We start from the raw sequence: 57,671 nt of genomic DNA, 5'->3' as shown, positions 1-57,671 counted from the left end.
GGCATCGGGAGAGGTATATACCTGGGGAACAAACACAAGACTAGGTGATGGTACTGGGGCGGTAGCAAACAGACCATTTGCCACACAAATGACTCTGCCGGTAGGTGTAACCCCAAAAATGATAGGGGCGAGTGGAGCTACTTATTATATATTAGGAACTAATGGCAGTGTGTATAGTATGGGAGTTAATTTAACTAATCAGTTGGGTAACTTTAACACCACCGACAGTAACAGCTGGGTACAGGTACAGAAATCGGCAACGGAAGAGGATTACCTTACAAATGTGGTATGGATCAGCGCAAATGAACATGACTTTTTGAGTACTGTGCATACTCGTGGTATTAATGTACTGACAGCAAACGGTAGACTTTGGGCTTGGGGATCGAATAACAGTCTTATGCTTGGAGTGTCATCGGGCGGTAATCCAATTAATCCAACGGAGATGCCCGGCAGTATTCCTGCTGCTAATCCCTACGATATCGGAAAACTGAATTGGACTGACAATGTGATTGCGGTAGAAACCGGAGGGCACACCTCTATGACGGTTAAAGATAACACCAAAAGATACGGTTATGTGGGGCACAGGATTAACGGAAGTATGGGTGATGGGGTTAGCGCAAGTGCTACAGAGAATCAATATAACTTTGCAGCTACCCCAGAAATATACCTTTGTGGGGCACTAGTGGTAACAGAAATTTGTACTAATCCAGGTGTATTTGACGCTCCAGGTTTACCAAGCACTACAGGAATTTCTAACCTAGCAGGTTTTACCGGTGGTACAACAGGATGGCCTGCGAATGTGCCTAATGGACATATCGTGATCGAATCGAAGAATAAAGGTTTTGTAATCACGAGGGTAAGTTCATCAGCAGCAATACTCAATCCGGTAGAAGGTATGTTGATCTACGATATTGCAGCAGCCTGCGTGAAGCTTTATAATGGTACAGTTTGGAATTGTTTGGCAAAGGATTGTATTCCTGCAACTAATTAAAATGAACAGCATGAAAAAATATTTCATATTATCAGTTTTAAGTTTGGCGTTGTGCAGTATTGCGCTATCGCAAACTGCTATCGAAAAGAAAACAACCGATGTGTCTTCGATTTTGGACTTTGCTTCAGGTACAACCAAAGGCATTATCCTGCCTGCGGTAGAAACATTACCTGCTACGCCTGCCAATGGTACTTTCTTATTTGATAAGGTAGCCAAAATTGTAAAAATGTACCAAAATGGAGCTTGGGTTGATCTTTCTGGTGTCGGAGAGACAGCAGGGACCGTACCTCTTGCGCCGTACAGCGGCACTGTGGATAACGGCAAGCAAACCGTAATGGGAGCTAGATCTACCACGGCAGATGGGGTGCTTGTGTTAGAGTCGCCGGACAAAGCGTTGGTTTTACCCAAAATTTCTAATCCACACCTAAACGTAAAAAGCCCATATCCCGGCATGATGTGCTACGATACCGATAGAAAGGCATTGGCCGTATTCGATGGAAAAGTTTGGAACTATTGGAAGTAGCGGCAATAATATTTAAGATGATGAAAAAATACGTAGTTATATTAATCAACATGTTGTGCTGTGGACTGCTTTTTGGACAGAATGGGGCGGGAAGTTTCGAAAGCAGCAACGGCTATGAGCTTGTAAGTCCTGGAAACTATAAGTTCATCTATGCGGAGAGCCTCTGTCTGGGGCCTACAGCCGACTGGCAGATCGACGGTGAGGTGCACGTATACAGTCGCAATGTCTGGATAGCTCCCACAGCAAAGATTACCGGTATAGGTACACTTTATATCCATAGCCCTGGTGATAATCCTTTTTATGAAGATTGGACCGCTGCAGCGACAAAGATAGACGGCAATAACGGGGTTTTTATCGATGTCAATATCGTACTGGACAATCCTAAAGGAATGATATTGTCTGATTTACAACAGACGGGCTATCCCGATGGCTCGACGGGGGTGGTTGCAAAGGCCGCCGCGCTAAAAATAGGAAAATCGATCGACCTGCGCGTTGATGGAGCCAGTATCTATCTCAATGGGTCTGATCTGGAACTGTCGGCATCGGGGCAACTGTTGAACTATAACCTCCACCGTATGGTGGTAACCGGCAATATGCTTACCGGTCATATGATCAAAAACTATACCGGGGTAGGGACATTTGTATTTCCGGTGGGTATAGCCCAAGGTGATTATACCCCTGCGCAGCTGACACCAAAAACGGCGAGCTCTAAACTCTATGTCTCGGTCAACGATTACAAGGCAGTGGCTGATTTAAAACCGGATGCTGACCTGGGAATGGATCGTATCTGGAATATTTACGCTGCTGATAAAATGGATGTCAACTACACGCTGACGCACAATGCGGTGACCAACGGCAGTGCCTATGTGGATGCGGATGCACGTATCGTACAGAATGCAGATAAAGGAAATTGGATCGGCGACGTCACGGTATTGGAAAGTGCCGGTGTACACAGCCGTAAGGATATAGAGACGGTCACAGGGAATACCTTATCAGGCACCTGGTTTACGAAGAAGGCACAGATACCGCCGAAAGCGGTAGATGACCGTGCAACGATGGAGTATGGCAGCAATGTCACGATCAATGTCCTGGAAAATGATATTGTCGGATCAAGTGCCATCGATCGCGGGTCGGTACGGATCGTAGCGCAACCAAGAGACGGAACGGTAACTGTAAATGCGGATGGAAGTGTAACCTATGTGCCACGCGACGGCTTTATCGGTGAGGATGTCTTTGAATATGAGATTATGGACGAAAATGGTATGGTGTCGCAGGCTAAGGTCATGGTTACTGTTTTACCAAGAGAACTGATGATCCCGAATGTGATTACACCGAATGGTGATGATAAAAACGACAAATTCGTGATTGTAGGTAGAGAGGCGTATGACCGGATAGAGCTTATTGTGGTCAATAGATGGGGCAATGAAGTCTATCGCAATATGGATTATAAGGATGAATGGGACGGTACAGGTTTGAACGAAGGTACATATTTCCCGATCATCAAGGCATATCGAGGCAATGATATGCGTTTGTTCAAAACACATGTCCTGATCAAGCGCTACTAAAACCGAGGTTATTATTTTAGGTAATCATAGAAAAGTAACAATGATAAAGAATATAAAATATGTAAGTGTTGTGATCCTGCTGATCCTGGTGTTCAATGGCCATGCCCAGCAGAACATACAGTTTACGCAGTATATCTTCAATTCGATCTCGATCAATCCGGCTTATACGGGCTACAAGGAAGAGTGGTTTGGACAAATGGGGCTGCGGAGCCAGTGGTCCGGTTGGGATGGGGCGCCAAAAACCGGCTCCTTGTCTATTGATGGGGTACTGGATCCTGTAGAGCGTAGGCATGGTGTGGGGCTGCAGGTCACTGCCGATAAACTTGGAGCACAGGGAGCAACAAGTGTGTTTGCCAACTATGCGCTGCGCCTGCAATTGGATAATGCGGATGAGCATCGTCTGGCTTTAGGTGTTGCCGGTGGGGTGACCCAATACAGTCTTGATGGAAATAAACTTTCTCCCGTGGAGAGAAACGATGGGGCTATACCAGATCATATGATCACGACCTGGAAACCTGATATACGTCTGGGAGTTTATTACAGTAACCCGAAGTGGTATGCCGGGGTATCTGTGCAGGATCTTTTTTCCAACGCGAGCAGCAACGAGGAGTTCCAATTCAACCAGAACTCGCTGGAAAGTCTGTACCGTAAGGTGCACGGCTACTTTATCGCAGGGGCGCTCTTTGAGCTGGACCCGGGACTGTTGCTCCGTCCGAGTGTTCTGGTGAAGGATGACTTTAAAGGGCCGACCTCCTTGGATGTGAACGCGATGTTCATCTTTAACGATAAGTTCTGGATAGGTGGCGGCTATCGGACGCGGGCGCGTATTTTTGACCGGGATTATAATAATATATCGGTCAATAAGCTGAGCTCGTTGAATTCACTGAGCGGGATCGCGCAGTTTTATGTGAGCCCGAAATTGAGGATCGGTTACTCTTATGATCATATGTTGAATAGAATGAGCGGGCTGCAAAACGGTAGTCATGAGATCACGCTGGGGATAACATTTGGACGTAGGTACCAGCAGATATTAAGTCCAAGATATTTTTAACCAATAGAATTTATGCGCTCCGAGCGTGGAGGAAGTATATATGAGAACACAGACATATTTGAAACATACTTTATGGACGCTGTCCATTTCCCTTGCTGTTACAACGGCCTGGGGACAGGAACAACCCAGTAGACGTAGCCGCGCCGATCAGTTTTATAAAGAAATGCAGTATGCCAGAGCTGCAGCAGCTTATGAAAAGCTGGTAGATGTTAAAAAGCCGGGAGTAGAGACGATGGAACGTCTGGCACACAGTTATTATTACATCAAGCAATATGACCTGGCAGAAAACTGGTACGCCCGGGTGGTGGAGCAAAAAGGAGCTTCTCCGGAATCGCGGTTGAACTATGCCGATGTATTGAAGCAGCAGGGGAAATATGCCGAAGCAAAGGGGCAGTACGAGCTTTATGCTGCGAAGCAGAAAAAGAGTGAGGCTGTCCGGGCTGCAATCCGTGGTGCAGATTCTGCGCAGGTGTGGATGCGCAATCCTACAAAGCACCAGCTCAAGAACGAGCAAGCGGTAAATACAGCTCTGGCGGAGTTTGGCGTTATGGCCATGTCCAACGGGGTGATGTATGCGGCAGAGCCTAGTAGTCTGTTAAATGCCAAAAGCGGAATGACAGGGCAGGCTTTCCTGAAAGTGTACACTGCCGAACGTCAACCGGATGGTACACTGCGGCAGCCCAATGTGCTAGCGGCCCCTATCAATGCGGCAGCCTACCATGTCGGGCCTGTTGCCAGCAATGCCGCCGGGGATGTGCTCTACGTGACGCGTACTTTTCCCGGAAAGGATGGAGAGCGTTTCCGTGCCGCTGGGCAAAAATGGAATAAGCACAACCTGGAACTGAAAATATATAAAAAGAACGGGGAAACCTGGACCGAAGAGGATTTTCCCTACAATAACGTAAAAACCTATTCACTAGGACATGCTTTTCTGAGTGCAGACGAAAGTGTACTTTATTATGCCTCGGATATGCCAGGGGGCAACGGAGGCGTAGATATCTGGTACAGTAAACTTCAGTCTGATGGGAGCTGGGGAAAGCCTCAGAATGCTGGTGATAAGATCAATACGTTGGGGGATGAGCTGTTCCCTACGGTTGTTGGAAACGATCTTTATTTTTCGAGTACAGGCCATGTGGGTATGGGCGGTCTGGATATATTCAAAGCTAAAGGCAGCGAAAGTACTTTTGATAAGGTGGTTAATTTGGGGTACCCCCTCAACTCCGCCGCTGATGATTTTGCATACGTAGAGTACGGTACGGCGGCGGATGTGAAGGTGGGCTACCTATCGTCCAACCGCAAAGGGGGTGTCGGTTCAGACGATATCTACTCGTTTGTATTTCAAAAGCCAAAGATCAAAATAGTTCTCGAAGGAGTGACCCGCGATCGTAATACCGGTGAATTGCTACCTGCATCCACGGTTACATTATTCGGTATGAAAGACGCTATTGTCTCAAAGGGAACGACAGACAACAACGCGTTTATCAGTTTTGACATAACGCCTAATACAGATTTCCGATTGTTGGGCGAGAAGAAGGGCTACCATGCGGATTCTGTCTTGGTTGCAGGTATAAACCCAAGCAAAGATACGGTCATCCGGTATACGATGAACCTGAATCCGGTTCTGAAAGTAGGGGATAAGTTTATTCTGGAAAATATTCATTACGATTTTGATAAACACAATATCCGTCCCGATGCGGCCTTGATTCTGGATCGTCTGGTAGCTACAATGCGCGATAACCCAACGTTGAAAATCGAGCTGTCCAGCCATACCGACAGCCGTGGATCGGATAGCTATAATGACAAGCTTTCGCAGCGAAGGGCCCAGTCTGCAGTCGATTACTTAGTGACCAGAGGTATTGCACGGGAACGTCTGGTAGCCAAGGGCTACGGAGAGACACGTTTGCTGAATAGATGTAGTAACGGCATACCATGTTCGAGAGCAGAACATCAGGCCAATAGACGTACCGAAGTGGAAGTATTGGCGAATTAGAAATTATGAGTGGTAAATATTACGGTAGATTTTCTAAGATTGTGCGCGATAGTGCTATCGATGATATTTTGGCGGGTCGGCTACTTGTAGAAGAAGTGATGGACAAATATCGTATAAGGAGTAAGGCAACGGTGGTTAGTTGGGTACAAAGGCATAGGAAAAAATCAAAACAAAACATTTATAACCAATAAAAGTAAAGATTATGGCAAGAAATGATTTAAAAGGAAAAGTAGTTTTAATCGCAGGAGGAGCGAAAAACTTAGGAGGTTTGTTAAGTCGTGATTTTGCAGCAAAGGGTGCAAAAGTTGTTATTCACTACAACAGTAACGCGACAAAAGCCGATGCGGAAAAAACCTTGGCAGATATTACCAATACCGGTGGCGAAGCTTTTCTGTTTCAGGCAGACTTGACGGATGTAAAAAATATTACCAAACTGTTTGATGCGGCTATCGAAAAATTTGGAGGTATAGACATCGCGATCAATACTGTAGGTAAAGTGCTCAAAAAGCCTTTTGCGGATACCACAGAAGCAGAATATGACAGTATGAGTGATATCAACTCAAAAGTAGCTTATTTCTTCATCCAAGAGGCAGGTAAAAAACTGAACGATAACGGAAAAATAAATACTATTGTTACCTCATTACTGGCAGCATTCACTGGGTACTATTCTACGTATGCGGGAGCAAAGGCTCCAGTAGAACATTTTACCAGAGCGGCTTCCAAAGAATTTGGTTCAAGAGGGATTTCTGTTACAGCCGTCGCCCCTGGCCCAATGGATACCCCTTTCTTCTATGGGCAAGAAAGTGACGATGCTGTGGCTTACCATAAACAAGCTTCTGATTTGGGCGGACTCACCGATATTAAAGACATTGCGCCTTTGGTGGAGTTTTTAGTAACCGATGGCTGGTGGATTACCGGACAGACCATTTTTGCCAATGGTGGTTATACAACAAGGTAGTATCACGATTTAGTTCATATTTTTAAAAGGTAAATGACGGTGTTGTTTACCTTTTATTTTAAATTCCTATAAAAATGATATTAAAAATATTCAACACTGTTTTAATTCTTTTTGCGGTGTTTATGGGGACAAAACATGGTTGGAATATGCTAACCGCGAAACCCGAGATGTTGGAGATGTTTGGTAAGTGGAACTTGGGTAAAACAGCTGTTATGATTAACGGTGCTGTCACTTTATTAGCTTCTGTTCTAATTTTATTTCCAAGAACTTTCGTTTGGGGAAATTTCCTGATGGCTGCAGGAATACTGATGATTATTTGCATGCAATTATTGAACAAGGACTTAAAAGGTGTAGCCATTGAAGTTCCATTTTTGTTACTGAATTTGGTCATTGTCTATTTGCAACATCCTTTTAAAGCAAATTAAGATATGTAATACACCTCGAACAAGCACGCAGGCAAGAGAATAAAGAACAAACGGCGTGAACTGAGGATCGTGCATACGCGAATACCTTAGCACTAATCTAATGCGTAATGGCACGCATTGATGCAAATGAGAACCGATATTTATCAATAACTATTAACATGAAAATACAGATGCTTATTTTAGTTTGTTCGCTGTCACTAAACGCTTGCGGACAACAATCGAAAACCAATCAAAGCGTACAAACCATAAAAACAGAAAACAAAATGAAAGATCAAACAGTATTAAAACCCGTTAAAACTTTGATAGAGGCAATGGATGCAGAAGATGCCGAAGTGATCCGTGCTCAATTTGCAAAAACAGCCACACAGGCTTATGGTGCAGAAGGGATCATGAAAACGCCCGAAGAAACAGCCAAATGGTTAGAAAGTGACATCATTAACCGCCGGGGTAAAGTAGCAAAGCCGGAATACACGGTGCTTAGTGATAAAGAAGTTGTGGTCAAAGGACAATACGCAAGCCAGGGATATTCAAACAAAGCCAATTTTTTGTTCACTGTAGAAAATGGACGGATCACGAGCTGGAGAATGCGGTATTAAATAGCATCTATTTAATGATGTATTAAATAGTATTATCGAAGGGGGGCTCGTGGACCGTAATACTGGTGAATTGTTGCCTGCATCCACGGTCACATTATTCAGTATGAAAGATGCTATTATCTCAAAAGGAACTACAACAGACAATAAGTCGTTTATCAGTTTTGGTATAAAGGGGCGGACTGTACGCGTACAGAGTATCAGACCAATACACGGGAAGAAGTAGAAGTTTGGATATTTGGGCGGATGCCTCGGTATACTGCTAAAAGTATAACTTCAGTAAAGGGAATCACGATAAACAGTAATCCCCTTAATTATTTTAGTTGTTTTCAGGCGCTATAGGGAAAGTGCAGGTAAGTAACATACCTTCTGCCGAAGAAGTAACGTCGAGCTTCCCATTCATTTCCTTGACCCTGTTTTCGATATTCTGTAATCCTATTCCTTTAGTTGATGTACTTTTCATGCCTAGGCCATTGTCTTGAATACTTAAGGTTAGGAGACTATCTTCATGATAGAGTAACACTGATAGTGAGGTGGCTTTGGCATGCTTTAGTATATTGGCAAATGCTTCCTGCACAATACGGATAAGGTGACTTCTTAGTTCAAAATTAGTTTGGTTAAGGGAGCCTTGATCAATGGTCACTTCATAATGGTATTGTGATTTCGGAAAGGCTGTTCTCGCGAGATCGATTATATGTTGCTGGAATCGTTCCTCACTAATACTATTCGCTTGGTCATTTAGTGTGTGACTCCTTTCTCGTATTTCCGTGTAGACCTGTTGGGCCATCTTTTTGAGCTGTCGTACATTGTCTAAGTATTCGCTGTCCGTTGGACTGACCTGTATTTCTAATCTATTGATGATACTGGCTAATGTTCCCGAAAGACCGTCGTGTAGTTCCTGGGATAGCCTATGCTGCTCATCCCGTCGGGCTTGATCACGGGCTTCTTCCATGAGTGCAATCTGTATATTCGCTGAATCATTAAGTAAGTCAATGATTTGTTGCGATCTTTTGCTTTTTTTTTGCATAAGAAGATATATTCCCACAATGATAGCTAATGCAATGCCGGATATAAGGACTAACCAGGTGGTACGTTGCTGTTTGACTTTTTCAGATTTTTGTAGGGCTATTTGATGGTGCTCAGCCTCGGTATGAGCATAGAGTAGGGTGTCCATCTCGATCGCAATATCGGATACTGCTTTTTGATATAGTTCGATGGATTCGTGCAATAAGTTATAGGATTCTTTGAAATTGCTTCGTAAGGCCTGTACGTCTCCTTTATAGGCAAGGATATGCGCTTTTTGCATATTGTTGGAGGCTGGATATTTTTCCATCTCCTTGATGTAAAAGCTTAAGCTGTCTGCATTGTGAGTCTGTAGAAAGTAGTGCAGCCGCCATTTTAGAAGGTTAACATCTACATAGGTGGTATTTATGTCACTATATTTGGTTTTGAGCTTTTCTAGTTTTTGCAGAAGAACGCCCATTTGCTTGTTGTCTTTGGTCTCTAGCGCGATTGCAAAAGGTATGCTTGTAAGAAATAAGTCGGTGTTTAGTAAAATTTCTTTGGAACTATCTTTTCGACGTTTTATCACTTCTCCGATTCGATTGGCCAATTGAGCTGTCTTCTCGGCTTTGAATTTATTATTGGTTTTGATATAGGCAGTCACAGCTGGGTATAGGATGTAAATGGAGTTCATACCCTGGCTCACTTTTACTTTGTTATTTCTCAGTAGTGAAGGAAGCTGTTGCATATATTTTTCTTCTTTCTCATAAGAATTGATGATTTTGTCATTTAAGCCTTGACCTATATAGATATCAAATTTTTGAAGCATCTCGATTAGAGGATGTTCATCGCCATCTTCTTTTGCTTGCTCACTCATCTTCTCTGCATAATAGATAGAGGCTCCTTGTTTCCCGAATATGCGGGCGTTGTTCAGAAACTTTAGATAATAGGTATAACGAGCTGATTTGAATTTATCGTCCTCCCACACGATGGATTCATATAAGCTGAGATGATTCGTTAGTTCTTTTGTCTCTAGGTAAATGCCTTTTGTAAGGAACGTGTTGGCGAGTGAATCTATCGCTTTTAGGTAGTTTTTTTTTGTAAGCTGTTTGAGATAATAGGCTTTGTCGAATTTATCAAATTCTTTCTTAACATGCGTCTTGGTGCTGTCTTGCGCAAAAGTGAATCCTGCCCCTAAGCTAGAGATAAAGTAGCCTGCAAAAACTAGGTTTATTCTTTTGAATAACATGGAATTTACAGGTTATATTAAATAAGTTTCCATTGACTGGTATACGTTAATAATTGACTGATAGAAGTACAATTGGCCTTTGACATCATGTTACGACGATGAGCTACTATGGTATGTCGACTTAAAAAGGTTTTTTCAGCAGTTTCGGCAATTGTATATCCTTCAACAAAATAGTTTAATATTTCAAGTTCGCGGGCCGTAAAACTGACTGGTTGGCTTTTTAGGTTGACTGCCTTTAGTTCTCGAAAAGTTGGACATATATATTGTTGGTCTTTTTGTATTGACAGTATACATTCCAACAAAATGTCAAGGCCGCTAGCCTTGCTAATAATGCCATCCGGATTGTGATTCTCGATATTATAGATCACAGGCCAGCTGGTAGAACTCGTGAGGAAGATGATTTTACAAAGTTTATTGAGCCTTCGGATATCTATTAGTACACTTAATCCATTTGCGTCCTTTAAGTAATAGTCTAAAAAAATAAAGAATTTTTCCCTGCTGTGTTGACCTAGAAAACGAAATAATTCGGATATCTCCTGAAAGGTGTATACCGTTTTTATCTCGGTGTACTTTTCCAATAATACAGCAAAGGACTCACCAAACAACTGGTGGTCGTCTAATACAAGGGCACACTTTTGATTCATATTTGTTATTGATAAACGGTTATTACAAAGATAAATAATTTCGGAATGCTATTGATTATCCGTAGGGTAGCTAAAGCATGTTAAAATAATAAATGGATATAGCATGTTTTTGCTATAAGGTGTGAAATGTATCACCATTTGTGGTTATACTTTCTTTTATTTGTATATGTCTATCGGAAATAAGCGATAGATATATTTTTTCGGTCAAGGTAGGGGTTGGTAGGATAAAGGGTGAATAAGGATTCTCTACAAGGCAGAAACCAATCATAATTTTGTATACTCCTAAAGTATAATTTCAAATAGGTAGATTAATGGGTATCATCCCTCCCCAAAGATGATACCCTAATCATGTTAACTTAATAAAGTAAAGTCTATCTGTCTTTTTTCGAGATCTACTTTTTTGACCTTGATTTGTACCTCGTCTCCCAACTGGTACACTTTTTTCTTCCGTTGGCCTATAATTGCGAAGTTCTTCTCATCGAGGGTATAGAAATCATCCGTTATGTCGCGTAAGCGTACCATTCCCTCACATTTGTTCTCTTGGATTTCCACATACATTCCCCATTCAGTTACACCTGACACGATTCCTGTGTATTCGACACCTACCTGATCCTGTAGGAACTCCGCCTGCTTGTACTTGATAGAAGCACGCTCCGCTTCGGCAGCTTTTTTCTCCATCTGAGAGGAATGTTCAGCCATTTTCTCGTAATGTTCTACATTGACTTTTGTCCCTCCGTCTAAATAGAATTGAAGTAACCGATGTACCATGACATCTGGATAACGACGGATAGGAGAGGTAAAGTGGGTGTAATAGTCAAATGCTAAACCATAGTGCGATGTGCCTTTTGTTGTGTAAATGGCTTTAGCCATTGAGCGTACAGCGAGCGAAGTAAGTAGGTTCTGCTCCTTACTGCCCTCAATTTTCATCATCAGCGCATTTAATGATTTGGCCGTTTCTTTGTCCGATTTTATAGCTAGGCGGTGACCAAAGCGTGCTGCAAACTGTGAAAAGCTTGTTAACGTTTCTGGGTTAGGAGTGTCGTGAAAACGGTATACAAATCCCAGTTTGTTTTTTCCTTTTCCTTGCTTTCCAATGTATTCTGCTACCTTACGGTTCGCCAGGAGCATAAAGTCTTCGATGAGCTTATGCGCATCTTTTCTTACTTTCGTATATACGCCAAGGGGTTTGCCTTTTTCATCCAGTAGGAATTTTACTTCCTCGCTTTCAAAGCTTATCGCTCCATTTTTAAATTTACGATCACGGAGGATATAGGCGAGTTCATTTAGTTTTAATATTTCTGTCGCATGGTCGCCACTTTTGTTTTCAATGATTTCTTGCGCCTCTTCGTAGCTGAATCTACGATTCGAGTGAATAATTGTCCTACCATACCATTCGTCCACTACGTTCGCTTTCTCATCCATTTCAAACACGGCGGAGAAACATAGTTTATCCTCATTGGGGCGTAGTGAACATAGGTTATTGGAGAGACGCTCCGGTAACATAGGAATTACACGATCTACCAGATATACCGATGTAGCCCGTTCAAATGCTTCTTTGTCCAATATGCTATCTGGAGTTACGTAGTACGAAACATCAGCGATGTGTACGCCTATCTCGTAGTTACCATTCTCCAAAGTCTTGAAAGAAATAGCATCGTCAAAGTCCTTCGCGTCTGCAGGATCTATCGTAAAAGTCAGCGTATCCCTGAAGTCTCTGCGCTTAGCAATCTCTTCGCGACTGATCTCTTCGGGGATAGCATTTGCTGCTTCATCCACTTCTTTGGGAAACTGTAACGGGAACCCGTAGTCTGCAAGAATTGCATTCATCTCGGTGTTATTCTCTCCTTTTGTGCCCAGTACAGATTTGACTTTACCGATTGGATTTTTTGCGTTTTTAGGCCATTCGATGATGGTGACGACTACCTTTTGACCGTTCTTGGCACCATTCAGACTATCCAAAGGGATAAAGATATCGTGCTGCATCTTCCGGTCATCGGGTAAGAAGAATGCATAGCTCTGTGAGATATCTATTGTCCCTGTAAAATCGGTCTTAGCACGTTGTAATATCTCGACTACTTCACCCTCTCTCTTACGCCCCTTTTTACGTTCGTAGACGTGTACTTTTACGATATCTCCGTGTAGCGCTTGTCGTACTTTTCGAGGGGCTACAAAGATGTCATTCTCGAATTCATCATTCGGTACGATATAAGCCGAACCATCTGCAGTCATATCTACTTTTCCGATGATGTAGACCTGTAGCTGTCTAAGCTTGAATTTGCCCCTCTCGGGTTGTGCGAACTGGCCGCTTTTTGACGAATCATTTAGGATGTCTGCGATGGCTACTTTGGAATCACTGTCCGTGATGTTGAGCTTTGCCGCAACTTGTTTATAGTTTAGAAGTGGGTTACCTGATTTCTCAAAGACATCAACAATAAGCTGTGTCAGCACTTCTTTGTAAGGATTTTCTTTTCTAGACTTCATCTGTTTTTTTTATTCTTCTTTTTGTCAGAACCTGTTCCGATCTATCGGGATGTAGCCTGCATTTAATCGGGTTCATCTGTATTCTTTATTTGTAGATACCTTTCCTTCTTTTCTTAGGAGCTGTAGCCCGCTTGTGGGGATGGATATAATCGTATCGTAATATAAAAGCGAATTTTGTAGCTCTCCTCATTCTATAGAGGGAATATACAAAAATGATGCTGAACTTGCCGTAGAACTGAAATATTTTTTTAATCGTTTTATTACACAGATAGCGAGTTGTCCACTACCAAAGTCGAGCGCCATCGGAGAAAAGGGGGGATTATTGGGCAAATAAAAAGCTTCAACTTAATGAATAGAGGTACGTCCAAGGAGAGAAAACGGCTGTACAGCTAGCCTGTTTTATTCCGCGTTGTTACATTGATCGCATAGACCTACTGCATTGATGGCAATGGAATGAAGCGAGAAGTTTTTTGGGATATTAATTTTAGGAACACTGACCTCGTCCAGACAGTACACGCTATTACATACCGAACAGATAAAATGTATATGTTGGTCATGGTGGTGATGGGCACTACATTTGGTTGAGCAGATGGCATAGGTTGCCGTCCCGTTCAGATCAAATACCTTGTGCAGAATACCCTTTTCTTCAAAGCTTCCGAGTATCCTATAGAGCGTCACTCTATCAATATCTTTGCCTACGATTTTCTCTAATTCGGGTTGAGACAAAGCCGATGTCTTTTCTGAAATAATCTCTAAAACACGCAGACGTGGTTGCGTTATTTTAAGTTTATTCTTCCTTAAAAGGTCTGAAAATTCTTCGTTGATAATTACCTCTTTTATCTGCTTGTTTTCTGTACTCATTGTTGTCAAATTAAAGTGTCATCTTGATGGACGTGCTGCTGCTCCGAAAGAGGGCAGGTGCTTCGTCTCCTCAAGATGACATTTATATAAGGCTCTCTTCTTTTTTTATTTGCCTGCTGCTTTAGCGTGGTCTGCTAAAAACTGTGCAAGGCCACTGTCTGTCAATGGATGTTTTAATAGTGCTGTAATAGCAGATAAAGGTCCTGTCATTACATCAGCACCAATCTTAGCACAGCCCAAAATATGTGCACTATGACGTACTGAAGCAGCAAGAATCTGCGTTGCGAATCCGTAGTTGTCATAGATTAATCTGATTTCTTCTATTAAGCTCAAGCCATCTACCGAAATGTCATCAAGACGTCCAATAAATGGAGATACATAAGTTGCTCCAGCTTTCGCTGCTAATAAGGCTTGTCCTGCTGAAAACACCAATGTACAGTTTGTCTTTATCCCTTTTTTACTGAAATATTTGATAGCCTTAACACCGTCTTTGATCATAGGCACCTTTACGACAATTTTGCTGTCTAGAGCCGCCAATAATTCACCTTCTTTAATCATCCCCTCATAATCTGTTGAGATTACCTCTGCGCTGACGTCACCATCTACGATTTCGCAAATTGCTTTATAGTGGTTGATAACGTTTTCATCGCCGCTGATTCCCTCTTTAGCCATTAAGCTAGGGTTGGTAGTTACGCCGTCTAATACGCCGAGATCCTGTGCTTCTTTAATCTGTGCCAAGTTGGCGGTGTCTATAAAAAATTTCATGTTTTGATTGATTGTTGTTTACAAATTATTACGAGGTTCTAAAAACTATCTCTAGTCTTAGCTGTTACAAAGGTAGTTAATTCTTTAGAGTTTTTTGAACAGACTACGTTTTCTGAAGGTCATAATGTAAGACAGAATAGGTTTCGGTCCGTCGATTTAAGTATATTGCCTATATGGATATTTTCAGGTCGCTTCATTACCCCAATTTTAGGCTACACACCATTGGACAGTCCATCTCGCTTCTCGGAACCTGGATGCAACGTATTGCTATTAGCTGGTTAGTTTATAAGCTTACTGATTCTGTTTTTTGGTTGGGGTTTGTATCTTTTGTTTCCCTTTCTCCTTCGTTACTATTTTCCCCTTTTATTGGAAGTTTTGTAGATGGCCGTTCCAAATATAAGCTTGTTGTCATCACGCAAGTACTCTTGATGATACAAGCGGCTATACTGACCTTGGCCGTATATTCCGGTTGGGTATCTGTATATTGGCTCTGTGTCCTTGGTTTCGCTCAAGGGGTCATTAATGCCTTTGATGTGGTATCCCGTCAGGCTTTATTAGTTTCTTTAGTGGATAATAAGAAGGATCTGCCCAATGCGATAGCACTCAATTCATCGGTATTTAACGCCGCCCGTATGGTAGGTCCTGCTATTGGGGGATTTCTTTTAAGCACCTATGGCGAGCTGGTCTGCTTTTTTATTAATTTTTTGAGCTTCATTCCTGTGCTCTTTACATTGTCTCAGATGAAAGTGAATGAGCTACAGGTTACAAAAACGAAACAACTCTCTAATTGGCAGGGGATGAAGGATGGATTTGATTACCTAAGACGTTCTCCACATATTGCCTCTTTGATTGTCATCATGGCCTGTTCCAGTCTTTTTGTGATTCCCTATACCTCGTTGTTGCCTGCTGTTGCCAAAGATTTGTTTAATGGGGACGAGCGTACCTTTTCTTGGTTCGAGAGTGCGGCAGGATTGGGAGCGATGATTGGTGCTATTAATATGGCTCGTTTGAAATCAGGAGAAAACCTACGGTACCGGGTCATGTTTTCTGCCTTGATTATGGGGATTTCCCTGTTGTTATTGGCTTATGCACATTATCTTCTGTCGGCCTTACTCTTTACAGTAGCAGTCTCTTTTGCGATGATGATGCAAAATTCCAGTATCAATACCTATATACAGACACATGCGATGCCTGCTTATAGAGCCCGGATTATGTCTTACTACGTTATGGCATTCCAGGGGATATTTCCAATTGGAAGTCTTATTATTGGTGCCGTTGCCGAAGGAATAGGTATTAAACACACGCTTTATGTGATGGGCGCTATAGGGGTATTAATCGCATTAGGCTTTTATACCTATTTACGTCAACACATACACCGGAGATTGTTTAAACTTCCCCTTCCTCTATCCAGAGTCCGTCGTTCTTGATGATATCAATCAGCTCGTCCAGCGCATTTGCTGAACTGACATTCTTTTTGACGACCTCTTTACCTCGATATAGTGTAATCTTGTCCGGTCCAGCGCCTACATAACCATAATCGGCATCAGCCATTTCACCTGGACCGTTTACGATACAGCCCATAATGCCTATTTTAAGTCCTTTGAGATGATTTGTTCTGCTACGGATCATCTGCGTAGTCTCCTGCAAATCAAATAGGGTACGGCCACAGCTAGGGCAGGATATGTATTCGGTTTTAGAGATTCGGGATCGAGTGGCCTGTAATATACCAAAGGAAATTGAGGATAGCTTATCGGTAGGAGTAGCGGGAGAATCAATCCATATTCCAGATCCAAGACCATCGATGAGCAATGCGCCTAGGTCTGTAGCGGCATACAATTGTAATTTGGAGATAGGCTCTTCGGGATCCATATCGTTGCCCATAGGAGCGGAGAAGTCCTCAATTGGATAGCTCCGACGTATAATGACAGGAGCATCCATTCCGATTTCTTGTAGATTAGCGAAAAACTGACGTTGATCTGCCATTCCATGGGCTAAATCAGTCTCCAATAAAAAGACAATACTTTTGTCCAGTTGCAGGTTGTCAAATTCTTCCGACTGTAGTTGTGTATTCGATATACGGACCAGGTTTAATACCGGGTCTTTTGTAGTCGCATTGTTAAACTCCGCGAGTGTAAACAACGGATGTATATTGGATCTATTTGATAGCTGTAACCAAGTGGTATAGTCATACAGTTGTTTGAGGTTGCCTGGCATATTGAATGAAGGCAGTTGATCTGCTAAGTAGACAAAGTCCACAGATTGATCCCCCATATGATATTTGTCATTGAGTAGGTCATAGCGATAACCTACTTCCGACAAGATAAAAGGGTCTTTTAAGTTTTTGTCGGAAATGTCTACAATTACACGTGGTACCAGTGACCCTCCTACAAAGGTGTTGACTTCCTGTGAATTATAGGCAGTCGTTTCTTTCGGAGTAGATAATGTTAGTATAGCATGATCTCCTTGGTTTTTTGTCAATAATTGCCTTTTAGAATAACGATTCACCAAAGCAATGGCGACAGGAGCTTCCTTCTCCGGTTCTTCAGTCAATGACACGCGTACAGTATCCCCTAATCCATCCTCTAACAATGTACCTATACCTACAGCAGATTTAATCCGACCATCTTCACCATCTCCAGCTTCTGTTACACCAAGATGTAAAGGATAGTTCATGTTTTCAGCAACCATACGCTCTACGAGCAAGCGGTAGGCCTGCACCATGACTTGTGGATTAGAAGATTTCATGGATACAACTAGATTATAATAATCCAAATCTTCACATATACGCATAAATTCCATGGCCGATTCGACCATCCCCTCTGGTGTATCGCCATAACGGCTCATGATACGGTCGGAGAGTGAGCCGTGATTGGTTCCTATACGCATGGCTGTACCATATTCTTTACAGATGCGGACCAATGGAGCGAATTTTTTATGTATTCTTTCCAATTCGGCCTGATATGCACTGTCGGTATAATCTATTTGGTCAAATTTCTTTTTGTCTGCGTAGTTACCCGGGTTTACCCTTACCTTTTCAACGATACGGGCCGCTACTTCAGCTGCATTGGGGGTAAAATGTATGTCGGCTACCAGAGGTACTTGATATCCGCGGGCACGAAGTTCCCGTTTGATGTTTGCCAGATTTTCAGCCTCTTTGATACTAGGAGCTGTAATACGGACATATTCACAACCTGCATCTACCATACGGATGGTCTGTTCGACCGATCCTATCGTATCCATAGTATCGATAGTCGTCATGCTCTGTATACGGATGGGATTATCCCCACCCATTGGAACATCACCTATTTTTACTTCTCTTGTCTTAAACCTTGAATATTCGAGTTTCGAATTACAATAACCGCCCGGTAATATCAACTTCGTTTTTGCATCCATCTTGGCTGCAAAGTTAGGTATTTGCGGGGTTAATATCTATTTATCTTTAGAGAATTAGCTGCTCCTGTGATTTTGATTATATATTTTTTTTCTGCGGTATCAAAATTGTCAGTTTGCTGTGCATCCTCTTTTTTATGAAAACCGTCAAATTTTTTGGAGGTTAGTATACTTTCCATTTCTAATTTACAGGCAGCATCTTTTGGAATGTTTATCGTACAGTTCGAAGCGGCAGTATTTATTTCTAGGATCGATTCCTGTGTTTGTGGCATTCCGAATGTCATATCCAGAGATGCTGCACCGGCATTGATTTCCAAGTATTCAATTTTGTGCTTACTGAAATCTGCAACAAACTTAGAGGCCCCCATATTGATGATTAAATTCCAGAGAGGAGAGGCGTGTAAGGCCAATTGTATTTTGTTCTGTTGATTGTTATTGTGTTTTATCACTGAGGTCAGCTCAAGATGCGGCGAAAGGCTATCCCCTGTATTCTCCAGTTTTAGACCTACATTCGCATTGGGCGTAGAGGCCTTGAATAATTGAGTAGAGGGCACGCTGTCTAATGCAATTGTCGAGGCACCTACATTAAATTCTAAGGAGGCTTGCTCTGTTCCTTCTACAAAAGGGATTTCCACTAAAGGGGCAGCACCTAGGGTATCGTCCGATACGTTATAGTTAATGGGACCGCTAAAACTGAAGCGCTCTGTGGAAGTCATACCTTTATAGCCCAGAAATATACAAAGACAAATGTTGATGACAGTCAAAATTAAAACTCCATGAGGGCGGTTTTGAAAAATGAGGTTCGCACCAATAGCGATAATGAGCAGTGGCCAGTACGGGACAAGCGCCCAGAAGTTGAAATTTATAATATCAAAATTATGGAGCAAGGCTATAACGCCCAAAAATATAAACCAAATGCCTGTCGAAATTTTTCCTTTCATATTGCGAATAAATATAGTACTAAACTTTCTTAATCTACTACAAATGTACATTGCTATTTCCAACTTTACTTATATAATAGGGTTATTGAATTGGAAAATTCGGTGAATTAAAAGGTTTCATCGGTGAATAGAGAAGAGTTTATAATAAAAGCCGTAAAAAGAAGTGAAATTTTTGCTATTAATATGTATTTTAGCTTAAATAGTAGATAGCGACATATGTTTTTTTATCATTTTGGAGAATACGTTCTTTTGCTGAAAAAGGTCTTTAAACGGCCAGAAAAGTGGAAGATTTATTGGCGGGAAACTTTGCACGAGATGAATGAGATAGGAGTAGGGTCGGTTGGGCTTATTGTAATTATCTCTACCTTCATTGGAGCAGTAATGACGATGCAGATCGCGTTTCAGCTGGTGTCAGATCTGATTCCGAGTTCGGTCATTGGGCAGATCAATAGGGACTCCAATATTTTGGAATTGGGGCCGACCATCTCAGCCCTCGTACTCATGGGAAAGGTAGGGTCGTCTATTTCTTCACAGATAGGTTCTATGCGGGTCACTGAGCAGATTGATGCTTTGGAGATAATGGGGATTAATGCAGCAGGTTATTTGATTTTGCCTAAATTAATTGCTGGAGTTATTATGGTGCCTGTTTTAGTTACCATAGCTATTTTCTGCGCAATAGTTGGAGGGCTTTTAGGAGGGGCACTGACAGGAGCCGTAACCCCGAATGAGTACATTATGGGGATTCAAAGTGAATTTAGGGGTTTTACAATCGTGGTAGCGATGGTGAAAGCTTTTTTCTATGGTTTTATTATTACGACAGTACCTGCACATAAAGGATTTCATGTACGAGGTGGAGCGCTAGAGGTAGGGCAGGCCGGAACGAAAGCCGTTGTTATCGGCTGTATATCTATTCTGGCCAGTGATTATATCATCACGGCATTAATGTTATAAGCATACTTTATATGATTGAGATACAAAATATCCATAAAGCCTTTGGTAGCAATGTGGTGTTGAGTGGAATAGATGCTATTTTCGAACCCGGTAAGGTGAGCCTTATCATTGGGGGGTCCGGATCCGGAAAGAGTACATTATTGAAATGTATCGTGGGATTACATCAACCTGAGCAGGGTAAAGTTTTTTTTGATAAAAAGGAGTTTACCCATATGGACTTTGAAGAGAAGATTCCTATTCGTAAGGAGATCGGTATGCTTTTCCAGAATTCTGCACTTTTTGATTCCATGACTGTGGAGCAGAATATCATATTTACACTGGATATGTTTTCGGATATGTCCCGGTCTGAAAAGGTAGATCGCGCTAACTTTTGCCTTGAGCGTGTCAATTTAGCTGGAAAGAATAAGTTGTATCCGGCCGAGTTATCTGGAGGGATGAAGAAACGTGTCGGTATAGCTCGCGCAATCAGTATGAGTCCGAAATACCTGTTCTGTGATGAACCCAACTCAGGATTGGATCCCGCTACTTCCATTTTGATCGATGAACTTATTCAAGATCTTACCCAAGAATATTCCTGTACAACTATAATTGTTACGCATGATATGAATTCGGTAATGGGGATAGGAGAGTATATCCTTTTCCTACATAAAGGACAGAAGTTTTGGGAAGGCTCAAATCAGGATATGTTGAATTCGGATACCAAGGAGCTTAATGATTTTGTTTTTGCCAGCCCGTTAATGAAGGCTGCGAGGCAGGTTATAAAATAAGGGAATCTATCGTTTCTTAACTGTCGTTGAGCTACCAGCTCGCGGATTAGGAAAGTTTTGTTTATTTTTGCCGAAATTTAAATATTAGTATTTTGTCTACAACTACACACATACAGTTATTAACACCACAGCATTGGAAAGATTACGAGTTGATTGATTGCGGTGATTTTGAAAAATTAGAGCGTTTTGGTGATTTGATTTTAATCCGACCTGAACCGCAAGCAGTCTGGCCGAAGGCTTTAAGTGATGCGGAATGGGAGAAAAGATATGACATCAAGTTTAAGGGGCGTTCGGCTACTAGTGGTGAATGGATGAAGAAAAGTGCTAAAACAGCAGATAGGTGGCATATCTCTTATAAAAATAAGGATGTTGCAATCAAATTCCGCTTAGGGCTGACCTCATTTAAGCATGTAGGGATATTTCCTGAACAGGCAGTCAACTGGGACTATATTTCGGAAAGTGTAAAGTCATTTAAGACCACTAGTCCAAAGGTGTTGAACCTTTTTGCTTATACAGGAGGAGCTTCGTTGATTGCAAAAGCAGCTGGAGCTGATACCACACATGTCGATTCTATCAAACAGGTCGTGACTTGGGCCAATGAGAATCAAGAGCTTTCTAGTCTGTCGGATATCCGCTGGGTTGTAGAGGATGCTTTGAAGTTTGTAAAACGCGAATTGAAACGAGGCAATACCTATAACGGTATCATCTTGGATCCACCAGCTTACGGACATGGTCCAAAGGGTGAAAAGTGGAAGCTGGAAGATCATATCATGGAGATGATGCAAGATGTTGTGAAGCTTTTAGATCCACAGGAGCACTTCTTGATTTTGAATACATACTCATTGGGTTTTTCTTCTGTAATTGTAGAAAACCTAATCCGTACTTCTTTCCCACAGGTTGAGAATCTTGAAATTGGCGAGCTTTACTTGCAGGCCACAGCGGGGCCAAAACTGCCTCTAGGCGTATTCGGTAAATTTAGAAAGTTAAAATAAAAAGAGAAGAGGCCGTTTTTTTAACGGCCTCTTCTCTTTTTACAATGCTGTAATACGTATCAATCCGTCCCTCAGGTCGTTTAAGAATTCTTGGTGTTGTGCATCCTTATCTATTGGATAGAGCTGAAGGGCTATACCTTCATAGTAAGTGATGCCGCGCAGTAATTCATCTTTGAATTTGTTGACAAATTTTTCTTTCTTCTCATCCATCTGCAGCTGGTTGTCCTGAAGATATTGTTCGAGGTGCTCGATATATAGATTCAGTTCGTTGATGAACAAGGATGGTCTATCAGAATGGATTAGTAGGTCTTTGCGTCCGTAAATATGGTCTACCATATCCTGTAGGCTATATACAGCATTAAAATAAGCAGTATTTGGGCCAGGACAAATCGCTACAGCGTCGTCTTCCTTGCTTTGTAAAATATCATACTTTAGGTAGGCAGAGGTGGCTAACCCTTCACAAAGGCATGTTTTCTCGGTAATTGCTTCTAGTTTTTTCTGGTAGTCGGCACAGTCAGCGTCGAAAAGTTCCAGTTCTTTCAATTTAGTATATTGGTAGATTCGGGATGCAGTACAGATGGGTTCATCCGAGTACTCGGCATTGGATATTAAATATTTTTTTGTGCAGGGAGCACCTGGGCGCCCTTTGTGTATGCGGTGCAGGCGGTTTAGTTCGGCACTGCTTTTTTTGAAATTATTGAAAGGTACGCCTAAAGGAGAAGCTCCACTGACATAAAAGTCTTCTTTCTGTGCGGAGGCGAGTGCTTTTAATGTTTGTTCGTCTACCGTCGTCGCTTCCGGAACCAATAGAAAAGGAGAACCCCAGCCCGTAGATTTTAAGCCATAGTAATTTAGTAAAAAATCATGCTCTGTTGCGGTGCCTATTCCACCTTGAGCTGTAATGGTCAAGGCAGGACAGCTTTTTATGCTATACCCCTTAGCATTAAGGCTATCGGTATATAGCGAGTAGAGTTCTTGCTGTAAGAAGCCTTTATTTTTCTTGAATTCGTCTAATATAGGACCCAATAAAAAGCCGTCTGTAGCGAATGCATGTCCTCCACAGTTGAGACCAGACTCTACCCTGAACTCAGAGACCCATATTCCTTTTTTTGCTAAGAATTTGGCCTGTATTAAGGCCGAGCGATAGTCAGAGACTTTTAATATCACACGTTTTTGGAACTGCCCATACTTATTAGGCATGAATTGGGGTAGCTCTCCAAGATAGCTGTATAATCGGGGATTCATGCCGGCAGATAGTACCAGGCCGCCCTGAAGATTGCTCTGTGCAAAGCCACGTAAAGCAGCATTCGCATCCGAATACATATGATCTAGTCTGTTACCTGAGGCATCCGTATTGATTTTATCGACTTTGGACATGATATTGACATTGATTTCGCCTTGCTTTATCCCCATCATCAACGTTGCCTTGAGGTTTGCTTTTTTATCAGCGTCTGTTTCCGATCGATAAGCGTTATACGTTTTTTTGAGGTTAGCCGATTCCGGTAACAGGTGGAAATACTTTTGTAAATCAGTGCTATCGTCCAGATCCGAATTGCGTAATGTGTTCACTTGTTGTTTCACAATGTCCTGTACCAGGTCAAGATAGGCCGTTATTCTTTTTGAACGGCTGTCTTTCGCTTTCGGGCTTATAGGGATGTAGGGTAGATTGTGTTGTTTTGAATAGTATTCCCGCATGCGTTCGACCAGTTCGTCATCAACAATAGACATTACTGATGCGATACCAAACTGAGCGACTTTGAGCGGGCTATCTATGGAAAAAGCTAGACCAAGTACAGGGAGATGAAAAGTGTGTTCCATTGCGAAATTTTGATATGCAAATAGCCACAAAATTTATGGAATAAAAAATGTTAAACACCATTAAAAAAGGTGTTTCTAGTCACTTTTGGCCCTTTTTGGCCTCATTTGCTAGGATTTAAAAACTATAGTTTTGTTGCCATTTAAGATTACCCGGTCCTCCATAACGAGTTGAATAGCTCTTGTCAATACGGCTTTTTCAATCTCTTTTCCAGCAGTTTTCATCCGGTTTAGGTCATAGCTGTGGTCGACAGATTTGGTGTTCTGTACGATAATGGGCCCCTCATCCAAGTCATCTGTTACAAAGTGTGCGGTTGCTCCTATAATTTTTACGCCACGGTCGTGCGCCTGCTTGTAAGGATTCGCTCCGATGAATGCAGGAAGAAAGGAATGGTGTATATTGATGAGTTTATGTTCAAAATGCTGCACAAAATTGGGCGAAAGGATGCGCATGAATTTTGCGAGTATGATATAGTCAGGAGTATAATGGTTTATACTGTCTATGATTTCTTGCTCAAAGTCTTTTTTGTCCTTGTTTTCGTGTGATATAAAGTGAAAAGGTATATCAAATTTCTCTGTAAATTCTTTGAGTATATCGTAATTCCCTATCACTGCTTGCACTTCACCCTGTAGGGTATCAAAGTAATGACGTGTCAGGATATCGGCCAAACAATGGTGCTCTTTGGTTACCAGGATCACCAATTTTTTTCTGTTCGTTGGATTGATCTGTATATCCGCATGCTCTGGTAGAGCTTGTCGTAAGTCATTCAGGAGTGGCGCTGTAGATGGAAGTTGACCTGAACAGACGACACGAACGAAAAACTTATTGTTTTCTTCGTCCACATACTCCCGCATAGTGATGATATTCAGCTGATGCCTAGTGATACTATTTGAAATGCCCGATACGAGACCAACAGCGTCTTTACACTGTATGAGTATAAGCGTTTGATTGTGCATGATAGGTTAGGTTTAGGTTGTAAGGGGCTGTCTAAAATTTAAATTGTCACGTCATTGCGAACCTGAGGAACGAAAGACGGAAAATATTACGTTTTAGAGAGCCCCATTTTGCTTAGCCTGCTTTTTGGGCAAGCTCCGCTTCAAGGTCGACCTCTATACGGAGGTTGTCCACAATATGTCGTTGTCTGTCTGGTGTGTTTTTACCCATATAGTACTCGAGCAATTGCTGTAGTCTATTGTCTTTAGATAATATTACAGGCTCTAGGCGCATGTCTTCGCCGATAAACAATCCAAATTCGGAAGGAGAAATCTCACCAAGTCCCTTAAATCGTGTGATTTCTGGCTTGTTTCCTAATTTAGAAATAGCACGTTGACGCTCCTCGTCCGAGTAACAATAGATGGTTTCTTTTTTATTGCGGACACGGAATAATGGTGTCTGTAAAATAGAAACATGCCCAGCTTTTACCAAATCTGGAAAAAACTGTAGGAAAAACGTCATTAACAATAGGCGAATGTGCATACCGTCGACATCGGCATCGGTTGCGATGACAATGTTGTTATAACGAAGACCTTCTATGCCATCTTCAATATTCAAGGCGTGCTGCAGAAGGTTGAATTCTTCATTCTCATACACGATTTTCTTGGTCAGACCATAGCTGTTCAATGGTTTTCCCTTGAGACTGAATACCGCTTGGGTCTGTACATCTCTTGATTTGGTGATCGATCCAGAAGCGGAGTCCCCCTCTGTGATGAAAAGGGTCGTTTCTAGGTTTCTTTCACTTTTGTCGCCGAAGTGTAATTTGCAGTCTCGCAGCTTCCGGTTGTGTACGGATGCCTTTTTTGCCCGTTCGTTGGCAAGTTTCTTGATTCCTGCAATATCTTTACGCTCCCGTTCCGATTGCATGATACGCTTTAACAGGGCATCTGCAGTAGCAGAATCTTTATGGAGGTAATCATCCAAAGCTTTCTTCACGAAATCATTGATGAATGTACGTACGGTCGGTCCTTCGGGCCCTACACTTTGTGAACCTAATTTAGTCTTGGTCTGAGACTCGAAGACCGGTTCTTGTACTTTTATCGCAATCGCTCCGATTATAGAAGCTCGGATATCTGAAGCATCAAATTCTTTTTTGTAAAACTCCCGAATGGTTTTCACCAAAGCTTCGCGGAATGCCGCCTGGTGTGTTCCCCCTTGGGTAGTATGTTGCCCATTGACGAAAGAGTAGTATTCCTCACCGTACTGTTGTCCATGTGTCATGGCTATTTCTATATCTTCACCTTTTAGATGAATGATAGGATAGCGCATACTCTCCATATCAACATTACGCTCCAACAGGTCCTTTAACCCATTTTCGGAAAGGAATTTCTGACCGTTAAAGTTGATCGTAAGTCCTGAGTTTAGGAACACATAGTTCCAGATCATATTCTCAACGAATTCAACTCTATATTTATAGTGTTTGAATATGCTGTCGTCCGGATAGAACGTAACAGCCGTTCCATTCCGTTGTGTAGTTTCTTTTTGTTCGTCGTCTACAAGTTCTCCTTTGCTGAACTGTGCAATCCGTGTTGCGCCTTGGCGATAGGATTGAACGGTGAAACTTGTGGAAAGTGCGTTGACAGCCTTGGTACCTACACCATTTAGACCAACTGATTTCTGAAAGGCTTTACTGTCGTATTTACCCCCTGTATTGATCTTGGAAACGACATCCACGACCGAACCGATCGGAATTCCGCGACCGTAATCACGTACAGACACTTTGTTCTCATTGACCGTTATATCTATCGTTTTTCCCGCGCCCATCACAAACTCATCAATTGAGTTGTCGACAACTTCTTTTAATAAAACATAAATGCCATCGTCATAGGCAGAACCGTCCCCGAGCTTACCAATATACATACCAGGACGTAGTCTGATATGTTCTTTCCAGTCGAGGGATCGTATGCTATCTTCGTTATATGTAGTCATGTACCGTAAAGTATGAAGTGTGTGCAAACTTAGATAAAATGCTTTGGATTCACGAATACATAATTAAATGTTATCGGCCAAAATCATCCTGTACACGTACGATATCATCTTCGTCAGAAGGGCTTTCGATATCGGTATGTTGCCATATTTCGGCAATTACACCATATTCGCCAAGACCTACAAGACGATGACGCTCGCCTTGTGCTAGACGGATATATTCCCCCTCTTTAAGAATTTTTAGTTCATGTTCGTTATCGTCGAGACTAGTAACTACGCCAACTTCGCCGCGAATAACTCGCCATATCTCGGCCCGGCGGTGATGGTACTGCCAAGAAAGACGCTTGGAAGGAGCAACGATTAGTATTTTTGGACTTAACTTGCCCGAAATTTTTAAATCTTTGATGTCTAGACCTTCAAAGTATTGATTAGCGAACTGCTGAGCCTGTGCTTCGTCTATAACAAAGAAGCCTCCCCAGGGTCTATTCTCGTCGATGTTGTCGATTTTAAACCCTGCATCCGTAATTTTTTTTTCAATCTGATTGAATAGTTCAGTCTTGTCTATATACGTCATAGTCGTTAATGTGTTTCTACGGGTTAAGATAATATTTATACGTGAAATTACATAAAGATAATGTTTTTTTAAATTTTAACATTGTTCTATAAAAGGAAGGTGTTTCTTTAAGATCTTTTTGTTGCTCAAGCCCTGTCCTGATAAGGACAAAAAAATCCTTCCTTGACTAACTTCATTACAAAACGCTTACTTTTGTAAGATATCATGACGCAACAATACGACAACGAAAACAAAATTTTCAAAAAAGCAGTAGCCTTTGTTAATCAAACGAACCAAAACTTATTCCTTACGGGGAAGGCGGGTACAGGGAAAACGACTTTTCTCCGCTATATTCGGGACAATTGCTATAAAAAGATGGCTATCACCGCTCCGACGGGTGTAGCAGCGATGAATGCCGGAGGAACGACGTTACATGCTTTGTTTTGGCTCCCTTTTGGTGTTTTTATAGAAGATTATGCGCTTAAATGGGACGAGCAGGACCATAATATCTATAATAAGAGTCGTCTCTTTAGCACGATAAAATTGACGAAGCAACGGCGTGCTATTTTGCAGGAATTGGAGCTGTTGGTTATTGATGAGGTATCTATGGTGCGCGCAGATACACTAGATGCAATCGATGTTATCTTGAAATCTGTACGTCGCGATATGCGTCCTTTTGGAGGGGTACAGGTGCTTTTTATAGGGGATCTCTATCAGCTCCCACCTGTGGTGAAGGATGCGGAATGGCAGGTGTTGCGGGAGCATTATTCCAGTATGTTCTTTTTCGATGCCAAGGTATTACGTAGTAGTGCATTGGTTAAGCTGGAGCTGCAGCAGATATACCGGCAGCAGGATACCGGTTTTATCAATGTTCTTAATAACATTCGGAATAATGAATGTACCACCGAAGATTTAGCGCTGTTGAATGGTCATTATCGGGAGGGATTTGTGCCCGAAGGGGAGGATCAATATATTACATTGACCTCACACAACCGGCTTGCCGAGCAGATCAATCAGGAGGAGTTAATGAAGCTTTCTGGTCGTATGCACAATATCAAAGCTATTGTGAAGGATGATTTTCAGCAGGGAGCCTACCCAACAGAAGAAACCTTAGCGCTCAAAGAAGGGGCACAAGTGATGTTTATCAAAAATGACGTAGGGGAAGACCGTAAATATTTTAATGGTAAGATCGGTACCGTCAAAGAACTATTGCTGGATAAGCATCAAATTGTTGTGAGCTTTAAAGATGGGGGTGAAGATGTGGTCGTGAAACGCGAAACCTGGGAAAACATTAAGTATAAATACAATAAAGGCGAAGATAAGATTGAGGAAGAAGTGCTGGGCACATTTTCGCAATATCCTTTGCGCCTTGCCTGGGCGATTACCATACACAAGAGTCAGGGATTGACTTTTGATAAGGCCATAATTGATGCAGGTACCTCGTTCGCTTCTGGACAGGTCTATGTTGCGCTCAGCCGTTTGACAGGACTAGAGGGCTTGGTCTTACGCTCTAAGATTGCATCGCATTCGATCCGTACGGATTATCAGGTGGTCGGCTTTATGAAGCAACTTTTGGCAGATGAAGAGATGGATAAGGTGTTGGTGCAGTGTCAGCGAGTGTTTTTAGGACAGATTTTACTGCAGAGTTTTCGGTGGACTACGCTTACAGAGTCTGTTCAAGAACTAGCAGACTCTTTGGTGAACCGTAATATTGATAACAAACCTGGCGTTGATGCTTTTGTATTGGGGGTAATGACCGCCGTAAAGCAGCAAGAAGCTGTCGCTCATAAGTTTGTAACACAGCTTTATGGTATGCTTGCTAATCCGGAGGATGTGGATTATCAAAAGATATGCGACCGTACGGAGTCTGCTGTCCAATGGTTTCTGCCTCGTATGGAGACCGAGCTGTTGGAGGCTACAACCCAGCATATTGAAGCTTGGAAAGTGCGGAAGCGTACTAAGAAATACATCGAGGAGTTAAAAGCATTGCTTTTAGATTTTAAACGTAAGCATGAGGTGCTGAAGCATTGTCTTACGATCGCTACTGCGCTGACGAAAGAAGAAGGTTTAGAGGGACTTGTATTGGGAGCAAGCGTGGTAAAAGATGAATCTGTCAAAACAGCAGATGATGGGGATGGAAAAGAGTTGGATACCAAACAGGTTACACTAGAAATGTATCTAGATGGTTTTGATATTGCGCAGATTGCAGAAAAGCGGGGGATGGTTGAAGGAACAATCTATGGGCATCTTATCCACTATGTAGGGGTAGAAATTGATGCTGAGGACTTAATTTCCACAGAAAAGTTGAATCGTATTCTAACCGTACTGAAGGAAAATGAAGGAAAGTCTTCATCCGAGATCAAAATGATTCTTGGAGATGCTTATGGTTATCCCGAAATTAAAATAGGACAGAAGGTTTTGGAAACGGAAGCCGCGAATCAAGATGTTAAAGCCTGATAGATGAATTATTTAGGCAGATATGGCGTAAATGCAAAGCTTTTTATCTAAGTTTGCATCCCAATCTGTATTCGTTTGAAGGAAGAAAAAACGCCCAAAAAGATTAACAAGTGGATTGTATTCACTTCGATGCCTTTTCAAATGGCGGCGACAATCTATTTGTGTTATGCGGTTGGAGATTGGATCGATGTACGTTTTGATTTCGCTGGAGGATGGTGGGCAAAAGGATTCACGATGTTGGGTGTGTTGGCGTCATTGTACCAGTTTATCCGTCAGGCCAATAGGATTAGTAGGGGCGAGTAGGGCTGTGAAGAGGCTTCATGCGAGCTGCTAATCGTAGGAGGAACTATGGGGTTCCATTATGAGGTTAGCGCTAATGAATAATTCCTTTGAATACAAACAAATGATGAATGAATAACTATATCAAGAATATTTTAATGTTGCTGGTGTTTGCAGTGACGGCTTTTTTTGCACATTACCTTATATTGAATGGTATGGAGCTGGGGGATTATTGGTCCCGTTCAGAATACAGTTTGTTAGGTCTGTATACCTTTGGTGGGGTTGGGTCTTTGCTTGCTTTGGTGTTGATTATGTTGACCAATTGGGCGATGCCTAAAAACTTGGGTTTTGTCTTTTTGGGTATCATGACTGTCAAAGTCATCGCAGGATATATCTATGTCCGGAAGGGGCTGGGTGTCTTTGAGAACGATTTTATAGAGTATAACTTTTTAGCTGTGTTTTTTCTCTTTTTATTTTTCGATGTTTTCGTTGCCTTTCAGGCTTTGAATCAGGGAGATAGCACTGTTGAAAAAAAATAACAAAAAGTTTCTGTCAAATGGCATTATATGACAAATAAAGTTGTATTTTTGCCCAAAATTTTTCATTATTCATATAGTAGTCTAAAATGGTGAGTCTTAAGAGAGCAATTTTGCTTTTTACAGTAATCTTCTTTACAGTTAGTCCGTTCACAGTTCGAGCTCAGTCTTCTGAAATTTCTACGCCGGAGGAAATAACGGCTTATTCCCAACATCACGTCAAAGACGATTATTACTTCTCCTTGTTCAGTCATAAGGCATCAGGCAAACATTACGGTTTTGCTTTGCCGGTTATTTTGATTGATAATGGTTTGAAAGTATTCTCTTCTGCTGAATTCCATCATGGAGATGCGGTAGTAGAAAAAGACGGTCAATTTTACAAATTGTACCATGGAAAGATTTATAATACAGATGCTGCAGGTACAATCACTTATGATGAGAAACAGCATCCTACAAATGCTAAGCCTTGGGATTTTTCGATTACAAAAAATGTCGCTGGATTAATTATCGCTACGATATTAATGTTCTGGGCATTTTTGAGTTTAGCTAAAACGTACAAAAAAGGTGTCAATAACCTTCCTACAGGTATCGGTCGTATATTGGAACCATTGATTATCTACGTACGTGATGAAATGGCTCGTCCAAATATCGGTCACCGTTATAAAGAATTCATGCCTTACTTATTGTCTGTATTCTTTTTGATTTTCTTGTTAAACTTAATGGGACTTACACCTATTGGTTTCAACGTGACAGGAAATATCACGGTTACATTTGGGTTAGCTATTGTTACTTTCTTGATTACAAATATCAAAGCAAATAAAGCCTATTGGAAGCATATTTTTTGGATGCCAGGTGTTCCTGTGCCATTCAAAATTTTGTTAGCTCCTATCGAGTTACTAGGTATTTTCACAAAGCCTTTCTCGTTGATGCTTCGTTTGTTTGCAAATATGACAGCGGGTCACTTTGTAATCATGGGTTTTATCGCGGTCATCTATTTGTTCCAGAGTCAATTGACATTAGGTGGTAGTATCGGTATCTCGATGTTACTTACACTGATCATCTTTGTTTTAAAGCTATTGGTTTCATTCCTACAAGCCTTCATCTTTACCATGTTATCTTCATTGTTTATCGGTATGGCTGTAGAGGAGCACCCAGAGCATCATTAATCAGAATTTTTTGTTAAATTTTATAAAATAATTATTATGTACAACTTAATTGGAGCAGGTTTAATCGTAATCGGTGGAGGTTTAGGCTTAGGTAAAATCGGTGGTTCAGCTATGGAAGCTATCGCTCGTCAACCAGAAGCAGCTTCTAAAATTCAGACTGCGATGATCATCATTGGTGCATTAGTTGAAGGTTTGGCACTTGCTGCCCTAATCTTAGGTAAATAAGCCCAAGCTGACACAAAGTACAGGACATCATTTGCAACGGTTGGTTGCAAATGATGTTACTTAACAAAAAACAAAAACAACAAAATATTAAACATATATAATGGAAGCATTAATTCACGATTTTTCCTTCGGTTTATTTTTCTGGTTACTAATTGTATTGGTAATCGTCGTATTTTTATTGGGTAAATTTGCTTGGAAGCCTATCATCAGTGCATTAGATGAGCGTGAGCAAGGTATTACCGATGCTTTAGCTTCTGCAGAAAAGGCTAAATTGGAAATGGCACGTTTGACCAATGAGAATGAGCAATTGTTAAAAGATGCTCGTGTGGAGCGTGATGCTATTCTTCAGGAAGCAAAAATATTGAAAGATAAGATTGTTGCTGAAGCAAAAGAGTCGGCACAGACTGAAGGAGCTAAGTTGATTGAAAACGCGAAGCGTGAAATTGAAGATCAGAAGTTGAAAGCTTTGGCAGAGGTTAAGAATCAGGTTTCTTCTTTGTCTTTAGATATCGCTCGTAAAGTATTGGCGAAAGAGTTTGAAGACCAAGGTAAACAAGAAGCATTAGTTTCTGACTTGTTGAAAGACGTTAAATTGAACTAATCGGGTTCTGCTTGATTGTAATTTTTAAATTTTTAAATTTTTAAACATGTCAGTATTCAAAGTTGCTTCTAGATATGCTAAATCTTTATTGGATTTGGCAAAAGAGCAAGGTCATGTAGAGGCGGTCAAAGCCGATATAGAACAGATCGTTGCCGTAATAAAATCGAGTTCAGAGTTGCAGGCTGTTTTAAATAATCCTATTATTAAAACAGATAAGAAAGAGAAAATTTTAGTGGCTCTTTTCGACGGTAAAGTAAGACCTGAAATAATGACCTTCTTTGGGATTATGATCCGCAAAGGACGTGGTGAATTGATTTATGCTACTGCATTAGAATTCATCCGCGAGTACAACGAGTTGAATGGTATTGTTAAAGCAGAAGTACTTTCTGCGTCTGCATTGTCGGAGGCCAATATCCAAGCGTTGAAAACTGCCATCGGTCAACAGATCAATGCGGAGGTTATCTTAGTCAATAAAGTAGATCCTACATTAATCGGTGGATTTGTGGTTAAGGTAGGCGACAGACAAGTTGATGCGACCATCGCTGGCAAATTAAATAAACTAGAAAGACATTTCGTAACACAAGGTGTTTAATCCTTGTACGAAATCGATAAAAGTAATAGATTCTAAAACCCCTTATACGAAGTTAAAATGATAGAGGTAAGACCAGATGAAGTTTCGGCAATTCTAAGAGAGCAATTGTCAGGCTTTAAGTCAGAAGCCGAATTAGAAGAAGTAGGTACCGTACTACAAGTAGGTGACGGTATTGCTCGTGTTTACGGCTTAACAAAAGTTCAATCCGGAGAGTTAGTTGAGTTTGCTAATGGATTACAAGGTATTGTAATGAACTTAGAAGAAGACAACGTAGGTGTCGTACTTTTAGGCCCATCAGACGAGATTAAAGAAGGAGATACAATCAAACGTACCAACCGTATCGCATCTATTAAAGTAGGTGAAGGTATGTTGGGTCGTGTCGTAAACACATTGGGACAACCTATCGATGGTAAAGGACCAATTCAAGGCGAGACTTATGAAATGCCTATCGAGCGTAAAGCTCCAGGGGTACTTTTCCGTCAGCCGGTTACTGAGCCTTTACAAACAGGTATCAAAGCTATCGATGCGATGATTCCAGTAGGTCGTGGCCAGCGTGAGTTGGTAATCGGTGACCGTCAGACTGGTAAGACTGCGGTTTGTATCGATACGATCATCAACCAAAAAGAATTTTATGATGCAGGTCAACCTGTATTCTGTATATATGTTGCTGTAGGACAGAAAAACTCTACAGTAGCGAATATCGTACGCGTATTGGAAGAAAAAGGTGCTATGGCTTACACTGTAGTTGTTGCAGCTTCTGCTGCAGAGCCAGCTCCTCTTCAATTCTACGCGCCAATGGCGGGTGCTGCTATCGGAGAGTTTTTCCGTGATACAGGTCGTCCAGCATTGATCGTGTATGATGACTTGTCAAAACAAGCAGTAGCTTACCGTGAGGTTTCATTGTTGTTAAAGCGTCCTCCTGGACGTGAGGCTTACCCTGGAGACGTATTCTACCTTCACTCTCGTTTATTAGAGCGTGCTGCTAAAATTAACTCTTCAGACGAAATTGCTCGCGAAATGAACGATTTGCCAGAGTCTATCAAACATTTGGTAAAAGGTGGCGGTTCATTGACAGCACTTCCTATCATTGAGACACAAGCAGGAGACGTATCAGCTTATATCCCTACCAACGTAATTTCAATTACAGATGGTCAGATTTTCTTGGAGTCTAACTTATTCAACGCAGGTATCCGTCCAGCGATCAACGTAGGTATCTCGGTATCACGTGTAGGTGGTAACGCGCAGATCAAATCGATGAAGAAAGTTGCTGGTACCTTGAAATTAGACCAAGCTCAGTACCGTGAGTTAGAAGCTTTCGCTAAATTCGGTTCAGATTTAGATGCAGCTACTAAAGCCGTATTGGACAAAGGTGTGCGTAACGTTCAGATCTTGAAACAAGGACAGTTCTCTCCAGTTTCTGTGGAGAAACAAGTTGCTATTATCTATGTAGGTACAAAAGGATTGTTGCGTAGCGTCCCTGTAGATAAAGTAAGACAGTTTGAAGAAGAATACTTAACACAGTTAGAACAACGTCATCCAGAAGTATTGTCTGCACTAAAAGCAGGTAAATTCTCGGATGAGTTGACAGATGTGTTAGAAACAGTAGCTAAAGAATTAGCTTCAAAATATTAATAAGTACAAGGTATTTAGTATTTAGTACTTAGATTTCTAGGTCTAAATACTAATTACTAAATACTTACTACTTAAATTGGAATATGGCAAATTTAAAAGAAGTAAGAAACCGGATTACATCGGTTACATCCACGCAACAGATTACCAAAGCGATGAAGATGGTATCTGCTGCGAAATTAAAACGTGCGACAAATGCAATTGTGCAGTTGCGTCCTTATGCCAATAAATTAAGAGATATTCTAGCTCAAGTATCCACTTCTGTAGAAGGTAATGATTCTCCGTACACACAAGACCGTTCCCCTAATAAGGTATTGGTTGTTGTAGTTACCTCTAATAGAGGTTTGGCCGGAGCTTTTAATGCGAATGTTATTAAAACAACGAATAATCTTATCTTCAGTAAATACGCAGAGCAGCATGCTCGTGGCAATTTAAGTATCATTGCTATTGGTAAGCGTGGACACGATTTTTTCACTAAGCGCGGTTTTAATGTTATTGGTAATCACAACGAGCTTTTCAACGATCTTAATTTTGAAAATGTTTCTAAGGTTACGGAGTATGTTATGGACGAGTTTAAGGCTGGAAATATAGATCGTGTAGAAGTGGTTTATAATCAATTCCAGAACGCTGCAGTTCAAGTGTTGACTTCGGAGCAGATTTTACCTTTGGTACCAGAAGAAAAAGGAGAGAACGTAGCAGAACTTGACTATATCATCGAGCCGTCAAAGGAAAAAATCATTGAAGAATTGATTCCTAAGGCGATCAAAATTCAACTATATAAGGCTGTTTTAGATTCCAACGCTTCAGAACACGGAGCACGTATGACAGCGATGGATAAGGCTACAGAAAATGCTGGAGATTTATTGAAAGCATTGAAATTGTCTTACAACCAAGCACGTCAAGCGGCAATTACGACAGAGTTGACCGAGATTGTATCCGGTGCAGCAGCATTGTCAAACGGATAGGTGTTAATTATTGATGGTTAATGATTAATTATTGATGGTTAATTGTTAATGATTACAGCATAGAAAAGAAAAGGCGTTGAAATTATTCAACGCCTTTTCTTTTTTATGTTTGCAGTAGGCTTAAACTTTAGACCATTTGCGTTAGGTTATTGTAAGTGGCTAAAATTAATCATTAGCCACTTACCATTAACCATTATTAAAACGCTCTTTCTTCTAAATGTTTTTCTAAGTCCATATAGTCAACACCCTTAGACCACCAGCTTGGAGCCTCTTTTTCTTTTAAATAGTAGTCAAAGTATTCCATCATACGCACCGCATAATCTTTCTTATTGACTTCTTTCACCAGACCATGGTTTTCACCATTGTAGGTAAGCATTACGACTGGTTTGTTAAGACGTCTTAGACCGTTGTAGTACTCTACTCCTTGTGTATAGTCCACCGCACCATCTTTATCGTTGTGCATAATGATCAGCGGCGTATTCACCTTCTTGATATGGAATATAGGAGAGTTACGTGTATAAGCCTCCCAATTGTCCCAGTACCCGCTTGTAAGACGACCTTGGCTCGATTCGAAGATCGCTTGGTTTGAAGATCCCGAGTTCCAATAGATCAATGAATACATAGAGATCATATTCGTCAATGGAGCTCCTGCTACCGCTGCTTTAAAGATATTCGTTTGCGTGATCAAGAATGCCGTTTGGTACCCACCCCATGAATGTCCGTGTATAGCGACATTTTTCTCGTCTACAATACCAGTAGCTATAGCTGCTTTTACGGCAGGGATTACACATGCCACAGCAGACATACCTGGATCATTCAATTTGTATTTGATATCTGGCATCAATACCGCGTAGCCATTGCTGTTGTACATCGCTCGATTGAATCCACCACCAGGATATCCTGGTTGCGCATAGGTATTCTTGTCGTCTGTAAGTCGCTCGTAGATATAGGTAATCGTCGGATAAGATTTTCCTTCTACATAGTCTGCAGGCAGATAAAGAGTAGCCTGTAGCGTATCGCCATGGTCACTCACATAAGTAATCAGTTTAGAACCTGCCGATAGGGCATATTTATCATTATTACTTCTGTTCTTAGTCAGTTGGTTCTCGGTTTTAAGGAACTTGTCTTGACTTACAAAGTATTCTGGAGCTTGATTACTGCTCTCCATGATGTAGAAGAACGTATTGCTGTTCTTTACTTTGTTGATCGAGCTCATGTTCATATCGTCGAGCTTTAGGATTTGCATTTTATTTTGACCAGCAGGCAGGTATGCGATTCCCTTTTGCTTAGTCTCCTGGCTGAGGACCGTAAAGTACTGATCTTTTTTCAAGTCTATGTTTTCGTCATCTTCATAGAGTCTACTAGCTCCAACCGTAGTTAGTTTTTGACCTTTCCAGTCATTTGTCAGCGTCGTTGCCGATTTACCATCAGCAGATACTTTCCATAGGTCAAAGTTGTCCTTTAAAAGCACATACTTTCCATCTGCCGTCCAACCAAAGTTGCCGGTTGCGACTTTAGAAACATTATGGTCATCGTAGATGTCAATAAAAGAAGACGGAATATTTTCGGTTATATTCTTTTGTTGTAATGTATTTACATTTAGCGTGTAGTAGTTTCCGTCGTTATAGTACAGAAGGAAGTCACTGTTTGGCGAGAAAGAAAAGCCTCGCGACGCATTCATATAGAGTTTCTTGACTGCTAGTTTTTTAGCACCAGTTTTTACATCTACGATGTATAGATCACCATATCCCTGTCCATCGAGATTAGCCTCGTACTCATAGGGGCTGAAATCCAAGCCGTATCCGATTGTTTGGTTTGGCGCTAGAGCGATAGATTTTATTGCGCTATCCGCTAAAGAGACAAATTTGTTGGAAGTAACATCCCAAGCGCTCATGATCATAAAGTTCTTGTCTCTTTGCAATTGCGTGCGTTGTGCCGATTGCAAACGCTTGTCTTGCCAGTTCCAGATAATCATGTCTGGTTTTTCGAGATCTTTTTTGTTGACTTGAGGTTTCGTAGGCGCAGCTTTAGCCAGCTTTGTTTTTGTGGAATCCGTTGAAACACTATCTTTTATAGCAAGTTTCGTGTTCGTGGAATCTTTGCCCAGTTCATCAATCTTCTTCTCGGTACTTTTAGGATCTTCCGTTTTTTCAAGTTTTGCAATACCAAAGAATACCGTGCTCAAATCTTTACTCCAGGATACGCTGGTATTTTGACTGATACCGTAACCTGCTGTGATTTGGTTTTCATCTAATCCAGAGTAGTCGAAGACTTCTGCGTTTTGACCTTTTATATTCTTAACCCCGATCAGCGAATATACTGGAGTTTTATATTTTTTATCTTTTTTAGATTTTAAGAGCGCAAATGCAGTACCTTCTTTATTCCAACTGATTTTAGAAAAATTGGCATCATCATTCTTTAGTGCACTTGTCAGTCCCGTCGTCATATCCATCAAGAATATACCGTTGCCATTTTTGTTGTTGGCATCGATGGTATAAGCAAGGTACTGACCAGACTTGTTGAATTTGTAGTCACTGACATTACCCAGGTTAAAACTTTTCTTGGTCAAGAGGTTGTATAATACTAAGTCGGCTCCACGGCCTGCATCCTCTCCTCTAGGCGCACCAGGGCCAGCAGGCATACCTTCAAAACGGATAGCAATCCACTTGTTGTCATCGTTTGAAAAGTTAAAACTTTGTACTTTGTCAAAACTCAACGATGCTGTGTCTTTTAAAGCGATGATTTTAAGCTTTTTGCTACTTGGCTTTTTCGCTTTTTCATTCGCTTTTATTTCCTTAAAATTTGGCGATTCAAAGAAACCGATATATTGGCTGTTATTGGAGAAAGCGATAGGAGTGCTTTGACCTCCTATTTTGTAGTTATAGTTTAAAGTGTCTTTGGTGCTTTTAAGCGTAAGGGTCAGATCTCCCTCAGAAGGTCCTGCAACATAGGCAAACCAATTGCCATCTTGGGAAGGCTGTGCTCCGTTCATTCGGATGTAGTGCCAGGACGGGATTTCTTGCCATGTTAATGGCTTTTTACCTTCTTGCGCCTGGGGCAGAAACCACGACAGTTGACACGCTAAGAATAATAAAGATTTCTTGTTCATTAAAAAATAAGTTAAGTATATCAGCCTCTAAATTATTGATTTTAAAGAGTTGTTTTGATAGGAATATGGATTGTATGGAATATTTTACGAATCTCTTAAAAACAAAAAAGACAGTATAGCTGTTTATACTGTCTTTTTGTTTGTTTTTTGATCGTTAGAGATTAAGATTTTGTCGAATCCTCATCATTCTCTTCTTGAATAGGTTTGGTAGGAGCTTCGATGGTATCATTCTCATTTCTTCCTCTTATCTTTTTCCATAAAAAGCTAAAACCACCAGCTATACCGACGGCAATTATCTTCCAAAATTTTAATATTGCAGCGAAGAACCCTGTTTTTGCCAAAATCTTACCGGCAACTAATCCTCCGACTGTCCAAGATGCAATCTGGTCACCATCTGTATAGTCTTCATACTTGTATCCATTATCAAATTGCACACTGGCAATTAGCTGATCCAAATTTTTATTGACCTCAGGAAGTTCGTCCATCGAAGCGACTGCATTGACGAGGTATATTCCTTCTCTTCCCAGCACTCTCAGATTGTAATTAAGTGTATTGGCGCTATCCCCATCAAATTTTATCTCCTTAGCCCAATGCAATACCTTTTTATTGCTATCATAATAGGGAGTTGATGCCCATCCAATCAATTCAATAGTGCCGTAACCTGAATTTAGCCTTTCTTGGTTTTCGGCTAGTATGTCTTTTTTATTTGAGGCAAGAAGATCGTCATAGTTGATTGTATTTGCATCATCATCCTTAACATACCCCATCGGGTCATAACTAATGGTAAAACCCCATGAATGATCATCCAATACGCCGACATGTATCGGGAATAACATTCCAATAATTGTGTTGTCTTCCGGATTGCCCCATAGATCACTAAGCACATATTTGCTTTGTTCTTGATCTAGAAAATGAAATCCTTTTGGAACAATTAAGGTGCCGTGACCTTCCTTTAGTTTTATTGTTCCTGTCTGATACTGTAGCGATTGTTCTATTTCTTTTATTGCGATTTCAGTAGAATCAGGAGATTCTGCAAATCCAGACATAGCAATAAATAGCGTAAAGATGGTAAGTAAATATTTGTTCATATACATTTTGAATTAAAAATTATCAAATGTACAAAAAGACAAATAAGGTTTCAACTTTATTCAAATATAGTTGTATTATGGATTCTTATTTGATTAGTAATTTATGGTTAGTCTATTGTTAAAGGGGAGGGGTTTTGTTAAAATAATAGTATTTTTGCCCTTAGTTAAATTGTAATTAACGAAACAATCATAAGTCGGTGGTTAAGCTAATCAATATGGAGTAACTTCCTCATATAATAAAAAATAGAACAGATGAAAATTTGGCAAAAAAATATAGATGTTGATTCGTTTGTAGAGTCTTTTACGGTAGGTAATGACCGGGAGATGGATTTACAGTTGGCTGAGGCTGATGTGTTAGGCTCTTTGGCACATACACGTATGTTGCATAGCATCGGGCTGATGACTGCGGAGGACCTTCAGGCGGTTCAGCAGGAACTGAAGAAAATTTACCAAGAGATACAGGACGGTTCATTTATTATTGAAGACAGCGTCGAAGATGTACATTCTCAGGTCGAGATGATGCTTACCCAACGTATAGGCGAAGCGGGGAAGAAGATACACTCTGGACGCTCCCGTAATGACCAAGTATTGGTCGACCTAAAGCTCTATTTTAGATCCGAGATTAAAGCGCTATTTGACGGTACAGAAGTACTGTTCAAGCAATTGATTTCTTGTAGCGAGCGGTATAAAAACGTGTTGATGCCTGGCTATACACATCTGCAGATCGCTATGCCTTCCTCTTTTGGTCTTTGGTTTGGAGCATATGCAGAGAGCTTGGTCGATGATCTACATTTATTGAAGGCAGCCTGGACAGTGAGCAATAAGAATCCGTTAGGTTCTGCTGCTGGCTATGGCTCTTCTTTTCCGTTGAACCGGACGATGACTACCGAGTTACTCGGTTTCGAAGACCTTAATTACAATGTCGTATATGCACAAATGGGAAGGGGCAAGACCGAACGTATCGTAGCACAGGCGATGAGTTCAATAGCAGCTACGTTGGCCAAATTTGCCATGGATGTGACACTGTACATCAATCAGAATTTTGGCTTTATCTCTTTTCCTGCGCATTTGACGACAGGTTCGAGTATTATGCCACACAAGAAAAATCCCGATGTATTCGAGCTCATACGGTCGCGCTGTAATAAAATACAGGCTTTGCCCAACGAGATAGCGATGATGACGACCAATCTGCCTATGGGATATCATCGGGATCTGCAACTGTTAAAGGAAAATTTGTTCCCGGCTTTTCAATCCTTGAGTGATTGCTTGGAAATAGCAACCTTTATGTTGGAACATATCTCGATAAAGGAAAATATACTGGACGATCCGAAATATGACTACCTATTCAGTGTAGAAGTTGTTAATAACGAAGTGCTAGAAGGTGTGCCGTTCCGCGAAGCATACAAAAATATTGGCCTAGCTATTGAGGAGGGCACATTCAAGCCAGAAAAGGAGGTACAGCATACGCATGAAGGCAGTATAGGTAATCTGTGCAATGATCAAATCGAACGTATGTTTGAATCGGTAAAAGTTGAGTTTGGTTTCGAGAAGGTGGAAAAGGCATTGGATGATTTGTTGAAATAGAATTTTGAACTAAATATAGGAATCCCTATCTGAGCAATCGGATGGGGATTTTTTGTGTTTCACCATATTTTGTTTAGTTAAAGGTGTGTTAAATATTTCATGTTCAGTGTTTTGTGGTTGTTTTTGGCATTTGCGTTGCGCTATAATCAGTAATGTATTTAATTAATTTTAGTGGTTATGAAAACCTTAAATTCAATCCAAAAATTAGCAGCATTAGCTGCTGTCGTGGCTACTTTAGGACTAGGTAGTGCTCAGGCTCAAACAGCAAAAACTGTTGAAAAACCAGCTCGGAAAACGGAAGTAAAAGGTCCTAGCGAACAACAGACTAAGAAAACAGAGAACAAGGCGAAAGAAGCAAATGCTTCAGCGACCAAAAAAGAAAGTCAACCAAAAGAGACTGCAAAAAGTACGGGTACTAAAGCAGTAAAGGACGTTAAAAAAGAAGAGGCAGTTAAAGCCGATCAAAAGACAAAGACTGAAAAGAAAGTTAACAAAACACAAAGTCCGAGCGTAAAGGCTACGGGGCAAGATAAGTTGACTGGGGAAAAACACAATGGCCATCCTGTCTATGAAGGATCTAAGGGAGGTAAATATTATATCAACGAAAATGGAAATAAAACCTATATCAAATAGGTGTGATTAAAGCAGCACTTAGGACCTTGAAATAGGTGTTATAGTGCTGGTTTATCTGTCGAAGAGCATTTCTAAGCCTAACTGATTTATTCAGTTAGGCTTTTTATGGGCTAAAAAAGCGCTAAAAAGTGATTGGTTCTTCGGAATCAGTGATCACTTCTTCTAACAATGTGATTACTGTTTAGCATTTAGTGATTTGTTGCTGATGAAGAGTGTTCACTTTATTGCATTGATTGATCACATGTTGATGACTTGTGTCGACTCTTTGGTAGAAAGGGAACACAGAGCCTGATAAAGTTATCACTATGTTGGGGAAAGGGGGGCATGTTTATTATTAACTAATTCCTTTTTGCTAAAGACTAGTTACTTATAGCAGAATGGTAATCACTTGTTGCGATAATGCAAGTCCTTAGCACTATGAAGTGACTACATTTTTCTAAAAAGTGTTCATCTATCGTTATCAAGTGACTGCTATTCCATAACAAGTAGTCACTGTGTTCTAAGAAGTGTTTACTTTTTTTGAAAATGCAATCACAGGTTAGCTTATAGTGGTTACTTTTTATAAAAATACAGACAAATTGTGCGCAATTGTGTTCACCTACAGTCAATAAGTGTTCACTCGTCGCTGAAATGTAATCACCAGTCAGTGGAGAGTAATCACTAGCCAGGGGAAAGAAATCACTGAAAGTGAAGGACCTTTCACTTTTTTCGATAGATATTTATCGTTTTATTTCTTTTCCCATACCTCAAAGGTATAGTCATAAGCATGCTTTTCGTCTTTATTGTGTTTTTCCTGGCTCACAAGTTCCCATTCGGTAGAAGGTAGTTCAGGGAAGAAAGCATCTCCATCGATGCTAGTGTGTACACGTGTCAGTAATACGCGTTGCGCGAGCGGAAGTGTCTGTTGGTAAATATTGGCACCACCGATAATAAAGATTTCCCTTTCATCGCGACAATAAGTCAGAACATCTTGGATGCTATTAGCGACATCGACGTCTGTATTGCTATATTGTTGGTCTCTCGTGAGAACTATATTTCTGCGCTCGGGCAAAGCCTTGCCGATCGATTCAAAAGTTTTACGTCCCATTACTATAGAATGGTCTATGGTAGATTTTTTGAAATATTTAAAATCGTTGGGCAGATGCCAAGGCATTTGATTGTTTTTACCTATTGCATTGTTTTCTGCAGCTGCTACGATCAATGTTATTTTGGTACTCACGAAGTAAAAATTAAAAAGTAAAAATTAAAAAAGTCAGCACTTCGAAATATTCACTATACCGCAACTGGAGCTTTGATATGTGGGTGGAACTCATAGTTCACTAATTCGAAATCTTCGAATTTGAAATCAAATATGTCTTTAACTTCGGGATTGATTTTCAGTTGCGGGAGGGCTTTTGGTTCCCGTGACAACTGTAGCTCTGTTTGTTCGAAGTGATTGCTGTAGATATGTGCATCACCTAAGGTGTGTATGAAATCTGCTGCCTCCATATCGCATACTTGGGCTACCATCATCGTCAAAAGAGCGTAGGACGCGATGTTAAAAGGAACTCCTAAGAAGATATCCGCGCTTCTTTGGTATAACTGACAGGATAACTGAGGCTTTAAGAGACCTTTTTCGGGTTGAGCTGGTGCAACATTAAACTGAAAGAAAGCATGACATGGAGGTAAGGCCATGTTGTTGATTTCTGCCACGTTCCATGCAGATACGATGATGCGACGGGAATCAGGACTATTTTTCAGTTGATGGATAACTTGCGCAATCTGATCAATATGACCTCCGTCTGGCGTAGGCCATGATCTCCATTGTGATCCATAGACTGGACCTAAGTTGCCGTTTTCATCAGCCCACTCATCCCAAATGCTGACTCCGTTTTCTTTGAGGTATTGAATATTGGTTTCTCCTTTCAGAAACCAGATCAATTCGTGGATAATGGAGCGTAGGTGCAACTTCTTGGTTGTGACCAAAGGAAAGCCTTCTTTTAGGTTGAAACGCATCTGATAACCAAAAACACCGCGTGTCCCCGTTCCTGTCCTATCTGTCTTCTCGACGCCTTCTGTGTATACGTGTTTAAGTAAATCTAAATACTGTTTCATGATGTTTATGCTTATTCGTTAAATCGTTAATCTGCGAATACGTGGATTTGCAGATACGTTCAAATCTAAGCAAATTACGGTGAAAGCTGAAATTTTGTGTCATGAACATCTCACATCTTGCCCAGAAGAACTGAAATATAAAAACTGAAATCTCATGTCTATAAAAATGTGTATTTTTGCGGATTGGATTTTCCAAATGACCTACAAACGGTCGAGTTATATGGATATGAATAAAAAAGTTGCTTTTTACACGTTGGGATGCAAGCTGAATTTTTCAGAGACATCTTCTATTGGTCGTATTTTTAAGGATGCGGGCTATGAAACCACGCCTTTTAATTCGCAGGCAGATGTTTATGTTATTAACACCTGTTCGGTGACAGATCATGCAGATAAGAAGTGCCGTAAGGTGGTGAAGGAAGCGCTTAAACATTCGCCAAATGCTTATATCACTATTGTAGGGTGCTATGCACAGTTGAAACCAAAGGAAATCTCGGAAATCCCTGGTGTAGATATGGTCCTTGGAGCAGCTGAAAAGTTTAATATTATTGAACATATCAATGATCTGACGAAACAGGAAAAGGCGATTATTCATAATGGACCTATTGATGAAACCAATCAGTTTGTATCTGCGTTTTCTATTGGAGATCGTACGCGTACCTTTCTGAAGGTGCAGGATGGATGTGACTATTCGTGTACATTCTGTACGATACCATTGGCGCGTGGCGCATCCCGTTCTGGTAAGATAGAAGATATCGTGAAGCAAGCAGAGGAAATAGCTGCTTCAGGCGTGAAGGAGATCGTACTGACAGGGGTGAATATCGGAGATTTTGGAATCCGTGACGGCAAGCGGCAGGACAAATTTCTCGATTTGGTCAAGGCTTTGGACGAAGTCGAAGGAATAGACCGTATCCGCATTTCTTCTATAGAGCCGAATTTATTGGCCAATGAGGTAATCGAGTTTGTTGCGCAATCAAAACGATTTGTTCCTCATTTCCATATGCCGTTGCAGTCGGGAAGCAATAAGATATTGGCGCAGATGCGTAGACGCTATAAGCGTGAGCTGTACGCTGAAAGGGTGGCAAAGATTAAAACATTGATGCCTAATAGTTGTATCGGTGTGGATGTGATTGTAGGTTTCCCAGGAGAGAGTCGTGAAGATTTTATAGATACGTACAATTTCCTGAATGAGATGGATATCTCCTATCTACACGTGTTTACCTATTCGGAGCGAGAGAATACGATTGCAGCACAGATGGAAGGTGCTGTACCTGGAGCGCAACGTTCAGACCGTAGTAAAATGCTACATATTCTGTCTGAGAAAAAACGTCGTGCTTTTTACGAAGAGAATCTTAATGCTGTCGGAGAGGTCTTGTTCGAATCCGATATCAAAGACGGATATATGCATGGCTTCTCCAAAAATTACGTCAAAGTACGTACGCCATATGATCCGCTTTTGGTGAATGAAATTGTTCCCGTACGTTTCATGTCTATTTCGGAGAATGGAGAGGTGGATGTAGAAGAACTGCCAGAGATATTGGCACATTAAATAAGAAAAGAAAAGCCCGCATCAGCGGGCTTTTCTTTTCTTATTTAATTTTCTTGTTGTCTATTTTGAACTCTTCAAATTCTTTGTTCAATCTTAGAAGCTTAAACGTCGAACTGATAAGTTCATTTGTTTCTAATAGTATGGAGAAGTATAGCTTTGTGTTTTTTGGGCTATTCTCTGTCGTACGTATGTGGTCAATCTGCTTATCAACTAGGTTATTGATGACCTTTTGCAGTTGATCTCGTTGTTTCATCGTATTATCGATCTTTAAGAAGTCACGACGCTTATACATATTATAGACTTCAGCATACCAATTGCCTAATTCATCACCTACTAGACGAAGATCATTGCCCTGATAATCCTTTAGCGATTTATGATTATTGTCTACGTGGTTGTGTGCATTGGTGGCGATGACGTACAGGTTTTCTACAATATCCTGTAGATAACCTAAGGACATAATGTAGAACCGGCTACCTTTTGCCGACGAATCGTCCAGGTTACGAATAAAGCTGTAGAGGTTGTCATTCGTTGAATCCAAGTCTCGCAAGAACTTCTTGATAAGCTTTTTATTCATAGCAAGTGATGTCAGATCATTTTTGATCAATCCATCTACGATTTCTTTGTAGAAAATATTGGATTTTGCAAATACTTCACTGATTTGATTAGAACTGGCCTCTGTTACCTGTTGTAAGGTGTGTATGTCTTCCTTACCTAACTGTAATTTCCGTTTTGCCTGTTCAGCTACTTTTTTCTTGTGGCTTTTCGCATTGTAAACTAAAAGTATGGCTAATAATACAAGAGCACCTACAAAGGTCATGATGCCACCTATCTTCAATAAATAAGCAATGATGAATGCTCCTGTAAATGCACAGGCAGCTGTAAAGAACCAACCACCGATAACATGGAAAACACCAGATACGCGGTATACAGCACTCTCTCGGTCCCAAGCTCTATCTGCAAAAGCGGTACCCATAGCGACCATAAAGGTCACATATGTAGTCGATAGCGGAAGTTTCATGGATGTACCTAATGCAATTAGACTGCTGGCAACCATTAGGTTGACTGAGGCACGTACCATATCAAACATCGGTTCATCCTGTGATTTCTTTTTTGTAGAGCGTTCATTTTCAAAGGAACGGTCTAGACGGGCTTGAAGAGCACGGGGCATCAGATAGCTTATAGCATTACCTATATTCATAAAGCCACGGACAATCCATCTAGATAAGGTATTGGGCTGAAATTTTTCGGTGCTAGCGTCTTGGCTAGTTAAATTCATCTCGGTCTCAATAACTGTTTTCGCTTTTTTCGAAGTCCATAGCGTGACAATCATAATAGCTCCAGAAATAAATAAAATCCATACGGGAGCTACGATATCGGCAGAACCAAGTTCTCCCATCATATAGGTGTCAGGATTGCCTCCAGATGCTTGGAAGAAGCCAATTGCCTGTATCGCTGCAACAGGGACACCAATGAAGTTGACCAAGTCGTTTCCAGCAAAAGATAATGCTAAGGCGAATGTGCCTATCCCGATAATAACTTTAAGGATATTGATTTTTAAACGGGTCAGAACGAAACTGAACGCCGTGAATAAAACAAAACTTCCAGCGATAAGTAGTAATTCATGGGTGTTGATCCATTCTTTTACCGACTTGTCAATGAAAGTAACTGTTTTTAAACCTTTGATAATTATAAAATAGCTAATTGCAGCAAGGGCTACTCCGCCAAAGAATACCCCAAAGGATTTCATCTTTTTCTCAAATTGAAATGTAAAGATCAAACGGGATACATATTGTACGGCCATACCGACGGTAAAAGACAGAATCACGGACAGGAGTATACTTACTACGATTTCTGAAGCTTTTTCAGTATTAATATACTGGGATAAGGTAGACCAATCCCCTGTGGTTGTGGCTATTTTGTATAGTCCTAAACAGACAGCACCTCCCAAGAGCTCAAATACGATGGATACGGTAGTGGATGTAGGTAAACCGAAGTAGTTGAAGATGTCAAGTAGAATAATGTCGGTGATCATTACCGCGAGGAATATGATCAGTACATCATTGAAGCTAAACATACTTGGGATATAGATTCCACTTCGTGCGATCTCCATCATACCACTTGAAAAAACGGCTCCACACAATATTCCTGCACTGGCGAGGATCATAATCAATCGAAATGGAATTGCTTTAGATCCGATAGCCGAATTCAAGAAGTTTACAGCGTCATTACTTACACCGACCATCAGGTCGATCACACCTAGGGTGATAAGGGTGACGATGACTAAATATAAATAATTGTCCATAGTTTTATTTTTGCAAAACTATGAACAAAAAATGAAGCATATATTAAGTTAATGTTAAGAGTTGCTTTTTTTGTTATTTGTTTATTTAAAGCAATTTAACCAGTTTTTTGCCATGAGGTCTGCTCCAGCAGCCGAAGTATGTACCCCATCGGTCGTCCAATAATCTCCAGGAGCTCGTTTGCAGGCGGTATCGAAGATACTTTGATAAGGAAGAAATACTGCTTTATACTCTTTTGCAATATCAGAGGCTACTTCTTGATAGTGTGCGAATTCAGGAAACCAGCTGTCGTCGACATGCTTTACGTTTTTAACCGCAAAGGGTTCAGCGATAATTAACCTGAGCTGTGGAAAGCGTTCTAGCGTTGTATCCAGTAGTTTTTGATACTGTTCTTTATAGAGTTGGGCTGTACCGGAATAGTTTCCACTTCTTTTGTGCCAATAATCATTTACTCCAACAAGAATACTTAATACGGAAGGAGCGAGGTCGATACAATCGGCTTGCCAACGGTCCTGTAGTTGGGGTACTTTATGACCACTGATTCCTCTATTGTATATTTTAAGGTTCTTTTCGGCATATTTGTTCAGCATGGCACTAGCGGCAAGCATCGCATAACCTCTGCCTAATGCTTGAATGTCATTGGGCAAGAGGTTGTCTTTGGCTCTACCATTGTCTGTAATGGAGTCGCCTTGAAACAAAATAATGTCGTTTTGCTTGATCTCCAATTTATTCTTGGTGGCGAGCGGTGCTGCCTTTGAGACTTGATTGGCCAGTACGGTAGCGCCTAAAGCCAGTACCGAACTTTTGATAAATGTTCTTCTGTTGTTCATGTATTATAGGTTTAGTATTCTAAAACTACAAAAAATATAACAGCTTTTCAGAATGATCCATCAAATTAACGCTTTACTACCGGATATCAGTCATTAACAATATTTGTTTAGCGCAGTCCTAATGACTTGGCAAGCTTCCAGAATCTCGGTCGTCGAAATGGTCAATGGAGGAGCTATCCGCAATGCTGTTTCACAATGAAGGTACCAGTCGATCATGACGCCGTTTTCAGCACAGTATTTACTGATATTGTAGACTTGATCAAAATTGTCAACCTGTAGACACATCATCAGGCCAAGTCCTCGTATTTCTTTAACGTGCGGATGGTTCAGTTCTTTTCGGAATAAAGCCGCCTTTTCTGCGACTCCTTCGATTAGTTTTTCCTCTAAGATAGTTTCCAGAGATGCTAAGGCTGCTGCACAGCTTACGGGATGGCCTCCAAAAGTGGTGATATGACCGAGCATAGGATTGGCTTTGATGACATCCATTATTTCTTTAGAAGCGACAAATGCACCTAATGGCATGCCTCCGCCTATACCTTTGGCAAGCATCAATATATCAGGGATGATGCCGAAATGTTCGAAAGCAAATAGTGAACCTGTGCGTCCAAACCCTGTTTGTATTTCGTCAAAGATCAATAAGGTTCCAGTGTCTGTACATTTTTGGCGTAACGCCTGCATGTAAGCTACATCCGGGACACGTACACCGGCCTCACCTTGTATGGCTTCGACAATTACGGCTGCTGTAGCTGTCGTGATATGAAACAGGTCATCGTGATCATTGAACGTGATGAAATCAATCTCGGGCAATAATGGAGCATATGCTTCTTGATAGGCGGGATTGCCAATCAAGCTTAACGCGCCTTGGGTACTGCCATGGTAGGCTTTTTTTGCGGCAATGATCTGCCTACGACCCGTAAATTTTTTGGCTACCTTCATGGATCCTTCTACAGCTTCGGCCCCTGAATTGGTCAGGTAGACAGATTGAAAGAAAGGAGGAAGTTGTTCTAGTAGTTTGGTCGCAAACTGAACCTGGGGCGCTTGAACAAATTCGCCATACACAGTCACGTGCATATATTTGTCCAATTGTTCTTTTATGGCAGCAATCACTCTAGGGTGGCGATGTCCAATATTGCTTACGTTGAATCCTGAAACCAGGTCTAGGTATCTTTGCCCTTGTGGGCCGTATAAATAAGAGCCTTCAGCTCTTTCGACTTCTATCAGACGGGGACTTTCTGATGTTTGAGCCGTGTTTTTTAAGAATAACTCTCTATTACTGATCATATACGAAATTAAAAAGTAAAAACTAAAAAGTAAAAAAATAGTGGTAAGAAACTCGAAGCTTAATACAGCAATAAGACAAAGGGAACAATAAAAACAGAAGCCACTCTTGTGAGAAGTGGCTTCTGGCTTACTTTTATTACTTATGGTATTACTCGGCGGTAATCAAAAAGTAGTTCTTTTTACCTTTCTGGACTACCAGGTATTTGCCATTTATTAACTGTTCTGCGCTTATCGTTTGTTCGATATCACTAAGCTTTTCCTTATTTAAGGATACACCACCGCCAGTCAGCATCTTTTTGGCCTCGCCTTTGGAAGCGAAGACAGAAGCTTTAACAGCTAGAAGATCCAGGATATTGATTCCTTCTGTTAATTCATCTTTGCTGATTGTAAATTGTGGTACACCATCAAAGACGTCCAATACAGCTTCATGTTCTAAGTTTGCTAAAAACTCTAGAGAACCATTGCCAAATAAGAACTCAGAAGTCTTAACAGCTGTCTCGTAAGCTTCTAGAGAATGGGTACGGATGGTAATATCTTTGGCCAAAGCTTTCTGAACAGTACGTAGATGTGGAGCTGTATCATGCTCTGCAATGATGGCATCCAATTCTTCCTTGCTCTTAAGCGTGAAAATCTTGATCCAGCTTTTGGCATCATCGTCTGTTGCATTTAACCAGAACTGATAATATTTGAACGGTGACGTTTTCTTCGCGTCCAACCATACCGCTCCGGATTCCGTTTTACCAAACTTCTGCCCATCGGATTTTTTGATCAACTGTGTCGTTACAGCAAATGCAGTTCCTTGGTCTTGGCGTCTGATCATTTCTGATCCTGTGACGATGTTTCCCCATTGATCTGACCCACCCATTTGTACTTTACAGTTGTGGTGTTTCCAAAGATAATAGAAATCGTATCCTTGGATTAATTGGTACGTAAACTCTGTGAATGATAGTCCGTTATCGCCTTCTAAGCGTTTCTTTACCGAATCTTTGGACATCATATAGTTAACAGTAATTAACTTACCCACATCACGAATAAAATCCAAGAAACTGAAATCTTTGAACCAATCGTAGTTGTTTACCATTTTAGCATCGTTGTCACCATCGCCAAAATTTAAAAACTTTGATAACTGATTCTTTAGGGCAGCAACATTGTGGTTTAATGTAGCCTCATCTAATAGATTTCGTTCTGCCGACTTGAAAGAAGGGTCTCCAATCATCCCGGTAGCACCACCCACTAGGGCTACAGGTTTATGGCCAGCATTCTGAAAATGGATTAATGTCATGATCTGGGTCAAATGACCGACATGTAAAGAATCGCCAGTCGGGTCGAAACCGATATATCCAGATACTTTCTCTTTGTTAAGTAAGTCTTCGGTACCGGGCATAATATCTTGAAGCATGCCTCTCCAACGTAATTCTTCTACAAAATTCATAAGTGTTGTGTTTGATTTTCATTTTTCTTATGGAATATCCTGTTTTGGATATTTCATAATGATATGATTATTTATTAGGAGCGTTTTCGATTCATATGATATATATGAATTCATTTCACTCGGTTTAACTTTTTTATTATAAGATTGCAAAGATAAGATATTAAGCTGTATATTACGATAATTTAAGAGATACTCCTGTCGTGAATTTTTTATCGCACTACTATTTTGAGCGTTATGCTATAGAGCCTGAAAGGGTTCTAGGGGGGCTTTTGCCGGATCTTCTAAAGAATGTGGATAAGAAATATGCTTTTCAGATCCATAAATATGGTGATGTCTTAAGGAGTACTCCTAAGGCGCAGTCTATAACGGAGGGGTGGCTTAGACATGTAGAGATAGACCGCTTATTCCATAGCTCAGATTTCTTTTATAAGCATACACATCAGTTGAGGTTGGTTCTTGAAGATGATATTGCTGATTTACCGGTAAGGGCCTCGTTTCTGGCGCATATCGGATTAGAGCTATTGTTGGATCATGAGCTGATAGTACACAGCCTATTAAACGTGGGAAGACTTTATGAGTATCTAGATCAGGTAGATAGGAAGGCGGTAACTGCCTATCTCCAAAATTTAGGACATGTTGATATCGATCGTTTTTTTATTTTTTATGACCGATTTGTCAGTTCTAGATATATCTTTGATTATGCTAAAATAGAGAACCTTCCGCATGCGCTGTTTAATATATGTAAGCGCATATGGGATTTTGAAGCCACTATGACGCATATTGAAGTATTGGGGAATAGGCTTGACGAATATAAACAGACACAGTTGCAGGACTTTTTTGAAATCTATAGCGACTTAAGTCAAAAGCTAGAGTGAGGTACGGTACAGTGAGCCAATGCTTTTAGCTTATTGTAAACTTTAAAATATGATATATCCTTTTGGCAGAAACTGCACAAAAGAAAAGGAATACAGTTTGGATTCGGCGGCTGGCGGATGGACAATTAAAAATTAAACCGAGCTTGCGAGCTCATGAAATAATTATACATATATGAAAAATCAACTTTTCAGAAAGAAAAGTGTTGACCAAATTCTAATCGACTCTAAAACCCATGGCTCAGGGCTAGCAAAAATTTTGGGTGTTAGGGATTTAGTGTCTCTAGGTATTGCAGCAATTGTAGGTGCTGGTATTTTTAGTACCATTGGACTGGCTGCTTATAATGGTGGTCCAGCAGTATCACTTTTATTTGTCTTTGTAGCTTTCGCCTGTGTGTTTACTGCACTGTCTTATGCCCAGTTTGCCAGTACGGTTCCGGTTTCAGGGTCGGCATATACCTATGCTTATGTCGCTTTTGGGGAGTTGTTTGCGTGGATTATTGGATGGGCATTGGTCTTGGAGTATGCCGTGTCGAATATGGTGGTCGCTATCTCGTGGTCACAATATTTTGTTTCGATGTGTGAGGGATTTGGTATTTATATTCCAAAGTGGCTGACCATGGCGCCAGGATATGCACTCGAAGCACACGAAAAGATGCTGCTCGTTGGTGCAGATAAACTATCTGGAATAGATAAAATTGCACTTGAAGCGTATAACACAGCTCCAAAGATTGGCGATTTACCAATTGTTTTTGATTTGCCAGCGGGTTTAATTACGGTATTGGTGACATGGCTGGTTTACATTGGGATAAAAGAATCGCAACGCGCCAGTAATATCATGGTCATGATTAAGATAGGGATAATCATAGCGGTCATCATAGGTGGAGCATTTTTCATCAAACCGGAGAACTGGACACCATTCGCTCCGAATGGAATGGGAGGAGTCTTGAGTGGTATTGCCGCGGTATTCTTTGCGTTTATCGGTTTTGATTCGATCTCTACTACAGCTGAGGAGTGTAAAGATCCACAACGGGATTTGCCGAAAGCTATGATCTATTGTTTGATTATATGTGCGGTGTTATACGTACTGATTACATTGGTGTTGACAGGGATGGTCAATTATACGGATTTAAACGTAAAAGACCCTTTGGCGTATGTGTTTCAATATGTTGGGTTTGATCATATGGCTGGTATAATCTCTGTTACTTCTGTAATCGCTATTACAAGTGCCTTGTTAGTTTTTCAATTGGCACAGCCTCGGATATGGATGACGATGAGTAGAGACGGATTGTTGTGGAAGAAGTTTGCTACAATCCATCCTAAATATAAAACACCTTCTTTTGCTACATTGGTGACAGGAGTGGTTGTGGCAGTACCGGCACTGTTTTTTAAGATGGACTTTTTTGTAGATCTTACCTCTGTAGGGACATTTTTTGCATTTATCCTAGTATGTGGAGGGGTGTTGTATATGGATAAAACAGGCCTGTCGAAGAAATCAAAATTTAAGGTCCCTTATATCAATGGCAAGTATCTTGTGGGTATTGGACTTATTGCTACTGCTATATTGATGTTTATTTATGGAAAGGAGAGCCTTCAGGAATGGCAGACACTAGGTACGAAAGATGTAATCATACACAAGTCGCTGGTAGTTGTATTTTGGGGAACTTGGTTGGTAATGAGTGTGATGAGTTTTAAGCATAATTTTTCATTGCTTCCTGTTATAGGTATTTTGGTCAACCTCTACCTTATGAGTGAGCTCGGTGCTAGCAATTGGATTATTTTTATCATTTGGTTGGCAATCGGTCTCCTGATCTATTTTATGTACGGGTACAAACACTCTAAGTTGAATAAGGACGCTCAGTAAGAAGCATAAAAAAGAAAACCGTAAAAGTGTAAAATTGTGAAGAGTTTATTACTTTACAATTTTACCTATTTACGGTTTTACGTTTTAATTAATTGCTTTTTATTTCAATCTTCTCAATTTAATGTTTTCGGTGTTCGGGATGTTTAGAGGAACGCGTTCCAAGGTCACGAAACTACTATCTAATCCAAATCCTTTTTCTTCGCTTAGACTGAAGTGTTTTAATATTTTGTAGATTTCCATAATGATGCGATCTCCCCAACTTAGATCGCTGGTTCTAGAGAATACTTTCTCAAGAACAACAAAGTTAAAGTCTCCCGTTATTTTATGTTCTTTTAAGGTGTCGTATTGACTCGTGATATCGACTTCACCTTTATTGACCATATCTTCAACTACTTTACGGAATAACAAGCTTATTTTTTGTTCTTCTCTAAAGCCGAGTTTGAAATCAATACGGATTAATTTTCCTGGAATGAGTTGTTTGACGGTATAGTCCCGGGCATGTGGAGTATCCATAACATCGACATGTACCAGCCAGTACACATCTGCCCGTTTTGGTTTCTTGTTAATGAGTGAATAAATAATCTTTGTTTCTATCTCTTCGATATTATTGGCACTGGTCAAGTAGACCAGTTGTGATGCGAAGGTAGGAACTGATTTGTCTTCACTGAGTTTTGATATAATAGGGAAGTACTTTTTGATATCATCAAAGCGTACATATCTATTTTTTATTTTCCGCGCATTGTACCAGGCAAACATCACCGTGAATATACTGAATGCAAGGATCAAGGTCAACCATCCACCGTGTGCAATCTTAACCCCATTGCCCATTAGGAAGCCAATCTCGATAGTGAAGTAGACGATGGCAAAAAGAATGATCCATATTTTATTAACCCGCTTACGGATCATAAAGAATATTACGAGTATGGTTGTAGAAAGGAATGTAAGATTAATCGCCAACCCATACGCTGCTTCCATATTGCTGGATTTTTGGAATATAGCGATTACAAGCATACAGCCTAGGAATAGGATAAGGTTGATGGAAGGAACATAAAGTTGTCCTTTTTGATCACTAGGGTATCTAATAGTCACTTTAGGCCATATGTTAAGGCGTACAGCTTCCGAAATCAAGGTATAGGATCCGGAGATCATCGCCTGACTAGCAATAACAGCGGCTATAGTAGCGATGGTAATACCATACATCAAAAACCAATCGGGCATGATAGCGTAAAAAGGATTACGTTCACCTAAAACCGACCCCTCATGCATGATAAGCCAAGCGCCTTGTCCAAAGTAATTGAGGATTAAGGTGAGTTTTACAAAAATCCAGCTGACTCGAATATTCGATTTACCACAGTGCCCCATATCAGAATATAAGGCCTCTGCTCCAGTGGTACAAAGAAAAATAGCTCCTAAAATGAATAGTGCATCGGGATAATTAATGATGGTTTCGAGTGCGTAATAAGGATTCAATGCTTTGATAACCTCTGGTGCGTAATGAATATAAGATAAGCCTAATATTCCTATGGTGCTGAACCAGACCAGCATAAGAGGCCCAAAAACCCGACCGACAATGGAGGTTCCGAAACGCTGGATAAGGAATAGTAGCGAAATGATCAAAACAACCACTGGTACCGTTGGAAAGGAAGGGTTGTGGATAGCTAATCCCTCAATAGCGGTAGATATGGTGATGGCAGGGGTAATCATACCATCGGCCAATAGGGTAGACGCTCCTATAATAGCAGGTATGATTAACCATTTTGCTTTGCGGCGAACTAGAGAGTATAAGGAGAGTATCCCTCCTTCACCTTTATTGTCGGCATTTAAGGTGATTAATACATACTTGATCGTTGTCTGCAAAGTCAAGGTCCAAAAAACACAGGAAATACTTCCAATGACCAAGTCTTTGTCGATAGTTCCTTGATTGAAAATTGCTTTGAATACGTAGAGGGGAGAAGTTCCGATATCTCCAAATATAATTCCTAAGGAGATGAGTAATCCGCCCATACTAAGGCGGTTAAGTGTGTGTTTATGGTCTGAGCCCATAGGTGTTCTTACTGTGTTACTATTAAAATATGGTGCCAATATAGAGCAAAATACTGAGGTAACGAATTTTCTTGTTAAAAATTGTTAAAAGCCTGAAAAAAAAATAAAAATGATACCTATCTAGTACTAAAAAAACTAACTTTGTATTAGGAAGTATGGGACAGATTATTTAGATTTGATTAAACCATTTCCAATTGCTTGTTGTCTAAATTAAATAATGAAATTAAATATCCGTAAATACGCAAAAATAATATGTACAGGACTGCTGCTATCAGCTACTGTATATGCTACCCATGCCCATGGGAAGAGCGTAGGATATGCAGAAAGTTATCAGCTGTTTGGCTCAGAATCTAAGGATCAAGGTACAGACAAAATGATTACTAATGTAAAAGTGATGTATAATCCAGTAGCATCGCAAATCACCACTTCTTTCAAATTGACAAAACAGAATAATGTATCCATTAAATTAATGGATGCCTTAGGCAATGAGGTGCTGAATTTGTCTAACTCTCCTCTTGATGCGGGGAATCATAACCTTTCGTTTGAAACAGAAGGTAAGGTGTCTGCAGGCTTTTATTTTGTAAGGGTCAGTTCTGGTACAGAGACTGTCGTCAAACGGATTTCTATTCGTTAGTAGTCAACCCCACACGCTAAATTTATTCTAATAAATTTTCCAGCTTGGCGCTTATAACGTTAATAGCGATTTTTTTCGTTTTATACTGTTTAAGGTCAGTGTCCGTTTTTTATAGTTGATTATCCCGCCATAGTTTACTAAAATATCTCCCCCTAAGACACCAATGATAGAGGGGAGGTTCATTTGTGTATAGGCATAGTTGATGGTTGATAAGTCCAGAACAGCAACCTCAATAGGACCGCAGACCCAATCCTGGATCTGAAACTCCGAGAGTTGCATGGTAGCACTTTTCATCTCGTTAGTCCCGAGACCTGTAGACAACAGTTCGGATGTTATGAATGTTGTTTCCGTGATTCCGGCCTGGAGTAGTGTGCTTTTATCAAATACTGTTTTGCTGGCACCTGTGTCTACAACCATTTTGTGAGCTATACCGAATACAGTTACGTCAACAATAATATGAAAGCCTTCTTCCTCTAATTGGAGA

General features: G+C 40.8%; 49 protein-coding genes (2 of these 49 cut by a window edge). 28 read left to right on the top strand and 21 right to left on the bottom strand.

Annotated features, from left to right (window positions below):
- The 9 genes from CLV99_RS01090 to CLV99_RS23075 all read left to right on the top strand — a co-directional run.
- A protein-coding gene (locus tag CLV99_RS01090) for an RCC1 domain-containing protein (RefSeq protein ID WP_133582641.1) crosses the window boundary here: on the top strand, window positions 1–991 show its 3' portion. The gene continues 3,299 nt to the left of window position 1, outside the view; 991 of the gene's 4,290 nt are visible here — the last part of the coding sequence; its start codon lies beyond the left edge, outside the window; the stop codon is at window positions 989–991.
- Between the two features lie 10 nt (window positions 992–1,001).
- Window positions 1,002–1,514, top strand: a complete 513-nt coding sequence (locus CLV99_RS01085) for a hypothetical protein (RefSeq protein WP_133582640.1) — start codon at window positions 1,002–1,004, stop codon at window positions 1,512–1,514.
- A gap of 17 nt (window positions 1,515–1,531) precedes the next feature.
- Window positions 1,532–3,079, top strand: coding sequence for a T9SS type B sorting domain-containing protein (locus CLV99_RS01080; protein WP_246032674.1), 1,548 nt, complete (start codon window positions 1,532–1,534; stop codon window positions 3,077–3,079).
- Between the two features lie 40 nt (window positions 3,080–3,119).
- Window positions 3,120–4,130 carry a PorP/SprF family type IX secretion system membrane protein gene (locus CLV99_RS01075; protein ID WP_133582639.1) on the top strand — a complete coding sequence of 337 codons (1,011 nt, stop codon included), beginning with the start codon at window positions 3,120–3,122 and terminating at the stop codon, window positions 4,128–4,130.
- 40 nt (window positions 4,131–4,170) lie between these two features.
- Complete coding sequence (locus CLV99_RS01070) at window positions 4,171–6,120, top strand: OmpA family protein (protein WP_133582638.1); 1,950 nt, start codon at window positions 4,171–4,173, stop codon at window positions 6,118–6,120.
- 202 nt (window positions 6,121–6,322) lie between these two features.
- On the top strand, window positions 6,323–7,078 hold the full coding sequence (locus CLV99_RS01065) for an SDR family oxidoreductase (protein ID WP_133582637.1): 756 nt from the start codon (window positions 6,323–6,325) through the stop codon (window positions 7,076–7,078).
- 74 nt (window positions 7,079–7,152) lie between these two features.
- Window positions 7,153–7,503: a DoxX family protein gene (locus tag CLV99_RS01060; RefSeq protein WP_133582636.1), complete on the top strand. Its 351-nt coding sequence runs from the start codon at window positions 7,153–7,155 to the stop codon at window positions 7,501–7,503.
- 263 nt (window positions 7,504–7,766) lie between these two features.
- Window positions 7,767–8,099, top strand: coding sequence for a nuclear transport factor 2 family protein (locus tag CLV99_RS01055; protein ID WP_211348376.1), 333 nt, complete (start codon window positions 7,767–7,769; stop codon window positions 8,097–8,099).
- Between the two features lie 49 nt (window positions 8,100–8,148).
- Window positions 8,149–8,322 (top strand): hypothetical protein, encoded by a 174-nt coding sequence (locus CLV99_RS23075; protein WP_162849970.1) that lies wholly within the window; start codon window positions 8,149–8,151, stop codon window positions 8,320–8,322.
- Between the two features lie 93 nt (window positions 8,323–8,415).
- Here the strand turns inward: CLV99_RS23075 and CLV99_RS01050 are convergent, their stop codons facing one another.
- The 5 genes from CLV99_RS01050 to fsa all read right to left on the bottom strand — a co-directional run bounded on the left by CLV99_RS01050 (window position 8,416) and on the right by fsa (window position 15,098).
- On the bottom strand, window positions 8,416–10,347 hold the full coding sequence (locus CLV99_RS01050) for a sensor histidine kinase (RefSeq protein WP_133582635.1): 1,932 nt from the start codon (window positions 10,345–10,347) through the stop codon (window positions 8,416–8,418).
- 17 nt (window positions 10,348–10,364) lie between these two features.
- Window positions 10,365–10,991, bottom strand: coding sequence for a response regulator transcription factor (locus CLV99_RS01045; protein WP_133582634.1), 627 nt, complete (start codon window positions 10,989–10,991; stop codon window positions 10,365–10,367).
- Window positions 10,992–11,342: 351 nt separating this feature from the next.
- Window positions 11,343–13,472 carry a ribonuclease R gene (rnr, locus tag CLV99_RS01040; RefSeq protein WP_133582633.1) on the bottom strand — a complete coding sequence of 710 codons (2,130 nt, stop codon included), beginning with the start codon at window positions 13,470–13,472 and terminating at the stop codon, window positions 11,343–11,345.
- A 399-nt stretch (window positions 13,473–13,871) separates the two neighbouring features.
- Window positions 13,872–14,333, bottom strand: coding sequence for a Fur family transcriptional regulator (locus CLV99_RS01035; RefSeq protein WP_133582632.1), 462 nt, complete (start codon window positions 14,331–14,333; stop codon window positions 13,872–13,874).
- 105 nt (window positions 14,334–14,438) lie between these two features.
- Window positions 14,439–15,098: a fructose-6-phosphate aldolase gene (gene fsa / locus CLV99_RS01030; RefSeq protein ID WP_133582631.1), complete on the bottom strand. Its 660-nt coding sequence runs from the start codon at window positions 15,096–15,098 to the stop codon at window positions 14,439–14,441.
- 173 nt (window positions 15,099–15,271) lie between these two features.
- On the opposite strand from fsa, the gene CLV99_RS01025 reads away from it, so the two are divergent.
- On the top strand, window positions 15,272–16,525 hold the full coding sequence (locus tag CLV99_RS01025; protein WP_133582630.1) for an MFS transporter: 1,254 nt from the start codon (window positions 15,272–15,274) through the stop codon (window positions 16,523–16,525).
- Here CLV99_RS01025 and ispG read toward each other — a convergent pair.
- The gene (gene ispG, locus CLV99_RS01020) at window positions 16,485–18,491 is read right to left on the bottom strand and encodes a (E)-4-hydroxy-3-methylbut-2-enyl-diphosphate synthase (RefSeq protein WP_133582629.1); all 2,007 of its coding nucleotides are present in this window, start codon (window positions 18,489–18,491) and stop codon (window positions 16,485–16,487) included. The genes CLV99_RS01025 and ispG overlap by 41 nt on opposite strands.
- 29 nt (window positions 18,492–18,520) lie before the next feature.
- Complete coding sequence (locus tag CLV99_RS01015) at window positions 18,521–19,429, bottom strand: LiaI-LiaF-like domain-containing protein (protein ID WP_133582628.1); 909 nt, start codon at window positions 19,427–19,429, stop codon at window positions 18,521–18,523.
- A gap of 216 nt (window positions 19,430–19,645) precedes the next feature.
- Here CLV99_RS01015 and CLV99_RS01010 point away from each other — a divergent pair, with 216 nt between their 5' ends.
- The 3 genes from CLV99_RS01010 (at window position 19,646) to CLV99_RS01000 (ending at window position 22,139) form a co-directional block, all read left to right on the top strand.
- On the top strand, window positions 19,646–20,380 hold the full coding sequence (locus CLV99_RS01010; protein ID WP_133582627.1) for an MlaE family ABC transporter permease: 735 nt from the start codon (window positions 19,646–19,648) through the stop codon (window positions 20,378–20,380).
- Between the two features lie 11 nt (window positions 20,381–20,391).
- On the top strand, window positions 20,392–21,147 hold the full coding sequence (locus tag CLV99_RS01005; RefSeq protein ID WP_133582626.1) for an ABC transporter ATP-binding protein: 756 nt from the start codon (window positions 20,392–20,394) through the stop codon (window positions 21,145–21,147).
- Window positions 21,148–21,239: 92 nt separating this feature from the next.
- On the top strand, window positions 21,240–22,139 hold the full coding sequence (locus CLV99_RS01000) for a class I SAM-dependent methyltransferase (protein WP_133582625.1): 900 nt from the start codon (window positions 21,240–21,242) through the stop codon (window positions 22,137–22,139).
- 39 nt (window positions 22,140–22,178) lie between these two features.
- Here CLV99_RS01000 and CLV99_RS00995 read toward each other — a convergent pair whose 3' ends face one another.
- The 4 genes from CLV99_RS00995 to CLV99_RS00980 form a co-directional block, all read right to left on the bottom strand.
- Window positions 22,179–23,957 (bottom strand): hypothetical protein, encoded by a 1,779-nt coding sequence (locus tag CLV99_RS00995; protein ID WP_133582624.1) that lies wholly within the window; start codon window positions 23,955–23,957, stop codon window positions 22,179–22,181.
- 108 nt (window positions 23,958–24,065) lie between these two features.
- Entirely contained in the window at window positions 24,066–24,911 is an 846-nt protein-coding gene (gene purU, locus CLV99_RS00990; protein ID WP_133582623.1) for a formyltetrahydrofolate deformylase, read from the bottom strand.
- 112 nt (window positions 24,912–25,023) lie between these two features.
- Complete coding sequence (locus CLV99_RS00985; RefSeq protein WP_133582622.1) at window positions 25,024–26,877, bottom strand: DNA topoisomerase IV subunit B; 1,854 nt, start codon at window positions 26,875–26,877, stop codon at window positions 25,024–25,026.
- Between the two features lie 70 nt (window positions 26,878–26,947).
- Window positions 26,948–27,448, bottom strand: a complete 501-nt coding sequence (locus tag CLV99_RS00980; RefSeq protein WP_133582621.1) for a cupin domain-containing protein — start codon at window positions 27,446–27,448, stop codon at window positions 26,948–26,950.
- Between the two features lie 204 nt (window positions 27,449–27,652).
- On the opposite strand from CLV99_RS00980, the gene CLV99_RS00975 reads away from it, so the two are divergent.
- From CLV99_RS00975 to atpG, 9 genes are all read left to right on the top strand, one after another.
- Window positions 27,653–29,884 (top strand): helix-turn-helix domain-containing protein, encoded by a 2,232-nt coding sequence (locus CLV99_RS00975; protein ID WP_133582620.1) that lies wholly within the window; start codon window positions 27,653–27,655, stop codon window positions 29,882–29,884.
- Between the two features lie 75 nt (window positions 29,885–29,959).
- Window positions 29,960–30,187 carry an AtpZ/AtpI family protein gene (locus CLV99_RS00970; RefSeq protein WP_133582619.1) on the top strand — a complete coding sequence of 76 codons (228 nt, stop codon included), beginning with the start codon at window positions 29,960–29,962 and terminating at the stop codon, window positions 30,185–30,187.
- Window positions 30,188–30,294: 107 nt separating this feature from the next.
- Window positions 30,295–30,702: a hypothetical protein gene (locus CLV99_RS00965; RefSeq protein WP_133582618.1), complete on the top strand. Its 408-nt coding sequence runs from the start codon at window positions 30,295–30,297 to the stop codon at window positions 30,700–30,702.
- An 86-nt stretch (window positions 30,703–30,788) separates the two neighbouring features.
- Window positions 30,789–31,865 carry a F0F1 ATP synthase subunit A gene (gene atpB / locus CLV99_RS00960; protein ID WP_133582617.1) on the top strand — a complete coding sequence of 359 codons (1,077 nt, stop codon included), beginning with the start codon at window positions 30,789–30,791 and terminating at the stop codon, window positions 31,863–31,865.
- A gap of 36 nt (window positions 31,866–31,901) precedes the next feature.
- Entirely contained in the window at window positions 31,902–32,090 is a 189-nt protein-coding gene (atpE, locus tag CLV99_RS00955) for an ATP synthase F0 subunit C (protein ID WP_079645055.1), read from the top strand.
- A gap of 100 nt (window positions 32,091–32,190) precedes the next feature.
- Window positions 32,191–32,691, top strand: a complete 501-nt coding sequence (locus CLV99_RS00950) for a F0F1 ATP synthase subunit B (protein WP_133582616.1) — start codon at window positions 32,191–32,193, stop codon at window positions 32,689–32,691.
- Window positions 32,692–32,737: 46 nt separating this feature from the next.
- Complete coding sequence (gene atpH / locus CLV99_RS00945; RefSeq protein WP_133582615.1) at window positions 32,738–33,283, top strand: ATP synthase F1 subunit delta; 546 nt, start codon at window positions 32,738–32,740, stop codon at window positions 33,281–33,283.
- A 57-nt stretch (window positions 33,284–33,340) separates the two neighbouring features.
- Window positions 33,341–34,915: a F0F1 ATP synthase subunit alpha gene (gene atpA / locus CLV99_RS00940; protein WP_133582614.1), complete on the top strand. Its 1,575-nt coding sequence runs from the start codon at window positions 33,341–33,343 to the stop codon at window positions 34,913–34,915.
- A gap of 83 nt (window positions 34,916–34,998) precedes the next feature.
- Entirely contained in the window at window positions 34,999–35,877 is an 879-nt protein-coding gene (atpG, locus tag CLV99_RS00935; RefSeq protein WP_133582613.1) for an ATP synthase F1 subunit gamma, read from the top strand.
- 196 nt (window positions 35,878–36,073) lie between these two features.
- Here atpG and CLV99_RS00930 read toward each other — a convergent pair whose 3' ends face one another.
- Together CLV99_RS00930 and CLV99_RS00925 are read right to left on the bottom strand one after the other, a co-directional pair.
- A complete protein-coding gene (locus CLV99_RS00930; protein WP_133582612.1) occupies window positions 36,074–38,986 on the bottom strand; it encodes an alpha/beta hydrolase family protein in 2,913 nt (970 codons plus the stop codon).
- Window positions 38,987–39,147: 161 nt separating this feature from the next.
- Window positions 39,148–40,074: a DUF2167 domain-containing protein gene (locus tag CLV99_RS00925; protein WP_162849969.1), complete on the bottom strand. Its 927-nt coding sequence runs from the start codon at window positions 40,072–40,074 to the stop codon at window positions 39,148–39,150.
- Window positions 40,075–40,326: 252 nt separating this feature from the next.
- Between CLV99_RS00925 and argH the strand changes: the two genes are divergently transcribed.
- Both argH and CLV99_RS00915 read left to right on the top strand, forming a co-directional pair.
- Window positions 40,327–41,658: an argininosuccinate lyase gene (argH, locus tag CLV99_RS00920; protein ID WP_133582610.1), complete on the top strand. Its 1,332-nt coding sequence runs from the start codon at window positions 40,327–40,329 to the stop codon at window positions 41,656–41,658.
- Between the two features lie 177 nt (window positions 41,659–41,835).
- Complete coding sequence (locus tag CLV99_RS00915) at window positions 41,836–42,291, top strand: hypothetical protein (protein WP_211348375.1); 456 nt, start codon at window positions 41,836–41,838, stop codon at window positions 42,289–42,291.
- Between the two features lie 727 nt (window positions 42,292–43,018).
- Here CLV99_RS00915 and CLV99_RS00910 read toward each other — a convergent pair.
- Window positions 43,019–43,510 (bottom strand): dihydrofolate reductase, encoded by a 492-nt coding sequence (locus tag CLV99_RS00910; RefSeq protein ID WP_133582609.1) that lies wholly within the window; start codon window positions 43,508–43,510, stop codon window positions 43,019–43,021.
- 53 nt (window positions 43,511–43,563) lie between these two features.
- Window positions 43,564–44,385, bottom strand: coding sequence for a thymidylate synthase (locus CLV99_RS00905; protein WP_133582608.1), 822 nt, complete (start codon window positions 44,383–44,385; stop codon window positions 43,564–43,566).
- 226 nt (window positions 44,386–44,611) lie between these two features.
- On the opposite strand from CLV99_RS00905, the gene mtaB reads away from it, so the two are divergent.
- Window positions 44,612–45,931 carry a tRNA (N(6)-L-threonylcarbamoyladenosine(37)-C(2))-methylthiotransferase MtaB gene (gene mtaB, locus CLV99_RS00900; RefSeq protein WP_133582644.1) on the top strand — a complete coding sequence of 440 codons (1,320 nt, stop codon included), beginning with the start codon at window positions 44,612–44,614 and terminating at the stop codon, window positions 45,929–45,931.
- Between the two features lie 40 nt (window positions 45,932–45,971).
- On the opposite strand, the gene CLV99_RS00895 is transcribed toward mtaB, so the two are convergent.
- The 4 genes from CLV99_RS00895 to tyrS form a co-directional block, all read right to left on the bottom strand.
- The gene (locus CLV99_RS00895; RefSeq protein ID WP_133582607.1) at window positions 45,972–48,233 is read right to left on the bottom strand and encodes an inorganic phosphate transporter; all 2,262 of its coding nucleotides are present in this window, start codon (window positions 48,231–48,233) and stop codon (window positions 45,972–45,974) included.
- An 81-nt stretch (window positions 48,234–48,314) separates the two neighbouring features.
- Window positions 48,315–49,061: an SGNH/GDSL hydrolase family protein gene (locus CLV99_RS00890; protein ID WP_133582606.1), complete on the bottom strand. Its 747-nt coding sequence runs from the start codon at window positions 49,059–49,061 to the stop codon at window positions 48,315–48,317.
- A gap of 93 nt (window positions 49,062–49,154) precedes the next feature.
- Entirely contained in the window at window positions 49,155–50,342 is a 1,188-nt protein-coding gene (locus CLV99_RS00885; protein WP_133582605.1) for an aspartate aminotransferase family protein, read from the bottom strand.
- 148 nt (window positions 50,343–50,490) lie between these two features.
- The gene (gene tyrS, locus CLV99_RS00880) at window positions 50,491–51,774 is read right to left on the bottom strand and encodes a tyrosine--tRNA ligase (RefSeq protein WP_133582604.1); all 1,284 of its coding nucleotides are present in this window, start codon (window positions 51,772–51,774) and stop codon (window positions 50,491–50,493) included.
- A 200-nt stretch (window positions 51,775–51,974) separates the two neighbouring features.
- Here tyrS and CLV99_RS00875 point away from each other — a divergent pair, with 200 nt between their 5' ends.
- Both CLV99_RS00875 and CLV99_RS00870 read left to right on the top strand, forming a co-directional pair.
- Window positions 51,975–52,649, top strand: a complete 675-nt coding sequence (locus tag CLV99_RS00875) for a hypothetical protein (RefSeq protein ID WP_133582603.1) — start codon at window positions 51,975–51,977, stop codon at window positions 52,647–52,649.
- 172 nt (window positions 52,650–52,821) lie between these two features.
- Entirely contained in the window at window positions 52,822–54,510 is a 1,689-nt protein-coding gene (locus CLV99_RS00870; protein ID WP_133582602.1) for an amino acid permease, read from the top strand.
- Window positions 54,511–54,609: 99 nt separating this feature from the next.
- Here CLV99_RS00870 and CLV99_RS00865 read toward each other — a convergent pair whose 3' ends face one another.
- Window positions 54,610–56,514, bottom strand: a complete 1,905-nt coding sequence (locus CLV99_RS00865; protein WP_246032673.1) for a KUP/HAK/KT family potassium transporter — start codon at window positions 56,512–56,514, stop codon at window positions 54,610–54,612.
- A 256-nt stretch (window positions 56,515–56,770) separates the two neighbouring features.
- Here CLV99_RS00865 and CLV99_RS00860 point away from each other — a divergent pair, with 256 nt between their 5' ends.
- The gene (locus CLV99_RS00860; RefSeq protein ID WP_133582600.1) at window positions 56,771–57,187 is read left to right on the top strand and encodes a T9SS type A sorting domain-containing protein; all 417 of its coding nucleotides are present in this window, start codon (window positions 56,771–56,773) and stop codon (window positions 57,185–57,187) included.
- Between the two features lie 51 nt (window positions 57,188–57,238).
- Here the strand turns inward: CLV99_RS00860 and CLV99_RS00855 are convergent, their stop codons facing one another.
- Window positions 57,239–57,671 carry the 3' portion of a retropepsin-like aspartic protease gene (locus CLV99_RS00855; protein WP_133582599.1) on the bottom strand. 23 nt of this gene lie beyond the right edge of the window, so the window shows 433 of its 456 coding nt (coding positions 24–456); the start codon falls outside the window, past its right edge; its stop codon occupies window positions 57,239–57,241.

The sequence above is a fragment of the Sphingobacterium yanglingense genome, from assembly GCF_004363245.1.
In the GTDB taxonomy this organism is placed as follows: Bacteria; Bacteroidota; Bacteroidia; order Sphingobacteriales; family Sphingobacteriaceae; genus Sphingobacterium; species Sphingobacterium yanglingense.
Note: the sequence above shows the minus strand (reverse complement) of the source record. Positions and strands in the feature narration are given on the sequence as shown.

Excerpts from the sequence above, each read along its gene's own strand:
- CLV99_RS01060 (WP_133582636.1), top strand. The coding sequence starts at position 7,153 with ATGATATTAAAAATATTCAACACTGTTTTAATTCTTTTTGCGGTGTTT.
- CLV99_RS01035 (WP_133582632.1), bottom strand. The coding sequence starts at position 14,333 with ATGAGTACAGAAAACAAGCAGATAAAAGAGGTAATTATCAACGAAGAA.
- CLV99_RS00985 (WP_133582622.1), bottom strand. The coding sequence starts at position 26,877 with ATGACTACATATAACGAAGATAGCATACGATCCCTCGACTGGAAAGAA.
- CLV99_RS00905 (WP_133582608.1), bottom strand. The coding sequence starts at position 44,385 with ATGAAACAGTATTTAGATTTACTTAAACACGTATACACAGAAGGCGTC.
- CLV99_RS01050 (WP_133582635.1), bottom strand. The coding sequence starts at position 10,347 with ATGTTATTCAAAAGAATAAACCTAGTTTTTGCAGGCTACTTTATCTCT.
- CLV99_RS01015 (WP_133582628.1), bottom strand. The coding sequence starts at position 19,429 with ATGAAAGGAAAAATTTCGACAGGCATTTGGTTTATATTTTTGGGCGTT.
- CLV99_RS00870 (WP_133582602.1), top strand. The coding sequence starts at position 52,822 with ATGAAAAATCAACTTTTCAGAAAGAAAAGTGTTGACCAAATTCTAATC.
- rnr (WP_133582633.1), bottom strand. The coding sequence starts at position 13,472 with ATGAAGTCTAGAAAAGAAAATCCTTACAAAGAAGTGCTGACACAGCTT.
- CLV99_RS00890 (WP_133582606.1), bottom strand. The coding sequence starts at position 49,061 with ATGAACAACAGAAGAACATTTATCAAAAGTTCGGTACTGGCTTTAGGC.
- argH (WP_133582610.1), top strand. The coding sequence starts at position 40,327 with ATGAAAATTTGGCAAAAAAATATAGATGTTGATTCGTTTGTAGAGTCT.
- CLV99_RS00895 (WP_133582607.1), bottom strand. The coding sequence starts at position 48,233 with ATGGACAATTATTTATATTTAGTCATCGTCACCCTTATCACCCTAGGT.
- ispG (WP_133582629.1), bottom strand. The coding sequence starts at position 18,491 with ATGGATGCAAAAACGAAGTTGATATTACCGGGCGGTTATTGTAATTCG.
- atpE (WP_079645055.1), top strand. The coding sequence starts at position 31,902 with ATGTACAACTTAATTGGAGCAGGTTTAATCGTAATCGGTGGAGGTTTA.
- atpB (WP_133582617.1), top strand. The coding sequence starts at position 30,789 with ATGGTGAGTCTTAAGAGAGCAATTTTGCTTTTTACAGTAATCTTCTTT.
- CLV99_RS01045 (WP_133582634.1), bottom strand. The coding sequence starts at position 10,991 with ATGAATCAAAAGTGTGCCCTTGTATTAGACGACCACCAGTTGTTTGGT.
- CLV99_RS01075 (WP_133582639.1), top strand. The coding sequence starts at position 3,120 with ATGATAAAGAATATAAAATATGTAAGTGTTGTGATCCTGCTGATCCTG.
- CLV99_RS01070 (WP_133582638.1), top strand. The coding sequence starts at position 4,171 with ATGAGAACACAGACATATTTGAAACATACTTTATGGACGCTGTCCATT.
- CLV99_RS00885 (WP_133582605.1), bottom strand. The coding sequence starts at position 50,342 with ATGATCAGTAATAGAGAGTTATTCTTAAAAAACACGGCTCAAACATCA.
- fsa (WP_133582631.1), bottom strand. The coding sequence starts at position 15,098 with ATGAAATTTTTTATAGACACCGCCAACTTGGCACAGATTAAAGAAGCA.
- CLV99_RS00950 (WP_133582616.1), top strand. The coding sequence starts at position 32,191 with ATGGAAGCATTAATTCACGATTTTTCCTTCGGTTTATTTTTCTGGTTA.
- purU (WP_133582623.1), bottom strand. The coding sequence starts at position 24,911 with ATGCACAATCAAACGCTTATACTCATACAGTGTAAAGACGCTGTTGGT.
- CLV99_RS00915 (WP_211348375.1), top strand. The coding sequence starts at position 41,836 with ATGAAAACCTTAAATTCAATCCAAAAATTAGCAGCATTAGCTGCTGTC.
- atpA (WP_133582614.1), top strand. The coding sequence starts at position 33,341 with ATGATAGAGGTAAGACCAGATGAAGTTTCGGCAATTCTAAGAGAGCAA.
- CLV99_RS00925 (WP_162849969.1), bottom strand. The coding sequence starts at position 40,074 with ATGAACAAATATTTACTTACCATCTTTACGCTATTTATTGCTATGTCT.
- CLV99_RS01080 (WP_246032674.1), top strand. The coding sequence starts at position 1,532 with ATGATGAAAAAATACGTAGTTATATTAATCAACATGTTGTGCTGTGGA.
- CLV99_RS01005 (WP_133582626.1), top strand. The coding sequence starts at position 20,392 with ATGATTGAGATACAAAATATCCATAAAGCCTTTGGTAGCAATGTGGTG.
- CLV99_RS00865 (WP_246032673.1), bottom strand. The coding sequence starts at position 56,514 with ATGGGCGGATTACTCATCTCCTTAGGAATTATATTTGGAGATATCGGA.
- mtaB (WP_133582644.1), top strand. The coding sequence starts at position 44,612 with ATGAATAAAAAAGTTGCTTTTTACACGTTGGGATGCAAGCTGAATTTT.
- CLV99_RS00965 (WP_133582618.1), top strand. The coding sequence starts at position 30,295 with ATGAATAACTATATCAAGAATATTTTAATGTTGCTGGTGTTTGCAGTG.
- tyrS (WP_133582604.1), bottom strand. The coding sequence starts at position 51,774 with ATGAATTTTGTAGAAGAATTACGTTGGAGAGGCATGCTTCAAGATATT.
- CLV99_RS01025 (WP_133582630.1), top strand. The coding sequence starts at position 15,272 with ATGGATATTTTCAGGTCGCTTCATTACCCCAATTTTAGGCTACACACC.
- CLV99_RS01065 (WP_133582637.1), top strand. The coding sequence starts at position 6,323 with ATGGCAAGAAATGATTTAAAAGGAAAAGTAGTTTTAATCGCAGGAGGA.
- CLV99_RS00975 (WP_133582620.1), top strand. The coding sequence starts at position 27,653 with ATGACGCAACAATACGACAACGAAAACAAAATTTTCAAAAAAGCAGTA.
- CLV99_RS00995 (WP_133582624.1), bottom strand. The coding sequence starts at position 23,957 with ATGGAACACACTTTTCATCTCCCTGTACTTGGTCTAGCTTTTTCCATA.
- atpG (WP_133582613.1), top strand. The coding sequence starts at position 34,999 with ATGGCAAATTTAAAAGAAGTAAGAAACCGGATTACATCGGTTACATCC.
- atpH (WP_133582615.1), top strand. The coding sequence starts at position 32,738 with ATGTCAGTATTCAAAGTTGCTTCTAGATATGCTAAATCTTTATTGGAT.
- CLV99_RS00980 (WP_133582621.1), bottom strand. The coding sequence starts at position 27,448 with ATGACGTATATAGACAAGACTGAACTATTCAATCAGATTGAAAAAAAA.
- CLV99_RS01085 (WP_133582640.1), top strand. The coding sequence starts at position 1,002 with ATGAAAAAATATTTCATATTATCAGTTTTAAGTTTGGCGTTGTGCAGT.
- CLV99_RS01010 (WP_133582627.1), top strand. The coding sequence starts at position 19,646 with ATGTTTTTTTATCATTTTGGAGAATACGTTCTTTTGCTGAAAAAGGTC.
- CLV99_RS00930 (WP_133582612.1), bottom strand. The coding sequence starts at position 38,986 with ATGAACAAGAAATCTTTATTATTCTTAGCGTGTCAACTGTCGTGGTTT.
- CLV99_RS01055 (WP_211348376.1), top strand. The coding sequence starts at position 7,767 with ATGAAAGATCAAACAGTATTAAAACCCGTTAAAACTTTGATAGAGGCA.
- CLV99_RS00860 (WP_133582600.1), top strand. The coding sequence starts at position 56,771 with ATGAAATTAAATATCCGTAAATACGCAAAAATAATATGTACAGGACTG.